Source organism: Pseudomonas entomophila (assembly GCF_013523125.1).
GTDB classification, from domain to species: domain Bacteria; phylum Pseudomonadota; class Gammaproteobacteria; order Pseudomonadales; family Pseudomonadaceae; genus Aquipseudomonas; species Aquipseudomonas entomophila_B.
Genome location: NZ_JAAMQJ010000033.1, coordinates 1 through 54,070, shown reverse-complemented (window position 1 = coordinate 54,070; position 54,070 = coordinate 1). Strand labels below are relative to the sequence as shown.

The window sequence follows — 54,070 nt, the reverse complement described above, 5'->3', positions numbered from 1 at the left end:
GTCAACCTGATCGGCACGCGCAACCTGCTCGAGGCCATCGCCGCCTGTGGCAAGACTCCGGACTGTGTGCTGCTCGCCAGCAGCGCCAACGTCTATGGCAACGCCTCCGACGGGATGCTGAGCGAGGCCACGCCACCGGCCCCGGCGAACGATTATGCAGTCAGCAAGCTGGGCATGGAGTACATGGCCCGCTTGTGGCAAGACCGTCTACCCCTGGTCATCACACGCCCGTTCAACTATTCGGGCGTGGGGCAGGGCGAGAATTTCCTGTTGTCCAAGATCGTGTCGCACTTCCGCCGTCGCGCGCCTGTGATCGAACTGGGCAACCTCGATGTCTGGCGCGACTTCAGCGACGTGCGCGCGGTCGTGGCCGCCTACCGGGGGCTGCTCGAAGCGGCCCCGGTCGGCCAGACGGTGAACGTCAGCTCCGGCGTTGCCCATTCGTTGCGCGACGTCATCGCCCTGTGCGAACAGATCACCGGCCACCGGATCGAGGTGACCGTGAACCCGGCCTTCGTGCGGGCCAACGAGGTCAAGACCCTGACTGGCGACAACACGCGCCTGCGCGGTCTGGTGCCGGGTTGGACCACGCCCCCCTTGGGGGACACCTTGGCCTGGATGCTGGATGCGCACTAATGAAAGTCGTGCTTTCCGTCGAGCCCGTTCGCTTCCCGCTGACGGGCATCGGCCGTTATACCTACGAACTGGCGCAGCGCCTGGCGCAATGCCCTGACATCACCGAGCTGCGCTACATGGCGGGTCGGCGTTTCCTGCCCGCGCTGCCCAGCCCCCAGGATCAATCCGGTGGCGGGCATGGCCTCAAGCGCCTGGTGCAGAAGATGCCGGTCGCCATCGAGGCCTACCGCGTGCTCATGCCCTGGCTCAAGAGCCGGGCCCTGAACGGGCACGCCGATTGCCTCTACCACAGCCCCAACTACTACCTGCCTCCGTTCAAGGGGCCGCGGGTGGCGACGTTCCATGACCTGTCGCCCTTCACCTGGCCGCAGTGCCATGCACCGCAGATGGCGCGCTTCCTGCGCAAGGAGCTGACGCAGACCATCAAGCGCGCCGATCGCCTGATCACCGACTCGGAGTTTACCCGTCAGGAGCTGGCGGCGTTCTTCGACTGGCCGCTGGACCGCATCGACACCGTCCCCCTGGCCAGTGCACCGGAGTTCCACCCGCGCAACGAGGCAGCGCTTCGCCCCGTGCTCGACCAGCATGGTCTACAGCCTGGGGGCTACAGCCTGTTCGTCGGTACCATCGAGCCGCGCAAGAACATCCAGACCCTGCTCGATGCCTATCAGCGCCTGCCGCTGGCCGTGCGCACCCGCTGGCCGTTAGTGCTGACCGGTTACCAGGGATGGTGCAGCGAGGCCATTCACCAGCGGCTCGAGAGCGCCCGTCGTGAAGGCTGGGCGTACTACCTGGGCTTCGTGCCCAGTCAGGACCTGCCTTCGCTGTTCGCTGGCGCACGGCTGTTCACCTTCCCCTCGCTGTACGAAGGCTTCGGCCTGCCCGTGCTCGAAGCCATGGCTTCGGGTGTGCCGGTGGTGTGCTCCACCACGTCCTCGTTGCCCGAAGTGGCAGGCGATGCGGCACTGATGTGCGAGGCGATGGACGTCGACGCCCTGACGGCACTGATCGCCAAGGGGCTGGAAGACGACGCCTGGCGCGCCTGTGCCGTGCCTGCCGGGTTGGCCCATGCTGCCCGGTTCTCCTGGGAGCGCTGCGCGCTCGACACCCTCAACGTCTATCGCCGCACGGTGGCCTCGCGATGATCAAGGTCCTGCACTTCTTCAAGACGTACTACCCCGAAACCATGGGCGGCATCGAGCAGGTGATCTTCCAGCTGGCCGAAGGTGGGCGTGCCCAGGGCGTCGAGGCCGAGGTGTTATCGCTGAGCACCCGCGGTGCCGGGCGTGACGAGGAGGTCGGGCATCACCGGGCGCACCGTTCCAGGCTGGACCTGCAAGTCGCCTCGACCGGGTTCTCGCTGTCGGCGTTCAAGGATTTCGCCGAGCTGGCCCGGCAGGCGGACATCATCCATTACCACTTCCCCTGGCCGTTCATGGACCTGGTGCACTTCGCCAGCCGCCTGAACAAGCCGACCGTGGTCACGTACCACTCCGACATCGTCAAGCAGAAGACCCTGCTCAAGCTGTACCAGCCCGTGATGCACCGGTTCCTCGGCAGCGTCGATCGCATCGTCGCCTCGTCGCCCAACTACGTGGCGCACAGTGAGACGCTGCAGCGCTTCAAAAACAAGGTCGAGGTGATTCCGTTCGGCCTGGACGAGTCGACCTACCCGACGGTGGACGCACAGCGCCTGGATCGTTGGCGCGATCAGGTCGGCCCACGGTTCTTCCTTTTCGTCGGCGCGCTGCGTTACTACAAGGGCCTGAACTACCTGATCGAGGCGGCCAGCAAGACCGGGCTGCCGGTGGTCATCGTCGGTCACGGCCACCTTGAGCAGACGCTGCGTGCCCAGGCCGTGAGCCTCGGCGCCGATTCGGTGCGTTTCGTCGGCGGCGTCGACGATCACGACAAAGTGGCGCTGCTCACACTGTGCGAAGGCTTCGTCTTCCCCTCGCACCTGCGTTCGGAAGCGTTCGGTATCTCGCTGCTCGAGGCCGCGATGTATGGCAAGCCGATGATCTCCTGCGAGATCGGCAGCGGCACCACCTACATCAACCTGGACGGTGAAACCGGTCTGGTGGCCGCGCCACGCGATGTCGACAGCCTGGCCCAGGCCATGCTCACGTTGTGGAACGATCCCGAGCGCGCGGCCGAGATGGGGCGAAACGCCCGTCGTCGCTTCGAGACGATGTTCTCGTCCACCACCATGATCGACCATTACGTCCAGCTTTACCGTCAACTGCTCGATCGTCCGGCATGAGCGATGCACTGAACGGCGGCACGGTACTGGTGACCGGGGCCAATGGCTTCGTCGGGCGCGCCCTGGTCGCTCATCTGCTGAAACTTCATGATCGTACCGTGGTAGCAGGCGTACGGCGCGCCGACGCCTCGGTGCCGGCAGGGGCCGAGACACGGATCGTGCCAGCCCTGGGGCCGGAGGCGGACTGGACGGCTGCCTTGGCAGGTGTCGATCAGGTCGTCCATACCGCTGCCCGCGTGCACGTCATGGACGAGACCGAGGCCGACCCGCTCACCGCGTTCCGTCGGGTCAATACCGAGGGCACCCTGGCCCTGGCCGAGCAGGCCGCGCGTGCTGGTGTCCGTCGCTTCGTGTTTATCAGTTCGATCAAGGTCAACGGCGAGCAGACGCGCATCGGCCAGCCCTTCGAGGCCGATCAGCCACCGCAACCGACGGATCCCTATGGGATCTCCAAATACGAGGCCGAGCAAGGGCTTCTGCGCCTGGCACACACGACGGGCATGGATGTGGTCATCGTGCGGCCGGTCCTGGTGTACGGCCCTGGGGTTGGAGCCAACATGGCGAGCCTGATGCGTTGGCTCGCGCGCGGTGTGCCCTTGCCGCTGGGCGCCATCGACAATCGACGCAGCCTGGTCAGCCTGGCCAATCTGGTGGATTTCATCAGCGTGTGCCTGGACCACCCCGAAGCTGCCAACCAGGTCTTTCTGGTCAGCGATGGGGAAGACCTGTCCACGTCCGGCTTGCTGCGACGGATGTCGCATGCCCTGGGCCGTCGTCCAAGATTGCTTCCGGTGTCTGCCACCTGGCTGGCGCTCGCGGCTCGCCTGACGGGCAGGGCAGGCATCGCGCAGCGGTTGCTGGGCTCGTTGCAGGTCGATATCGAAAAGAACAGACAGCGTCTGGGCTGGCAGCCTGCCGTCCCCGTCGATGAGGCCTTGCAGGCCACCGCCCACCCTTTCCTGGAGTCCCGCCGTCGATGACGTTCGCCTGGCTGTTGATCGCAGTGGCGATCCTCTCTTGCATCCTGACCTGGGTCCTGCGGCGTTATGCGCTGGCCCGTAGCCTGATGGACATCCCCAATGCCCGCAGCTCCCATACCGTGCCGACGCCACGCGGCGGTGGCGTGGCGATCGTGTTGACGTTCCTGCCGGCTCTTGGAGTGCTCTGGCAGCTCGGCTGGATGAGTGAGGCACATGCATTGGCCCTGGGCGCGGCCGGGCTGCTGGTCGCCATCGTCGGTTTCATCGATGACCACCGTCATATCCCGGCCCGTTGGCGCCTGCTGGGCCATTTTGCGGCGGCCTTAGGCCTCCTGGTGGGCACAGGCGGTGCCCCGGTACTCCATGTGGCCGGTATTCCAGTACACTCGGCAGGGATATTATTACCGTTGCTGGCCGTGTACCTGGTCTGGCTGCTGAACCTGTACAACTTCATGGATGGCATCGACGGGATTGCGGGTGCCGAGGCGCTGGCGGTCTGTGGGGGCATCAGCCTCGTCTACGCCTTGGGCGGGCATACCGAGGCACTGGTGGCCCCTTTGGTGCTGGCGGCTGCGGTGCTGGGCTTTCTCGTCTGGAACGCGCCTCCGGCCAAGATCTTCATGGGCGATGCCGGCAGTGGCTTTCTCGGTTTGACGCTGGGGGGGCTGTCGTTGCAAGGTGCCTGGCTGGACGCCCACTACTTCTGGGCCTGGTTGATCCTGCTCGGGGTCTTCGTCGTCGATGCCACGGTAACGCTGCTGCGCCGTCTGCTTGCGGGCGAAAAGGTCTACCAGGCGCACCGCAGCCATGCCTACCAGCACGCTGCACGCCGCGCCGGGCGTCATCTGCCGGTGACACTGGCAACGGCTGCCATCACGTTGGGCTGGCTGCTGCCCATGGCCTTGTGTGTGACGTGGCTGGGGCTCGACGGAATGCTGGGCACCGTGATCGCCTACCTGCCACTGGGCGTAGTGGCGCTGCGTTACCAGGCCGGCAAGCATGAGCTGACCTGAGTGACACACGCATGACAGGGCTGCGCTGTACAGGACACTGACATTCACGCGCGGATCGGTTGTCACCGAACGCGTGCTATTCAAGAGGGCGTGCCTGCGGGCCGGTATCTATGGACAAGTTGCGCACCTACCTGGTCAACCTGCCGCGGCGCACGAAGCGCCTGATTCAGGTGACCACCGACGTCTTTCTGGTCTGGCTGGCGCTCTGGCTGGCCTTCATCGTGCGTCTGGGCATCGATGAGATGTACAACCCGCTTCTTGCGCATCCGTGGTTGTTCGTCGCCGCACCGATCGTCTCGATCCCGCTGTTCATTCGCTTCGGCATGTACCGGGCGGTCATGCGCTATTTTGGCAACGACGCCCTGCTGGCCATCATCAAGGCCGTCAGCCTGGCGTCCCTGATGCTGACCCTGGTGGTGTTCTGGTACAGCGCGCCGCCCCAGGTGGTGCCCAGGTCGATCATCTTCAACTACTGGTGGCTGAGCCTGGTGATCGTCGGCGGTTTGCGGCTGGCCATGCGTCAGTATTTTCTCGGTGACTGGTTTGCCGCGGCGCAATACGTCCCGTTCGCCACGCGCGACGATGGGTTGCCCAAGGTGGCGGTGTACGGTGCGGGTACTGCCGGTAACCAACTGGTCGCGGCACTGCGCATGGGCAGGGCCATGCGTCCTGTGGCCTTCATCGATGACGACCCTGGCATCGCCGACCGGATGATCGCCGGCCTGCAGGTCTACAAGCCCGATCGCATCCAGCGCATGATCGACGCCACGGGGGCCGAAGAGATCCTTCTGGCGTTGCCCTCCACATCCCGGGGCCGCCGTCGTGAAATCCTGAGTTACCTCGAGGGCTTCGGGCTGCACGTGCGCAGCGTGCCCGGCATCATGGACCTGGCCAGTGGCCGCGTGAAAGTCGATGACATTCAGGAAGTCGACATCGCCGACCTGCTGGGCCGCGATGCGGTGCCTGCGCAGCATGACCTGCTCGAGCGCTGCATCGTCAACCAGGCGGTGCTGGTCACCGGTGCCGGCGGGTCGATCGGCTCGGAATTGTGCCGACAGATCCTCGAGCTGCGGCCTCGTCTGCTCATTCTGCTCGATCATGCCGAATTCAACCTGTACAGCATCGCCACCGAGCTGGAGGAGCGCATCGCCCACGAATCGCTGCGCGTGCGCGTAGTGCCGATCCTGGGGTCAGTGCGCAACCAGGCACACACGTTGGAAGTGCTCAAGACGTGGCGGGTCGACACCGTCTACCACGCCGCCGCCTACAAGCACGTGCCGATCGTCGAGCACAACGTCGCCGAAGGCGTGTTGAACAATGTGATCGGCACGCTCAGCACGGCCCAGGCCGCCTTGCAGGCCGGCGTGTCGAGCTTCGTGCTGATCTCCACCGACAAGGCCGTGCGCCCGACCAACGTCATGGGCAGCACCAAGCGCCTGGCCGAGATGACCCTGCAGGCGCTGAGCGGCGAGACGGCACCGGTGCTGCTGGGGGATCCGCACAACGTGGCGCAGGTCAACAAGACCCGCTTCACCATGGTGCGCTTCGGCAACGTGCTGGGCTCGTCGGGGTCGGTGATCCCGCTGTTCCACAAGCAGATCAAGGCGGGCGGGCCCCTGTCGGTCACCCACCCGAAGATCACGCGGTACTTCATGACCATCCCCGAGGCGGCGCAACTGGTGATCCAGGCCGGGTCCATGGGGCAGGGCGGCGATGTGTTCGTGCTGGACATGGGCAAGCCGGTGAAGATCGTCGAGTTGGCCGAGAAGATGATCCACCTGTCCGGTTTCAGCGTGCGCTCCGAGCGCAACCCCACGGGCGACATCGCCATCGAGTTCACCGGGCTGCGGCCGGGGGAGAAGCTGTACGAAGAGTTGCTGATCGGCGACAACGTCGAGCCCACCCGGCACCCGATGATCATGTCGGCGAACGAGGATTGCCTGCCGTGGAGCGTGCTCAAGGGCAGGCTGGAAGCGTTGCTGGCGTCGGTCGAGGCGAACGATTACCCGCAGGTGCGCAAGCTGTTGCGCGAGCTGGTGTGCGGGTATGCGCCGGAAGGGGAGATCGTGGACTGGATCTACCAGCAGCGGCGGCAGGATTCCTGAGTCGAGGTGATGAGGCGCTTCAGGTGCGCCTTGGCCTGCAGAGACGGTGGGGCGGGTTTGTGGGCCCTACGGGCCCAATCGCGGCACAGGGGCCGCTCCTACAGGGGGTAGTGTCAATCTGCCAGATCAGCAGCGTGGTCCAACCCCCAGAGGAACGGCACACCTCTACCAGATCAGCAACGCGGTCCACCTGTAGGAGCGGCCCCTGTGCCGCGATTGGGCCCGCAGGGCCCACAATCCAGCCCTGCCGCCCCCTGATCACGGGCCATGCCAAACCAGCACCGTCCTTTACTTGGTCTCCCCATCCTCAATCGAAAATCTCGACCACCCCCACCACCGCACCCGCCTCATCCGTCACCGCCAGCACCCGAATCTTGTGCTCCAGCATGAACGCCTCGGCCTCGGCCAATTGCGCATCGCTGCGAATGGTCCGTGGCGTGGTGGTCATGAAGTCGGCGACCGTTGCGTTGACCACCCCTTGATCCTCCAGCAGCGCGCGCCGCAGGTCGCCATCGGTGACGATCCCGGCCAGGGTCTCGCCCTCCATCACCACCGCCATGCCCAACCGGCTCTGGGTCATCACCAGCAGGCAGTCATGGAACGCGGTCTGCGGCGTCACGATCGGCGCAGGGGAGTGCATCACGTCCCGCACGCGGGTCAGTAGCTTGCGCCCCAGGCTGCCACCGGGGTGGTAGCGGGCAAAATCCATGGGTTTGAACTGCAACGCGTCGATCAACGCCACGGCCAGGGCATCGCCCATGGCCATGGTCGCCAGGGTCGAGGTGGTCGGCGCCAGGTTGTTCGGGCAGACCTCGCGCTCGACCGACACGTCCAGCCAGACGTCGGCATGCCGCGCCAGGGTCGAACGGCCGTTGCCGGTCATGGCGATGATCGGGTTGCCGAATGACTTCAGGCTCGGGATCAGCTTGATCAGCTCGTCGGTCTCGCCGCTGTAGCTGATCAGGATCAGCACGTCGATCGGCTTGAGCATCCCCAGGTCGCCGTGGAAGGCTTCGGCCGGGTGCAGGAAGAAGCTCGGTGTGCCGGTGGAGGCGAAGGTGGCGACCATCTTCTTGCCGATCAGGCCGGACTTGCCGATGCCGCAGACCACCGTACGGCCCTGGCAACTCAGTATCAGGTCCACCGCCTGCTGAAAGGCGCCATCGAGGCGGTCTGCCATCTGGGTCAGGGCCTGGGCCTGGGCGGCGAGGGCTTGTTGGGCGATCGGTAGATGTTTCATGTGCAGGATTCGTCTTCGCAAATAACGGGAAACACGTCGGCCAACGGCAGGGCCAATGGGCACGACGACCGTGCGCAGAGGTGGCACGGGACGGGACATCAGCCTGGCTGGCACTGCGCGCAATGGACCGGTCGCCGCCCAGGCATGAGCGGGCGCATTGTAAACCAAGTTGTCCCGGGCAGCGTGCTCAGGCCTGCGCCAGCAGGTGGGTGATCCACTCGGCCTGGCGGGTCATCTCGCGCACCTTCTCTTCCGGCACCGCCTGCCGCGCCCGTGCCAGGTTCTTCAGCGTCTGCTGTTTCTGGCGCAGCATGCGCTGCCACTTGTTCAGGAACGCTGGGCTGCGCAGCTGCATCTGCACCGGGCCGAAGTACAGCTCCTGCTCGGTGTAGTGCACCGGGCCCGTGGGTTCGGCGACGATGATCTCGTAATCGAAGCGGTGCTCGCGCAAGGCCTCCTCGTGCACGATGCGGTAACCCTGCGCCATCAGCCACACCCGCAGAGGTTGCTCACCGCCATTGGGCTGCAGCACCAGGCGTTCCTGCCCACTCAGGCGCGCCTTGCCCCGGGCCAGGATGTCGCGGATGGTCTCGCCCCCCATGCCACACAGGCTGACCACGGTGATGCCGTCCTCCGGTCGCAGCGCCTCCAGGCCATCGGCCAGGCGCACCGTGACCCGATCGGCCAGGTCGTTCTCACGCACGGTACGTTCGGCGGCGTGGAAGGGCGTCAGCGCCACTTCGCCGGCCACGGCCGCCGCGATGGCGCCACGGCGCACCAGGGCCACGGGCAGGTAGCCATGGTCCGAACCGATGTCGGCCAGATGGGCGCCGGCAGGCACGTGCGCCGCGACGCGTTCCAGGCGGTGGGACAGGGTGTGTTCGTTCAACGGTGATCCTCTTTTCGACGTGCATCCGGCAGCGATGGCCGCAGCGGGAGGCGAGTCTGGCAAGCAATGCGGGTCAATTCAAATGGTCGTGCCCAATGGCGCTTTCCAATGCCAGTTGTAGGACGTGTAGCCAGCAGGTGAAGGATGCTTTTAAAGCCCTGTTCGCGCTGTCTGATTCAGTAACCATTGGCCTGCGCGGGAGGCTGGGCGAAGGCCGAGGCAGCGGCTAGTGTGACGGGGCAGCCACTGGAACCGCTGCACCATGACCCTCGTTCACAGGAGTGATCCCCATGCGCAAGACCTTCTGCAAATCCCTGCTGCTGCCCCTGTTCGCCAGCCTGTCGTTCGCCGTCAGCGCGGCACCGGCCACCCCGCCCGCGACGCCCTCGGCCGCCATGCAAGAGGCGGCCAAGCCGCAGGTGGACGTGAACAAGGCCGATGCCGCCACGTTACAAAGCGAACTGACCGGTATCGGCAAGTCAAAGGCCGAGGCCATCGTGGCCTACCGAGAGGCGCACGGCCCGTTCACGAGCGTGGACGAGCTGCTGGAGGTGAAAGGCATCGGCAGTGCGCTGCTGGAGCGCAACCGGGACAAGCTCACCGTGGAGTGAGCAGGCCGCCTGCCCAGGCGGTGAAACGCCCGTGTCTGCACGCAACGCCACTGCGTCGGTAGGCAAGGCCGGTCGGCCAGTCTGACTTCTACCAGGCTGGCCGGCCGCTCACGGGGCCAGGATCACTGGGCCATCTTGCCCATGACCCGCGAATAGCCCGCCGCCGTTTCGAACACCTCGGCCTTGCCGTGGGCGATCAGGATGGCATCGGCCAGCTCGCGGAACGCACCGGTGCCGCCAGCTGCGTTCAGCACGCCCGAGGCGGCCGCCTTGACGTATACCGGCGCATCGGCCACCGCGAACGACAGACCGCACGTGGCGAAGGCTGGCAGGTCGATGCTGTCGTCGCCCAGGCACGCCGTCTGCTCGGCGCTGACCTCGGCCTCGGCCATCAGCTGCTGGCAGGCCGTCTGCTTGTCCTTGACCCCGAACTGGCACAGGGTGATGCCCAGGTCGGCCACGCGTTTGCGCAGCGTCGCCGAGTCGCGCCCCGACAGCACCGCCACGCGCACGCCGTTCTCTTCCAACAGGCGCATGCCCATGCCGTCGCGCACGTGGAAGCGCTTGATGCATTCGCCGTTGCCGTCGTAGAACAGACCGCCATCGGTCAGCACGCCGTCGACGTCGGTGATCACCAGGCGCACGTCGGCGAGCGTCGGCATGACCGGCGCTGGCTGGCCGCTCATGAGCGCACGTACCTGTTCCAGCCCTTCGGGCGTATCGACGCCCGGGCCGGCCGGCTCGACCTGGTACGCACGGATGCTGTAACCCGCGGCCAGCAGGCGCAGTTGCTCGAGCTTTTCGGCGTGCTCGAGCATCGGTTGCGGCAGGGCGCTGTACTCGGCCAGGACCTGACGACGATAACCGTACACCCCCACGTGCTTGAGGTAGGAGGCCGCCGCCTCGTCACGTGGATAGGGAATCGGCGAGCGGCTGAAGTACAGCGCGTTGCCGTTGTGGCCCAGCACCACCTTGACCGCCTCGGGGCGCTTGGCCTCGTGGTGATCGATGGCGTGGCACAGGGTGCCGATGGCGACCGAAGGGTCGGCCAGCATGCCGGCGATCAGCGCCTCGATGTCGGTCGGCCGCACCAGCGGCTCGTCGCCTTGCAGGTTGATGTACACATCGGCCTGCACCTGGCCCATCACCTCGGCCAGGCGGTCGGTGCCCGAGGGGTGCTCGGGCGAGGTCATCACGCAGACTCCGCCGAAAGCCTCCACCGCTTGCGCCACGCGGGCGTCGTCCGTGGCGATCACCACCTGATCGGCATTGCCGACCTGAAGGGCGCGCTCGTAGACGTGCTGCACCATCGGCTTGCCGAGGATGTCCGCCAGCGGCTTGCCCGGCAGGCGGGTCGAGCCGTAGCGTGCGGGGATCACGATCGCGACCCGTTGTTCGGTACCTGTCATGTCAGTCCCTCGCCTCGAACGGCGTGCTTAGCGGATGTTCAGGGCCGGGAAGGACTTGACCAGGTCGTCTAGTGCCTTGATCTGCGCCAGGAACGGCTCGAGCTGGTCCAGCGGCAGGGCGCTGGGGCCGTCGCACTTGGCCTGGTCAGGGTTGGGGTGCGCTTCGAGGAACAGGCCGGCCAGGCCGACGCCCATGCCGGCGCGCGCCAGCTCCACCACCTGCTCGCGACGGCCACCGGAGGCGGCGCCCGACGGGTCGCGCTGCTGCAGGGCGTGGGTCACGTCGAAGATGATCGGCAGGTCGTCGCAGGTGCGCTTCATCACGCCGAAGCCGAGCATGTCCACCACCAGGTTGTCGTAGCCCAGGCAGGTGCCGCGGTCACAGAGGATCAGCTGCTCGTTACCGGCTTCGCGGAATTTCTGCACGATGTTCTGCATCTGCGACGGGCTGAGGAACTGCGGCTTCTTGATGTTGACCGGTTTGTTGGTCTTGGCCAGCGCCATTACCAGGTCGGTCTGGCGCGCCAGGAAGGCAGGCAGCTGCAGCACGTCGACCACTTCGGCCACGGGCGCGGCCTGGTGGATCTCGTGCACGTCGGTGATCACCGGCACGCCGAATTCGGCCTTCACCTTCTCGAAGATGCGCAGGCCTTCTTCCAGGCCGGGGCCACGGTAGGAGTGGATCGAGGAACGGTTGGCCTTGTCGAAGCTGGCCTTGAACACGTAGGGGATGCCGAGCTTTTCAGTGACCCGGACGTACTCGGCGCAGGCGGTCAGGGCCAGGTCGAGGGATTCGAGCACGTTGACGCCGCCGAACAGGACGAAGGGTTTGTCATTGGCGCAGTCGATAGTGGAGGTGATCTTAACCATGGGGAAGTGACGGCCCTCGTCGGTGGAGAATGAAAGGGCTTCAGTATACCCCTTCCACCTGGGGGCCGTGTTCCTCCCGTCTCGTGTCGCCCGAGCCGTGCCATCCGCCCAGGCGTGACACAGGCGTCAGCGGTCCCGCGCCTCCTTGGCATCCATCTCGGCATTGCGTTGCTTGATCTTCTGCTTCTGCTCGTCGGTCAACGGCAGTTTGCTCGCCGTATCGCGCAGCATCAGCAACCCGCCCACGACGGACCCAATCGCCACCAGCAGTATCAACCAGGCATACCACGGCATGATGTTCTCCCACTCTCATGAAGGCCGAGGCCCATTGTAACCTTCGAACCTGGGGCAGGGCGGGGGTTCCCACGAGCCGCGATGCCCTGACGTCGATCCGCGCCCCATCGGCGAGGCACTTCGTTTACAATGCGCGCCGTTCACGCCTTGCCTAGAGACCATTGCCATGCCCGCCTGCCAGACGCCCCTGATCGTTGCCCTGGATTTCCCGACCCGCGAAGCCGCCCTGCGCCTGGCCGACCAGCTCGACCCCGCCCTGTGCCGGGTCAAGGTCGGCAAGGAGCTGTTCACCAGCAGCGCGTCGGGCATCGTCGAGGCATTGCGCGACAAGGGCTTCGAAGTGTTCCTCGACCTCAAGTTCCACGACATCCCCAACACCACCGCCATGGCCGTCAAGGCCGCTGCGGAGATGGGCGTGTGGATGGTCAACGTGCATTGCTCCGGCGGCCTGCGCATGATGTCGGCCTGCCGCGAAGTGCTCGCCCAGCGCAGCGGCCCGCAGCCCCTGCTGATCGGCGTGACCGTGCTCACCAGCATGGAGCGCGAGGACCTGGCCGGCATCGGCCTGGACATCGAGCCGCAGGAGCAGGTGCTGCGTCTGGCAGGCCTGGCGCAGCAGGCCGGCATGGACGGCCTGGTCTGCTCGGCGCTCGAAGCACCTGCCCTGAAAGGCACCTACCCAGGCTTGCAATTGGTGACGCCGGGGATTCGTCCGGCCGGCAGCGCGCAGGACGATCAGCGTCGCATCCTGACCCCGCGTCAGGCCCTGGACGCAGGCTCCGACTACCTGGTCATCGGTCGCCCGATCACCCAGGCGGCTGATCCGGCGGCAGCCTTGGCGGCGGCAGTCGCCGAAGTGCAAGGCGTGCGCGCCTGATCCGTCTGGGCTGGCACCTACGCGGTGTCGCCTGGCCGCCATCGTGTACGTTCGAGAAGATGCAAAATCTTGGAACTTCCGCCTGGGCTCACCCCTCCATCTAGTAACGACACAGTCCCGTGTCCTTTGAAGGAGAGTCCCCATGAGCGGCACCACAGACAAAGTAAAAGGGATGGCTAACGAAGCGGTCGGCAACATCAAGCAAGGCGTCGGCAACATGACCGACAACGACAAGCTGAAAGCCGAAGGCAAGGCCCAAGAGGTCAAAGGCGAAGGCCAGCAGGTCAAGGGCGATGTGAAGAACACAGTCGACGACGTGACCAAGCCATAAGGTCCCGTTTCGCACAGAACGGCCACCCTCGAGTGGCCGTTTTTTATGCAGGATCGTTTTTATTGGCCCGCAAGGGAGCGGTGGCCAGTCCGCGCGGTCTACTAGACTAGTTGCAGCCACGTAGGCCCCGAACCGTTGTCGGGCCTGTACCGATGACCGTCGAAGCGGCGAGGGAGACGCTAACCATGTTCAAAGCCATGCAGGGCCTGCCTGTACACAAGGTATTGATCCGCACCGTCAACGAGTTTCTCGATGACGAGATGTCCACCTACGCCTCGGCCCTGGCGTACCAGATGCTGTTCTCACTGTTCCCCTTTCTGCTGTTTCTCATCGCGCTGATCGGTTTCCTGCACCTGCCGGACTTCTTCTCCTGGCTGCGCTTGCAGGCCGAGCTGGTGTTGCCGGGCCAGGCGCTGGAACAGGTCAACCCGGTGATCGACCAGCTGCAGCAGTCCCAGGGCGGACTGCTGTCGGTGGGTATCGTCATCGCACTCTGGACGGCCTCGGCCGGTGTGCGCCTGATGATGAGCGCGATGAACGCGGCCTACGATGTGCCAGAAGGCCGTCCGGTGTGGAAGCGCATTCCCCTGTCGGTGCTCTACACCATAGGCTTCGCCGGCATGCTGTTGTCGGTCGCGGCGCTCATGGTGCTGGGGCCACAGGTGATGGAGTGGATCGCTTCGCAGGTCGGTCTGGGCGACTTCATCGTCACCGTGTGGACCGTGCTGCGTTGGCCGGTGATCATCATCCTGATGATGATCGCGGTGGCCTTGATGTACTACCTGATGCCTGATGTGAAACAGCAGTTTCGCTTCATCACCCCAGGTTCGGTGCTGGCCGTGGTGGTGTGGATCGGCGCGTCGCTGGGCTTTGGCTTCTACGTGAAGAACTTTGCCGACTACAACGCCATGTACGGCAGCATCGGGACCATCATCGTGCTGCTGCTGTACTTCTACATCTCCTCGGCCGTGCTGCTGCTGGGCGCGGAGATGAACGCGGTGATCGAGCACATGTCGGCCGAGGGCAAGGACAAGGGCGAGAAGGACTTCGACGGCACCACGGCGCCGGAGCCCAAGTCGAACCTGGGCAAGGAAGAACCGGCACCGGCTACCGCTCAGCCGGGTAACGCCAACAGCCAGTGAGGCCAAACGCGCCCTGGCCTGGAAAGGGCGGGGCGCTGCGGTTCAGTCAGGGGAGATGATCCTCATACTTGTCAGCATGAGCGCGGGATGGACTGCAAAGCGATCAGGGGCTTGTGCTGCTGATAGCGTTGCAGGCGCCCTGCCAACGCTTCGGGCAGATCGACGCTAGGTTCGAACGACAGCCGTTGGTAGAACGGCAGCAGGTCAGGGTGGCAGAACAGCCATACCGTCTCCTCCAGCTTGGCCATGGCTGTCGTCATCAGACACGACGCGACGCCCCGTTGCCGCCACTGCGGATCGACCAGCAGCCCGGTCAGCCAGTGACCGCCCGCCACCGGCGTCAGGTTCAACCCCGCCACGATCGATCCCGACCGCGCGACCCACGGTTGCCCCTCGGCCGGTGTGCGCATGCGCGAGCCTTGCTGGCGGTAGAAATGATCCAGCAGGCGGCGTTCGAGCCCGGTCAACGGCGTGCAGTGCGGGGTAGATGAGGCGTGCATGAAAAGGCCATGGGTTGAAGAGCGCATAGCATACCTGCTCGTCTTTCCTGCTCCCAACGCGGCGCCTTCATCGCGAAACGCCCAGACCGAGCGCTGCCCAGGCCACTGCTGGACGGACATGAAGACTCCCGACTTACTGCTCCACCTGCCCGATACCACCTCCCCGCCGTATACTGCCCCCGCTTCCACACCCCTCCAGCCCTCGCTTGCCCGGACCCCATCGCCCCATGCCTTTCTCGAACGGATTCCTGCTCAGCCTCTCCCTCTGCCTGGACATCGGCATCGCCAACATCGCCATGATCACCCTCGCCATGCAGCGCGGGTTCCTGCAAGGCTTCTGGCTCGGGTTGGGCACTTGCGTGGGGGACCTGATCTACGCCATGGCGGCGTTGGCCGGGATGACCGTGCTGTTGCAGTTCGAGACCGTCCGCTGGGTGCTGTGGCTCGGGGGCTCGGCCTTGCTGGTGCTGTTCGCGGTCAAGATGCTGCTGGCCGCCTGGCGCGGTGGGCACCTGCAGGCGCAGGAGGCGGCCGTGGCGGAGCCAGCCTGGCGTGAGTTCCTGCGCGGCCTGTTCCTGGCCATGTCCTCGCCCAGTGCCATCCTCTGGTTCGCGGCGGTCGGTGGGGTGCTGATCTCGCGCTCGACCGAAGGCGGGCTGGTCGATGCCGGGCTGTTCCTTGGCGGCTTCTTTCTGGCGGGGCTGGTCTGGAGCGCCGGGCTGTGCGGCGTGGCCAGCCATGGCGGGCGGCTGCTGGGCGATCGTCTGCTGACCTGGTCCTACCTGGCCTCGGCCGCCATCTTCTGCTACTTCGCGGTGTACGTGATCGTCTCCGGCTACCGCGAATTCATCCTCGCGCCCACAGGGCTGTAGGCGCGGTGCGCAGGTGGCGCCGGTCGGTCACCACCTGCCGCGCGCTTCAGCTGGCGACGAAGTTCGGCGGGCTGACCAGCTCGACCGTCTGCTGCTTGCGCGGCGCCAGGATCTCGGCCTCGCCCTGCACCACCACCTCGTCGTGCTGGTTGTAGACGTTGGTGGCGATGCGCACCTTGAACTTGGGCAGCTTCTCGAGGATTTCCAGGCGCACGGTCAGGGTGTCGCCGATCTTGACCGGCTTCTGGAAGCTCATGGTCTGCCCCAGGTAGATGGTGCCCGGGCCTGGCAGCGTGCAGGCGACGGCGGCGCTGATCAGCGCACCGCTGAACATGCCATGGGCGATACGCTCGCGGAACAGGCTCTTGGCCGCGAACTCGGCGTCCAGGTGCACCGGGTTGTGGTCACCGGACATCGCGGCGAACAGCTGGATGTCGCGCTCCTCCACGGACTTGCTGTAGGTCGCGGTCTGGCCGACTTCGAGGGTTTCGTAAGGGGTGTTGGTGACTTGGGTCATCTGGGCTTCCTTGAGCGAGAAAGACGATACGTGGCGGCGCGTCCCGTGGGATGGCGGCGAAAGGGTGCGATGATATCGGTTGGTGGGGTTTGTTGCTTGGCTGATTGCAGCACGTGCGGGGACAGGCCATGCCTGAGCGAGCAGGCCAGAGATCCCGTCGGAACCCGCCCGAATGTCGAAAGGTTACAGCTGAAACAAAATGTGACTAATACGTTTTATTCAGTCACAAACGCAACTCCATGGCCACCGCTGGCCCTAGGCGCCCCCCGGCAAAGCTGCTAATCTCGCCCCCGCTTGCCGATGAAACGGTTCCCGCGACCGTCATCCCATATCAATAATAATCGCATCGATGCGATCAAGATTCTGCTGTGTTCAAGGAGTGGGGTTCCATGATCGAAACCTTTTGGAAGGACAAGTACCCAGCCGGAGTCGCGGCCGAAATCGATGCCGACGAGTTCCCCAACCTCCAGGCCGTACTCAAGCAGTCCTGCCAACGCTTCGCCGACAAGCCGGCCTTCAGCAACCTCGGCAAGACCCTGACCTACGGCGAGCTCTACAGCCTCTCGGGCGCCTTCGCCGCCTGGCTGCAGCAGCACACCGACCTGCAGCCGGGCGACCGCATCGCCGTGCAACTGCCCAATGTCCTGCAATACCCGGTGGTGGTCTTCGGGGCCATGCGCGCCGGCCTGATCGTGGTCAACACCAACCCCCTGTACACCGCTCGCGAACTCGAGCACCAGTTCAAGGACTCCGGCGCCAAGGCGCTGGTCTGCCTGGCCAACATGGCCCACCTGGCGGAAAAGGTCGTGCCCAAGACCGACGTGCGCCACGTCATCATCACCGAAGTCGCCGACCTGCTGCCGCCGCTCAAGCGCCTGCTGGTCAACAGCGTGGTCAAGTACGTCAAGAAGATGGTCCCGGCCTACCACCTGCCCAAGGCCGTGCGCTTCAACGACGCCCTGGCCAAGGGCAAGGGCCAGCCGGTGGCCGAGGTCAACCCCGGCGCCCACGACGTGGCCGTGCTGCAGTACACCGGCGGTACCACAGGCGTAGCCAAGGGCGCCATGCTCACCCACCGCAACCTGGTGGCGAACATGCTGCAGTGCCGCGCGCTGATGGGGGCCAACCTGCGCGAGGGGTGCGAGATCCTCATCACGCCGCTGCCGCTGTACCACATCTATGCGTTCACCTTCCATTGCATGGCGATGATGCTGATCGGCAACCACAACGTGCTGATCACCAACCCGCGCGACCTGCCGGCGATGGTCAAGGAGCTGTCGAAGTGGAAGTTCAGCGGCTTCGTTGGCCTCAATACCCTGTTCGTCGCGCTGTGCAACAACGATGCGTTCCGCGCCCTGGACTTCTCTTCGCTGAAGATCACCCTGTCCGGTGGCATGGCCCTGCAGCTGAGCGTCGCCGAGCGCTGGAAGTCGGTGACCGGCTGCGCCATCTGCGAAGGTTACGGCATGACCGAAACCAGCCCGGTGGCCACGGTCAACCCGGCCGAAGCCAACCGCGTCGGCACCATCGGCATCCCGGTGCCGTCGACCCTGTGCAAGATCGTCGATGACGCAGGCCGCGAGATGCCCCAGGGCGAGCCAGGCGAGCTGTGCGTCAAGGGCCCGCAGGTGATGAAGGGCTACTGGCAGCGCCAGGAAGCCACCGACGAGGTGCTCGACCACGAGGGCTGGCTCAAGACCGGCGACATCGCGCTGATCGAACCCGACGGCTACCTGCGCATCGTCGACCGTAAGAAGGACATGATCCTGGTGTCCGGCTTCAACGTGTACCCCAACGAGATCGAGGACGTGCTGGCCAGCCTGCCCGGCGTGCTGCAGTGCGCGGCCATCGGCGTGCCGAACGAGAAGTCCGGCGAGCTGATCAAGGTGTTCCTGGTGGTCAAGCCGGGCATGACCCTGACCAAGGAGCAGGTGCTCGAGCACACACGCGCCAACCTCACCGGCTACAAGGTGCCGCGTCAGGTCGAGTTCCGCGATTCGCTGCCGACCACCAACGTCGGCAAGATCCTGCGTCGCGAGCTGCGCGACGAAGAGCTGAAGAAACAGGGCCTGGCCAAGACCGCCTGACCCGGAGCCGTCGCCATGGGGGCTGTGCAGCCCCGTCGGTGACACCTGGGCCTGTACGCTGCCGGTCGTCCTGACCAGTGGCCGCCTGACTCCTGTAGAAAAGGAAATGATCTCGGGATCTTGCGGGCCCTGCGGGCCCGATCGCGGCACAGGGGCCCCACAGGGACCGCGATGGCCTGTCCCACCGTGGTGTGGCTACGGGTGTAGGAGCGGCCCCTGTGCCGCGATTGGGCCCGCAGGGCCCACATTCGCGCTTGGCAGAAACCATAGAATCTCACATGGGCCGCGATCACCTGTACCACTGTGGGGCGCCGGACCAGCCGCAAAGCGGCCCTGAAATCGATCAGTCGTAAAGCCCCGGGTCTGCCGGTCATCGCCCTGTGCTCTGCGCGGCAGCGCGGCTCCGGGGTGGCGGGCAGACGCCCAACGGCAAATCTGCGACAATCACCGCCTTACATCGCTGCTCATCCACTGCGCCTGCGTCACCCACGCGGCCCCTGGGCGCGGGCGGGCGTTGCCGATCCGGCACCCTGCACGCCATGCCCCGAGGGCTGGATGACCTCTCATCAAGCAGGGCTTCCTGCGCCACGCGAGCCTCATGACAGACCACGCCACCGCCAAGCTGCTGAACACCCTCGACCACGCCATGATCGCCGACCGCCATCGTCTGCGTCGGCAACTGCACGAGCTGAACAAGCGCCCCGACGACGCCAAGCTGGCGCAATGGGCCGAGCGCCTGCAGGCCTCCTGTGCGCAGGTCAGCGCCCGCCAGGCCAGCGTGCCGACCGTGCGCTACGACGACAGCCTGCCGATCGCCGCCAAGCGCGACGACATCAAGAAGGCCCTGTCCGAACACCAGGTGCTGGTGATCGCCGGTGAAACCGGTTCGGGCAAAACCACCCAGCTGCCGAAGATCTGCCTCGAACTGGGCCGCGGCAGCCACGGGCTGATCGCCCACACCCAGCCGCGCCGGATCGCTGCGCGCAGTGTGGCCTCGCGGGTGGCCGATGAGCTGGGTACGCCTCTGGGTGGCCTGGTCGGCTACCAGGTGCGTTTCGAAGACCAGAGTGACGCCAACACCTTGGTCAAGCTGATGACCGACGGCATCCTGCTGGCCGAAACCCAGCACGACCGCTTCCTCGAGCGCTACGACACGATCATCGTCGACGAAGCCCACGAACGCAGCCTGAACATCGACTTCCTGCTGGGCTACCTCAAGACCCTGCTGCCGCGTCGTCCGGACCTCAAGCTGATCATCACCTCGGCGACCATCGACCTGGAGCGTTTCTCCAAGCACTTCGACGACGCGCCGATCATCGAGGTGTCGGGCCGTACCTACCCGGTCGAGACCTGGTACCGTCCGTTGACCAGCGAACAGGACGAGGAGGGCAACGCGGTCGAGGACGACCTCACCGTCGACCAGGCGATCCTGGCCACCCTCGACGAGATCGCCGACCACGAGCGCCGCGAACGCAAGAGCCCGGGCGACGTGCTGGTGTTCCTGCCGGGCGAGCGCGAGATTCGCGACGCTGCCGAGATGCTGCGCAAGGCCCAGCTGCGCCACACCGAGATCCTGCCCCTGTACGCGCGCCTGTCGCCCGCCGAGCAGCAGCGCATCTTCCAGTCCCATGCCGGACGCCGTGTGGTGCTGGCCACCAACGTGGCAGAAACCTCGTTGACCGTGCCGGGCATCCGCTACGTGATCGACAGCGGCACGGCGCGCATCAGCCGCTACAGCTACCGCGCCAAGGTCCAGCGGCTGCCCATCGAGGCGGTCTCCCAGGCCAGCGCCAACCAGCGCAAGGGCCGTTGTGGCCGGGTCGAGCCGGGCATCTGCATCCGGCTGTACAGCGAGGAAGACTTCAACGCACGGCCGGCCTTCACCGACCCGGAGATCCTGCGCACCAACCTGGCGGCGGTGATCCTGCAGATGCTGCACCTGCGCCTGGGCGCCATCGATGCCTTCCCGTTCATCGAGCCGCCGGACGGCAAGGCCATCAGCGACGGCTTCAACCTGTTGCAGGAGCTGTCGGCGGTCAACCGCGAGAACCAGCTGACCCCGCTCGGGCGCCAACTGGCGCGCCTGCCCATCGACCCGCGCCTGGGCCGCATGCTGCTCGAAGGCGCCCGCCAGGGCAGCCTGCAGGAAGTGCTGATCGTCGCCAGTGCGCTGTCGGTGCAGGATCCGCGCGAACGTCCGCCGGAGCGTCAACAGGCGGCCGACCAGGCCCATGCCCAGTGGAAGGACGTCGACTCGGACTTCGCGGCCTTGATCAACCTCTGGCGCGGCTTCGAGGAACAGCGCCAGGCGCTCACCGCCAACCCGCTGCGCAACTGGTGCCGCAAGCAGTTCCTCAATTACCTGCGCCTGCGCGAGTGGCGCGACGCCCATCGCCAGTTGGCGCTGATCTGCCGCGACCTGCAGCTGGTGGTGAACAAGGAACCGGCCGATTACCTGCCGGTGCACAAGGCCATCCTCAGCGGCCTGCTCAGCCAGATCGGCCACAAGGCCGAAGAGGGCGACTACCAGGGCGCGCGTCAGCGGCGCTTCTGGGTCCACCCTTCGTCCGGCCTGGGCCGCAAGCGTCCGCAGTGGCTGATGGCGGCCGAGCTGGTGGAAACCACCAAGCTGTACGCGCGCATGGTGGCGCGGATCGAGCCGGACTGGATCGAGCCGCTGGCCGGGCACCTGATCAAGAAGAACCACTTCGAGCCGCACTGGGAGAAGAAGCGCGGGCAGGTGGTGGCCTTCGAGCAGATCACCCTGTACGGGCTGATCCTGGTGGGGCGGCGTCCCGTGCATTTCGGGCCGATCGACCCGGTGGTCTCGCGCGAGCTGTTCATCCGCGAAGGCCTGGTCGGTGGGCAGATCCAGTCACGGGCCAAGTGCCTGGCGGCCAACCGGCGCCTGCTCGAACAGCTCGACGAACTGGAAGCCAAGGCCCGCCGACGCGACATCCTGGCCGATGAAGAGACCCTGTACGCCTTCTACGAGGCGCGCCTGCCGGAGGAGATCCACCAGACCGCCACCTTCGACAGCTGGTACCGCACCCAGAGCCAGAAGGACCCGAACCTGCTGATCATGCGCGAGGAGGACGTGCTGGCCCGCGAAGCCAGCGAGGTGACCGCGGCGCAGTACCCCGATACCTTGCAGTTCGGCGACCTGCGCCTGGCGCTGAGCTACCACTTCGAGCCGAACCACCCCCGTGACGGCGTCACCGTGCGCGTGCCGGCGCCCCTGCTGCCCAGCCTGCCGGCCGAGCGCCTGGAGTGGCTGGTGCCGGGTCTGCTGGAGGCCAAGTGCATCGCCCTGGTGCGTAACCTGCCCAAGGCCCTGCGCAAGAACTTCGTGCCGGTGCCGGACTTCGTCAAGGCAGCCATGGCCCGCCTGGTCTTCGGCCAGGGCGCCTTGCCCCAGGCCCTGGGCCACGAGCTGTTGCGCATGACCGGCGCCCGGGTCAGCGATGAGGCCTGGGCGGAGGCGGCCAGCCAGGTCGACAGCCACCTGCGGATGAACATCGAGGTGGTCGACGGGCAGGGCAAGTTCCTGGGCGAAGGCCGCGATCTGGCCGAGCTGACCGCACGCTTTGCCGCCGCCAGCCAGGCCGCATTGGCCATGCCGCGCCACGAAAAGGCCGATCAGCCCGTCCAGGCCAAGGCCTTCGGCCAGGTGGCCCAGACCGCCCAGCAGAAGATCGCCGGGCTGTCGCTGACGGTCTATCCGGCCTTGGTGGAAGACAATGGCGCCGTGCGCGAGGGGCGCTTCTCGACGCAGGCCGAAGCCGAGTTCCAGCACCGCCGGGCCTTGCAGCGCCTGCTCCTGCAACAGCTGGCCGAGCCGGCCAAGTTCCTGCGTGGCAAGCTGCCGGGGCTGACCGAGCTGGGGCTGCTCTACCGCGAGCTGGGCCGGGTCGAGGCCCTGGTCGAGGACATCCTGCTGGCCAGCCTGGACAGCTGCATCCTCGAAGGCGAAGACCCCTTGCCTCGGGATGGCGCCGCCCTGGCCTCGCTGGCCGAGCGCAAGCGCGGGGCCTGGGCCGAGCACGCCGAACGCCTGGCCCGCCAGACCCTGGAAGTGCTCAAGCTGTGGCATGGCCTGCAAAAGCGCTTCAAGGGCAAGATCGACCTGAGCCAGGCGGTGGCGCTCAACGACATCAAGCAGCAACTGGGGCACCTGGTATACCCCGGCTTCGTGCGCCAGACGCCCCATGCCTGGTTCAAGGAGCTGCCGCGCTACCTCAAGGCCATCGAGCTGCGGCTGGAGAAGCTGGGCGCGCAGGTGCAGAAGGACCGGGTCTGGAGCAGCGAGCTGAGCACGCTGTGGGCCCAATACCAGGCCCGCGCCGACAAGCATGCCCAGGAAGGCAAGCGCGACGAGCAGTTGGCGCTGTACCGCTGGTGGCTGGAGGAGTACCGCGTGTCGTTGTTCGCGCAGCAGCTGGGCACCAAGGTGCCGGTGTCGGACAAGCGCCTGAACAAGCAGTGGACGCTGGTGGAAGGGTAGCAGGTAGGTGGGGGCTACAGGGCGGCCCCGTTCGCCAACCCCGTCACGAATGTGACTTATTGGTCACTCGATTGTGGCGTAAAAACTTGCCGCCAGGGCCCTGTGGCGGCTTAGAATCCAGGCCACTGCCCCATTGGCACACCGTGCCATTCTCTCCACCCGATCCAGGCCGACGCCACCGCGCGGGGCCATAGAACAAGAGGAACGCGCGTGCACAACGTCGTGATCAGCGGCACCGGGCTCTACACCCCGGCCCAGCGCATCAGCAACGAAGAGCTGGTGGCGTCTTTCAACACCTGGGCGCACCAGTACAACCATGAGCATGCCGAGGCCATCGCCCGCGGCGAGCTGCAGGCCAAGGAAGAGTCCAACGCCGCCTTCATCGAAAAGGCCTCGGGCATCAAGAGCCGCTACGTCATGGACAAGGCCGGCATCCTCGATCCCCAGCGCATGAAGCCGCATTTGCGGGCTCGTAGCGACGACGAGCCGTCGATCCTCTGCGAGATGGCCGTGGCCGCCGCCCACCAAGCGCTCGAGCGCGCCGGTCGCAGCGCGGCCGACATCGACGGGGTGATCGTCGCCTGCTCCAACCTGCAGCGTCCTTATCCGGCCATCGCCATCGAAGTGCAGCAGGCGCTGGGCGTCCAGGGCTTCGCCTTCGACATGAACGTGGCCTGCTCCTCGGCCACCTTCGGCATCCAGACCGCCGCCAACAGCGTGCAGCTGGGCCAGGCGCGGGCGATCCTGGTGGTGAACCCGGAGATCTGCACCGGCCACCTGAACTTCCGTGACCGTGACAGCCATTTCATCTTTGGCGATGCGGCCACGGCCCTGGTGATCGAGCGGGCCGACCAGGCCGTCTCGCATCAGGTCTTCGAGATCCTCGGGACCAAGCTGCTGACCCAGTTCTCCAACAACATCCGCAACAACTTCGGTTTCCTCAACCGTGCCGAAGCGGATGACGGCCTGGCCCAGGAGAAGCTGTTCGTGCAGGAAGGCCGCAAGGTGTTCCGCGAAGTCTGCCCGATGGTCGCCGAACTGATCGGCCAGCACCTGGCCGAACACGATTTGCAGCCCCAGGACGTGCAGCGTTTCTGGCTGCACCAGGCCAACCTGAGCATGAACCAGCTGATCGTCAAGAAACTGCTGGGGCGCGAGGCGACCGAGGCCGAGGCGCCGGTGATCCTCGACCGTTATGCCAACACCAGTTCGGCCGGCTCGGTGATCGCCTTCCACCTGTACCAGGACGACCTGGCGCCGGGGGCGTTGGGGGTGTTGAGTTCGTTCGGGGCGGGGTACTCGATCGGCAGCGTGGTGCTGCGCAAGCGGTGAAGGCAGGCCATGGGCTGGCCTCGTTTCTCGAAAGCGGGGCCGCCGCAAGTGCCGTTCATAGCCACACCGCGTCCCAGTGAGGATAAGCGCCCACCCGGTCCACCAGGCCTGTCCGTAGCGGGTTGGCTACGATATAGCGCGCTGCGGTTCTTACATCGTCCCAGCGACGCAGCGCCCGGTCGTGATAACCCGCCTGCCATACCTGCCCGCAAGCCAACCCTGCCTTGATCAGCGCCGCACTGCTGCAGGACTTGAAGCCATGCACCACGTGCGCGAGCCCGGCCGATTCCAGCTGGAGCAGCCAGTGCAAGTGATCGGGCATCAGGACCCAGGCCAGGGTGTCGAATTCGCCAGGGCGCGTTTGTACGTGGCGGATGACGGTTCGGGCGGCCTTGAGCTGCTGAAACAGCGGCGCCCGCCGATGGGTGACGGTGGTGACGAGGTAGAGGCGGCCAGGCTCTGAAAACCGGCCGCGGCGCAGTCGATGGGATGCGGGGTAGGGCATGGGGGCCTCCTTGGCGGGATAGAGACCAGGAAGCTTAGAGGGTGAGAAGACCAAGGCTAAGGCAACTGTTTTACCAACCATTTTTCAAAGAGGCGATGTCTGGTTTCTGACCCTGAGCAGTTCAGCTGATAGCCGCCAATGGCTGACTTTATGGGCCTTGCAGGCCCAATCGCGGCACAGGGGCCGCTCCTACACCCGTAGTGACACCACCGTAGTAACGGCTATCGCGAGGGTTCCATGGAGCCGCCCCTGCCGTGGCGCCGGACCGGCCGCGATTGGGCCCGCAGGACCCACAAACCAGCCACCCCGACCCGCGCCCAGGCACCGTCAGCAATAGCCGATACAACGCCGGTCTCACTACGGGTGTAGAGCGGCCCCAGTGCCGCGATTGGGCCCGCAGGGCCCACAAACCAGCCACCCCGACCCGCGCCCAGGCACCGTCAGCAATAGCCGATACAACGCCGGTCTCACTACGGGTGTAGGAGCGGCCCCAGTGCCGCGATTGGGCCCGCAGGGCCCATAAATCAGCCACCCCGATTCATCCTCAATGCACCGTCCGCACAGCCCAAAAAGGCAGACGCCCCCTAGGACGTCCGCCTCTACCCCACGCCTGTTTCCAGGTCGCGCTTAGAACTTCGCCTCCAGATCCACCTGCACCGTATCCACGTTCGCATCGTTACGCGGCAGGTTCGAGCGGTCCGACTTGGCCGCCAGGTACGCCGCCGCCACCGAGAAGTTCTTGTCGATCTCGTAACCGACCTTGATCTTGTGCCCGCGCGAACCGGTGAAGCCGTTGGCGAAGTCCGAGTCGGTGAAGGCGCTGACCACCGCGTTGCGTTGCACGTCGCGGTAGTTGTAGTCGATGCCGAAGGCGCCGAGCTTGGTCTTCACGCCCGCCAGCCAGGCGGTGTCCTCGCTGTCGTCGGCCTCGGTGTTGACCACGTACTGGCCATACGCCGAAAGCGGGATGGCCAGACCGGTGAAGTCCAGTTGGCCGAAGCCTTCCACCAGGTTGAACTGGTTGGTGGTGTTGCCGTTGACCAGCAGCGGTGCCGACGCATCGTCGTTGTCGTACCCATACACGCTGCCACCCAGGGTCAGCTTGAGGGTATCGGCCGGCGCGAAGCGAGCGCCCAGCTGGCCTGCGTACAGCTGCAAGTCATGCTTGAATTGCACGCCGTCGCCGTCGACGTTGTCCTTGAGCATGTAGTGCCCGGCACTGCCGAACAGCTCGACCCCGCCTAGGTCGGTCTTGTAGGTAGCGGCCACGCCTTCGGGGTTGACGTCGCTGTCCCAGATCACGTCGCCCATGCTCACCCACGGCTGGGGCATCTTGCCGCCGATCAGGTGCAGGTTCGGCACGCCGGTTGGGTGCCAGTCGAGGTAGGCCAAGTCGACCCACAGCGATTTCTTCTCGAAGTAATTGTCCAGGCTCTGGTTGGTCGAGCGCGCATCGGCCCCACTGCCGGTGGCCACACGGATGCCGGCATCGACCTGGGGGTTGATCTCGCTGTAGACACCCAGGCGGGCACGGACGCGCTCACGGTCCTGGTTGTTGCTGCGCGAGGTCGGGTTCTCGACGTTGACGTCTTCGTAGCGCAGGCGCACGTCGCCCTTGATCTGGGTCTTGGCCGCCCAGGCCACTTTCTGCTCGAACGCATTCAGGCGTTCCGACTGGGCCTTCTGGGTGGCCTTCTCCTGGGTTTCCTTGGCCAGGTCGCCTTGCAGTTCGTTGTATTGCGCCTGGTTGATCGAGCCGTTGGCGCGCAGCATCTCGAGCAGCTTGGCGTCGACGGCCGCACTGGCCGGAGTACTCAGCGCCAGCAGCACGCTGGTGCACAGGCTCGCTCCGGTGAGTGTAGAAACAAGACGCATACGGTTCTCCCTGTTGAAAAAAGGGGGAAGGCTGGCGCCCGCCCCGAATTGGCATGTCACCGGAAAGTGCCTGGCTAGACAGGTTCTGGGCTTCCGGAAAACAGGCGCAAGTATTGCGGGGGCAAATGACAGGTTGATGTCTCTTTGATGGCTATGCGATGAAGCGATGCACCGGTGATTTGAGTCCGAGGGAGGTCTTCCGCGATACTGTCAGCTCACTCGCCACGAGTCCTGCCCTGTGACCAGCCTCTACAGCCTTGCCCGATCGAGCGACTTGCCACCGGCCGTGTGGGATGCACAGGTCCCCGCCGACCAGCCTTTCCTGCGGCATGCCTTCCTGTCGTCGCTGGAGGACAGCGGCAGCCTCGGCGAGGGGACCGGATGGGCCGCCGAACACCTGGTGCTGGAGCGCGATGGCCAGGTGCGTGCCTTGCTGCCGGCCTATCGCAAATGGCACTCCTATGGGGAGTACGTGTTCGATCATGGCTGGGCGGATGCCTGTGAGCGGGCCGGCATTGCCTACTACCCCAAACTGCTCGGTGCGGTGCCCTTCAGCCCGGTGGGTGGGCCACGGCTGCTGGCCGCCGACCCGGACGATGCCCGGCTATTGCTGCAGGCCTTGCCGCAGTACCTGACCCAGGCCGGCCTCTCCGGCGCCCATGTCAACTTCACCGACGCCGCCACCGATGCGCCGTTGCGCGAGTTGCCGGGCTGGATGGAACGGCTGGGCTGCCAGTTTCACTGGCGCAACCAGGGCTACCGGGATTTCCAGGACTTTCTCGACGCACTCAGCTCACGCAAGCGCAAGCAGATGCGCAAGGAGCGCGAGCAGGTCGTCGGGCAGGGCATGACCTTCGATTGGTACCGAGGCGACCAGCTCAGCGAGGTGCAGTGGGATTTCGTCTACACCTGTTACGCCAACACCTACCGGGTGCGCGGGCGCCCGCCGTACCTGACGCGTGCGTTCTTCAGCCTGCTGGCCGAACGCATGCCCGAGGCGATCCGCGTGGTGATCGCACGCCAGGGGCAGCAGGAGGTGGCGATGGCCCTGAGCCTGGTGGGCAGCGACAGTTTCTATGGGCGCTACTGGGGCTGCCTGGACGAATTCGACCGGCTGCACTTCGAGACCTGTTTCTACCAGGGCATGGAGTTCGCCATTCGTGAAGGTTTCCAGCGATTCGACGCCGGCGCCCAGGGCGAGCACAAGCTGATCCGCGGGTTCGAGCCGGTGATCACGCGGTCGTGGCATTACCTGCTGCATCCAGGCCTGCGCCAGGCGGTGGAAGAGTTCCTGGTCCAGGAGCGCGAGGGTGTGCTGGGCTATGCCGAGGCGGCACGCCAGGCGTTGCCGTATCGGCAGGGTTGAGGCCACTTCAGGCTCGGGAACGGCTGGCGCGCGATGAGGGCGGTGCATGACCTGACGCCATCGCGGGCAAGCCCCCCACAAGGGGCCAATGCAGCCTGACAGTCGCTTGCTGAGATGAACCAAGCCAGACCCGGGCAGGGGACCTTGTGGGCATTGCTCTCACACAAGAGCCGCAGCCTGACAGTCGTTTGGTGAGATGAATCAAGCCAGACCCGGTGCAGGGGACCTTGTGGGCATTGCTCTCACACAAGAGCCGCAGCCTGACAGTCGCTTGCTGAGATGAACCAAGCCAGACCAGGCACAGGAGACCCTGTGGGAGCTGGCTTGCCAGCGATGAAGGCAACACGGTATCCGCCAGGACACCCCGTCACCTTACCCGCCCAATTCACTTCTTCAACAGATCCGCCAACCCCGCAAACGGGTTATGGGTCGCGGTCGCGGTCTTCGGGCTGCTCAGCGAACCCTCACCGAAGTACTGCTGGTCGGTGTAGCGCGAATGTTCGTTGTCATGGCAATACAGGCACAGCAGCTCCCAGTTGGAGCCATCCTGCGGGTTGTTGTCATGGTTGTGGTCGCGGTGGTGCACGGTCAGTTCCGACAGGCGCTTGCCGGAAAACTCGCGGGTGCAACGACCGCACACATGCGGATACATTTTCAGTGCCTTGTCCCGGTAGCCCATTTCCTTGTCGCGCTTGGCGTCGGCGAGGATGCGGTCGAGGCGGGCAGTGGCGGCAGCGGAGGAGGCCGTGCTCATGGTAGGTCCTTTTATGCTAATCAGGCGAATGACGGTGATGCCTTGGATTCTAGCGGGCGACCGCCACGACGGACAGGCAAAAACGCACGGTTGGGCGTAGGCTGTGGCCACCTTACCGACAGGAGGTGAACGATGCGTCTTCTGCTTCTCGTCATGCTGGCGTTCATCAGCGCCGCGACCGCCCAGGCGGCCGCCGAACCCCCGCGTCTGAGCGTGCCCGTACCGGGCTCACCCGGCACCGCCACGCCGACGCCCTATCCGCAGATCACCCCGGCCACGCCGGTCAGGGCCGGTGACGGTCGGCCTGGCGCACCGCTGCTGCTGCCCATGCCCGTACCAGGGCCGCCCAAGGATCAACCCTTGCCTGGCCTGCGACCCGACCCGGTGCAACCGTCGCCCACGGGGCTGGAAGCACCAGGCTGGACCGACCCTGCACCCTAGACCACACCCAGCTCGTCGAAGACGAACGCGTATTCCAGCGCCACATCGCGCAGCCCCTGGTAACGCCCGCTCATGCCGCCATGGCCGGCGCCCATCTCGGTCTTGAGCAACAGGCGGTTGTCGTCGGTCTTGTGCGTGCGCAGGCGCGCCACCCACTTGGCCGCTTCCCAGTACTGCACACGGCTGTCGTTGTAACCGGCGATCACCAGCATGGCCGGGTAGGCCTGGGCCTTGACGTTCTCGTAGGGGGCGTAGGCCTTGATGCGCGCGAACACCTCCGGTTCCTGCGGGTTACCCCACTCGTCGTACTCGGTGACGGTCAGCGGCAGCTCGGGGTCGAGCATGGTGTTGAGCACGTCGACGAACGGCACCTCGGCGATGGCGCAGCGGAACAGCTCGGGACGCAGGTTGAGCACCGCGCCGATCAACAGCCCGCCCGCACTGCCACCGCTGATCGCCAGCCGCGCCGAGGACGTCACGCCACAGGCCACCAGATGCTCGGCGCAGGCGATGAAGTCATCGAAGGTGTTCTGCTTGTGCGCCTGCTTGCCGGCCCGGTACCAGGCCTCGCCCAGTTCGCCGCCACCCCGCACGTGGGCGATGGCGAACCCCATGCCCCGGTCCAGCAGGCTCAGGCGCGCGTGGGAGAACCACGGGTCGAGGCTGCTGCCGTAGGCGCCATAGCCGTAGAGGTACAGCGGCACTTCACGGCCCACGTCCTCGCGGCGGCGCACCAGGCTGATCGGGACCTGCGTGCCGTCGGGTGCGATGGCCCACAGGCGCTCGCTGACATAGGCGTCGGCGTCGAAGTCGCCCAGCACCGGCGTCTGCTTGAGCACCTGCTGGACGCCGTCGGCCAGGTTCAGCTGGCGCACCTGGGCCGGTCGGTTCAAGGCCTCGTAGCGCAGGCGCACGCTCGGGCTGTCGAACTCCAGGCTGTCCTGCACGTACAGGCTGTAGGCCGCATCGGGCAACTGCACGCGGTAGCTCGGCAGACCCTGGGGGTGGACTTCGATGATCGGCAGGCCGCCTTCGCGCAGGCTCAGGCTCACGGCCTCGGCGTTCAGGCTCACGTCGTCGAGCATGACCGTGTCGCGGTGCGCGACCAGCGGCTGCCACTGCGCGCGGCTCGGCACCGGCTCGGTAGGCGCCTGGTAGAGCGCGAAATTGATGCCGTCCTGGTTGGTGCGGATGAACCAGCGCCATTGGCCGTCGAGGCGCCCGTGATCGGGGTAGTACTCATGGCCTTCACGGCGCGGCGCCAGGCAGGTGAAGTCCGCCTGTGGCGTGTCGGCGTCCAGCACCCAGGCCTCGCTGGTGGTCTTGCTGTTGAGCAGCAGCACCAGCTGGCGTTCGGAACTGGTCCGGTAGCAGTGCAGGAAGAAGCGTCCATCGGGCTCTTCGAACACCGTCTGCGCGCCGTCTTCGCCCAGGCGATGACGCATCAGCCTGAACGGCCGATGGGTGTCGTCCAGCTGGGTGAAGAACAGGGTCCGGTTGTCATTGGCCCAGGTCATGCTGCCGTCGCAGTCCTCGAACGGCAGGGCGGTGACCTGACCGCTCGCCAGGTCCTTGACCTGCAGCTGGTAGATCTCGTCGCCCGAGGTGTCCAGGCTGTAGGCCAACAGGCGGTGATCCGGGCTGATGCTGAAGGCGCCCAGCGACAGGAATCCGCCTTCGGCCAGAGCATTGGGGTCGAGCAGCAATTGCTCGTGCGCCGGGTCGACCGTCAGCGTGTCGTCCGCGGGGCGAGGGCAGCGGTAGTGCCGCGCGTATTCGTCGCCTGCCGTGGTGCGGGTGTAGTACAGCCAGGGGCCCCAAGGGGAGGGCAGCGACAGGTCGGTCTCCAGGATGCGGCCCTTGATCTCTTCGAACAGTTGCTCGCGCAGCGGGGCCTGGTCTGCCAGGCAGGCCTCGGTGTAGGCGTTTTCCGCGTTCAGGTAGTCCAGCACTTCGGGGGTGTCACGCGCCTGCAGCCAGGCGTACGGATCCGCGCCTTCGTCCTGACGGGCGATCGGGGCGCGGGGGGCGGTCTCGGTGACGGGCATGGGGCGATCTCTTGGCGTGGGGGCGCCTGCGCGCCGAAAAGGGTTTATCATAGGCCTCTCTTTGCCTGGCATGCACCCATACACCATGACCGAACATGATTATCAGCTGGCCTGGGGCCTTTACGTCGTCGCGGCCCTGGGCTGCCTGCTGGTGGGCTTCGTGTTCACGGGCTGGATGTGGCGCTGGCTGCGCGAACCCCTGCGGGTCGTGCTGGCGGTCCTGCTGCTGACCCCGACCATCGTCGACCCGGCCAAGGACAGCTTCGCGCCAGCCATCGCCATCGTCGTGCTGGACCTGGCCTTCAAGGTCGGCAACAACGCCTTGCGTGCGGCCTCCGACCTGGCCATGTACGGCATGATCGCCTTCGTGCTGTACGGGCTGTTCGCGCTGATCCGCTGGCCATGGCTCAAGCGTCGCCAGGCACGCGCCGAGGCGGACGCCAAGCGTGCCGCGCAGACGGCCGCCGACGAGTCCCATGCCGCCACGGTCGCCGAGCCCTCGCTGGTCGCCGATCGCCAGGATCGCTACCGCGACACGTCGCCGGCCCCCGCCGGCGGGCGCGTCGAACCCCGTCTCTGAGCGAGCGCCCCGACCATGTGCGAACTGCTGGGCATGAGCGCCAACGTCCCGACCGACATCGTCTTCAGCTTCACCGGCCTGATGCAGCGCGGCGGGCGTACCGGCCCGCACCGCGACGGCTGGGGCATCGCCTTCTACGAAGGCCGTGGCCTGCGCCTGTTCCAGGACCCGACCGCCAGCAGCGAGTCGGAAGTCGCCAGCCTGGTGCAGCGCTACCCGATCAAGAGCGAAGTGGTCATCGGCCACATCCGTCAGGCCAACGTGGGCCGGGTCTGCCTGTCCAACACTCACCCCTTCGTGCGTGAGCTGTGGGGCCACAACTGGTGTTTCGCGCACAATGGCCAGTTGGCGGCGTTCCAGGGGGCGACCAGCTTCTACCGTCCGGTGGGCGATACCGACAGCGAAGCGGCGTTCTGCGACCTGCTCAACCGCGTGCGCACGGCCTTCCCTGACCCGGTGGAGGTGGAACAGCTGCTGCCGGTGCTGGTCGAAGCCTGTGCGGAGTATCGGGGCAAGGGCGTGTTCAACTGCCTGTTCAGCAACGGCGACTGGTTGTTCTGCTTCTGTTCGACCAAGCTGGTCCACATCACGCGCCGCGCGCCGTTCGGCCCGGCTCGGCTCAAGGACGTCGACGTGATCGTCGATTTCCAGTCAGAGACCACGCCCAACGACGTGGTCACCGTGATCGCCACCGAACCGCTGACCGAGAACGAGATCTGGCAGCGCTACGCGCCAGGTCAATGGGCCCTGTGGCGGCATGGCGAGTGCGTCGCCCACGGGCAGAGCTGAACCCAGGGAAGCCGTTTGATGTTCAGAAGCTATCTTCGCTTGCTGTTGTTCACCGCCGGCCTGCTGGTCGGTGTCCAGGTGCCAGGCTTCATCGACAGCTACACGCAGCGGGTCGAGGCCCATTTGCTCGAGTCGCGCGAAGCGCTCAAAGGGTTTCAGCAGACTGCGCAACGCTTCTTCAATGGGGACCTGCAGGCGCTGGTCCGGCATTACCGCACCAGTGACGATCCAGTGTTCAACAGCGATGCCAACAGCATCGACAGCCTGTTGACGCGTAATCAGGTGCTGGAAGAAGAATGGCGACAGCTGCAGGGCCCCTGGGCCAGCCGCACGTGGCACGTGCTGGTGACGCCGGACCCTCAACTGCGCGACGAGACGCTCGAGGGCTACACTTACCAGGTGCTGCTCGTCCCCGAGGCGGTCGGTTGGGGCATCGGCCTGGGCTTCGTGCTGGCGCTGGCGGTGGAGAGTGTGCTGATGCTGCTGGGCCGGCTGATCCTGGGCTTCAGACGTGAGCCGGTGAAAGAAAGCTGGCGGTAGCGGAAGGGGCGATCGTGGCTGGCTGCCCCATCCCTTCGAGACCCCAGGCCAGCGTCGCCGCGGGCGCGGCACCTGGCCAGAGGGTCGGTAGGTTCACGCCTTGGGCGGGTGTACCAGCCGTTCGATCTTGTCCTTGATCAACAGCCGTTCCTTGCGCAGGCGGCTGACTTCGTCGTCAGACCTGCCGTTGTTCTCTGCCGTGATGACGGCTTTGTCACTGGCGTTGTACTCCTTGTGCAGCCGATGCAGGTCGGCATCCTTGTCGATGAGTGCCTGGAAGGCGTCTTCGGTCACGTGCAGGTCAGCGAGCAGATCGTGCGGGACTGGCATCTCTTCACCTCGTTCAGGGATTGGCAGGATCATGACGTTTGAGACCCGCTGCCTGGCGAGGTTCCCATCTTGCGCTAGCCTTGGCGGACGCCTTCATTGCCTGGGATGTCCTTGATGCCGCACTTGAACCTCGAATACAGCGCCAACCTGACCGATCTCAAGGTGGACCTGCTGTTGCTGCGCCTGAACCAAGCTCTGGTCGCCAGCGGGCAGTTCGCCGACGAACTGGACATCAAGAGCCGGGCGCAGGCCGTTTCTCACTTTCGAGTCGGCACCTCGCCACTGCCACGCGGGTTCGCCCATGTTCGCCTGGCGATCATGGCCGGGCGTCACCCCTTGGTGAAGAAACAGCTGTCCAGTGCCCTGCTGGAGGTGCTGCACGAGTCCATCGGCCCGATCGCCGAGGTGGACGTGCAGTTCAGCGTCGAGATCCACGAGCTGGACCCGCACACCTACGTCAAGCTGCACCTACCGCCGCACTAACGGTCCGGTCGGTGCGCCAGCGGTCGACGGGCAGGGCCTGCCTGTCGGGGTAGCCCCGGTTTCCCGTGCATGGCCCGCGCCGTATATACTGCGCGCCACTGTTTGTGGGAGAACCTTGTGGCCATCGAAATACACTGGATACGCGACGACCAGAGTCTGGCCGAGCATTGCCGGGCCTGGCGCCGACGCCCGTTCGTGGCACTGGACACCGAATTCATGCGGGTCGATACCTTCTACCCGAAGGCTGGCCTGATCCAGGTCGGTGACGAAGGCTGTGCCTTTCTCATCGACCCGCTGCTGATCGACGACTGGCAACCCCTGGCCGATCTGCTCGAAGACCCGGCCGTGGTCAAGGTGCTGCATGCCTGCAGTGAAGACCTCGAGGTGCTGTCGCGCCTGACCGGCAAGCTGCCGCAGCCGTTGTTCGACACGCAGTTGGCGGCCGGCTACCTGAACATCGGGTTCTCGATGGGCTACTCGCGCCTGGTGCAGGCAGTCCTGGGCCTGGAACTGCCCAAGGGCGAGACGCGTTCCGACTGGTTGCAGCGTCCCCTGTCCGACACCCAGGTCAGCTACGCCGCCGAGGATGCCGTGCACCTGGCCGAGCTGTTCAGCGCCTTGCGGCCTCGCCTGTCGGACGACAAGTTCGCCTGGGTGCTGGATGACGGCGCCGAACTGGTCGCGCAACTGCGCCGCGAGGTCGAGCCGGAGTCGCTGTACCGCGACGTCAAGCTGGGCTGGAAGCTCTCGCGCCAGCAACTGGCCGTGCTGCGTGCCCTGTGCGCCTGGCGTGAGCGCGAGGCGCGCAGCCGCGACGTGCCGCGCAACCGTATCCTGCGCGAGCACTCGCTGTGGCCGTTGGCCAAGAGCCAGCCGAGCCACCTGACCGCGCTGGCCAAGATCGAGGACATGCATCCGCGTACCCTGCGCCAGGACGGCGAGACCCTGCTCGAACTGATCCGCACGGCCGCCGCCACGCCGCCCGAGCACTGGCCGGAGCCCTTGCCCGAACCCTTGCCGATCGAAGCCTCGGGCGTGCTCAAGCGGTTGCGCGCCATCGGCCAGGCCGAAGGCGAGCGGCTGGGCATCGCACCGGAGCTGATGTTGCGCAAGAAGGCCCTCGAGGCCCTGCTCAAGAGCGGCTACCCCGACGGCCCCTATCACTTGCCCGACGCCTTGCGCGGCTGGCGTCGCGAGCGCATGGGCCAGGCCCTGCTCGACAGCCTGGCCAGCACTGGAGAATCCTGATGAAACGTATCTGCTCGATCTACAAGAGCCCACGCAAGCGCGAGATGTACCTATACGTGCTCAAGGCCGATGGCCTCGAAAAAGTGCCAGAAGGCCTGATCCCGTTCTTCGGCACGCCGGTGCACGCCTTCGACCTGGTGCTGTCGCCCGAGCGCAAGCTGGCCCGCGAAGACATCGCCAAGGTGCTGGAGAACCTGGATGGGCAGGGGTATCACCTGCAGATGCCACCGCCGGATGACGAGTACATCGAGCATCTGCCGGATGAGCTGTTGCGGCGTAACGATCCGGTCTGAATATCGGCGCCTGAAGGGTCTTGCGGGCCCTACGGGCCCGATCGCGGTCGGGCCGGCGTCCCGGCGGGGGGCGCTCTCATAGCACATAAAATATCTTTTTGATTTAAAGGGAATTTCAGAATTTTGTGGGCCCGCAGGGCCCGTAAAATCAGCCCCACCAACCGCTGGCCAATCCCCGCCTTATCCGCCACGATCAACCTCCCAGCCGCGGCACGACCTCCTCTCACCCCAATCCCTTCTGCCCGGCCCTCGTTTCCTGAAAAGGCAGCCCCCTCATGCGCCTCCTGATCGCCGAGCACGACCACGCCCGCTACAGCCAGCTGCTGTCCAGCGCCAACCCCACCTTGCGCATCACCGCCAGCGCAGACCCTGCCGAACTCGCCCAACACGCCGCCCACTGCGCGATCTGGCTGGGTCAGCCCGACCTGTTGGCCGACCTTCTGCACAAGGCGCCGCCCCCCGCCTGGATACAGTCCACCTGGGCTGGTATCACGCCGCTGCTGGCCGCCGACCTGCCGCGCACCTACCGCCTGAGCCGCGCCGTCGGTATTTTCGGTCAGGTCATGGCCGAGTACATGCTGGGTCATCTGCTGGCTCACGAACGCCGACTCCTGGCCTTGCCGCGCGCGCAGGCCGAACGACGGTGGGATACACGCCCTGGCGGTACCCTGCAAGGGCGTACCGTGCTGATCGTTGGCATCGGTGATATCGGCCAGCAGGTCGCTCGGCAGCTGCAGCCTTTCGGCGTCATCCTGCATGGCATCGCCAGCCAGGCACGTGAGCAGCCGCCGTTCGAGCAGGTCGCGCCCTTGAGCGCACTGGCCGACTGCATCCTCCAGGCCGACTACATCCTGAACCTGTTGCCCGACACGCCTGCGACCCGCGACCTCTACGACGCCACGTTGCTGCACCGCTGCAAACCCAGCGCCGTGCTGATCAACGCCGGTCGTGGGACCTCGGTGGTCGATGCCGACCTGTGCGCAGCCCTTGGCGAAGGCCAACTGGCCGCCGCCGTACTGGACGTCTGCCGCCAGGAACCACCGCCCGGCGATCATCCGTTCTGGCGCACGCCGAACCTGCTGCTGACCGGCCATACCGCTGCCCCGACCTCACCGCCGGCCATGGCGCAGCTGTTCCTGCACAACCTGCACGCCTTCCAGCATGGCCAGCCGCTGCAGGGCGAGGTCGACTTCAGCCGGGGTTACTGAGGGGGAAGGCGAGCGCTAGAAGCTTCAAGCTTCAAGCTTCAAGCTTCAAGCGGATGCTCAGGGCTGACGTTTATCGACAGCGGTCCAGACATCGAGCGCTGCACTAATGGGCCCTGCGGATCGCTTTTGCTTGCAGCTTGCAGCTTGCAGCTCGCCACTTCCCCCCACCTCACAACGAAAAGTCCCCTTCGGCCGCCAGCTCGCTCAGCGGGCGGCGTGGGCTCGGGGTTTCACGGGCCTGCAGGGCTTCGGCCAGGTTGACCTTGTCGCCCAGCTTGCCGATGGCGATCATCGCGTGGACTTCGTAGCCCTCCGGGATCTTCAGCTCACGACGGGCCAGGTCCTTGTCGAAGCCGGCCATGCCGTGGGTGTGCCAGCCGCTCAGGCTGGCTTGCAGTGACAGGTGCGCCCAGGCCGCGCCGGTGTCGAAGGTGTGCCACAGGGCCGGTTTCTCTTCGGTGGCGCCGGGCGCGGCGAAGGTGGTCTTGGACACGATCACCACCAGGGCCGAGGCGTGCTGCGCCCAGTCGCGGTTGAAAGGCACCAGCAGGTCCAGGTAGCGCGCCCAGTTCGGCGTGTCGCGACGTGCGTAGAGGAAGCGCCACGGTTGCGAGTTGTAGGCCGAGGGCGCCCAGCGCGCAGCTTCGAGGAAGGTGAGCACGGTCTGTTCGCTGATCGGTTCGGCGTTGAAGGCGCGCGGGGACCAGCGGGTGATGAACAGCTCGTCGATGGCATGGTCGGCGATACGGGTATTGGCGCTCATGAAGGCTCCTGGAACGGTGGGCAAACCCGCACGCTACTGGGTTGCCCCACCCCTGACAAGCGGTCTGGCAATGGTCGCGATCAGGCTCTAGACTGGCGCCGCCGCGCCTGGCGGCCTTCGAGCTCACTGCAGGAACCCCGTGTGATGAATGCTGACACCGCGCCCTTCTGGCGGCGCAAGACCCTCGATCAACTCGACGCGCAGGAGTGGGAATCGCTCTGCGACGGCTGTGGGCTGTGCTGCCTGCAAAAGCTCGAGGACGAGGACGACAACAGCATCTGGTACACGCGTGTGGCCTGCAAGCTGCTGGATCTGGGCACCTGCCAGTGCAGTGACTACCCCCAACGCTTCGCCCACGTCCCGGACTGCATCCAGCTCACGCCCGGCAAGGCCGACGCCTTCACCTGGCTGCCGGCCACCTGCGGCTACCGCCTGGTCAGCGAGGGCAAGGACCTGCCGAACTGGCATCACCTGGTCTGCGGCGACCGCAGCCAGGTCCACGTGCAACGCATTTCGCAGGCAGGCCGCATGCTCAGCGAAAAGAGCGTGGCCGAAGACGATTGGGAAGACTACCTGATCTTCCGCGCCAGCTGAGCACGCCTGACCTCCGCTTTTCGCCTCGACGGGAGCTTCGAATGCATCGTGTAGTGATGGTGTTGCTGTGCCTGTGCGTCAGCGCCCCCAGTTGGGCGCGCAAGGTCGACCTGGACTACCACGTCCGGCTGCTGCCCGGCAGCGGTCAGGCCGAGGTGCGGGTGACGCTGGCCGATGGCAGCGCCGTGCGCGGCCTGGACTTCAACCTGGGGCAGCGGGGTGCCTACAGCGACTTCGCAAGCGATGGACAGTGGACGCTCGGTCCTCAGGGCCAGCGAGGTCTGTGGGCGCCGGCGGCGGGCAAGAGCAGCCTGACATATCGCGTACGCCTGACCCAGCAAGCGGCCAATGGCGACTACGAAAGCCGTCTCACGTCCCATTGGGCGCTGTTTCGCGGTGAGCAACTGGTGCCCCCGGCGCGACTCGATCAGCAGGACGGCGTCGAACTGGTGGCGCGCCTGAGCGTGGAGCTGCCCAAGGGCTGGACAGGCATCGAGACAGCCTGGCCGCGCATCGGCAAGCAGCGCTTTCGCATCGATGACGTGTCGCGGCGTTTCGACCGGCCCACGGGCTGGATGCTGGCAGGCAGCCTGGGCAGCCGACGCGCACGCCTGGGCGAGACCGACGTGACGATCGCCGCGCCGCGCGGGCAAGGTCTGCGACGCCTCGACACCCTGACCTTGATGACCTTCGTCTGGCCCCAGTTGCAGGCCGTGTTCCCACGCCCCTTGCCCAAGCTGCTGGTGGTTGGCGCCCATGACCCGATGCGCCGCATGGCCGTGGCCGCGCCTCGCTCGTTGTACCTCGACAGTGGGCGTGCGCTGATCAACGAGAATGGCAGCAGCCCATTGCTGCGTGGCCTGGTCGAGGCTTTCGCCCAGATACGCGATCGCGAGCGCAGTGACTGGCTGGGGGAGAGCCTGGTGGACTACTACGCCACGGCCGTGCTGCAACGGGCCGGGGGTCTGAGCGATGACCGCTACCGCGTCTTGCAGCGTCGCCTCCATGCCGAGGCCGAGGGCGTCACGACGCTGCGCGGCGACCAGGCGACCCCGGCGCAGGTGGCGCGTGGTGTGCTGCTGTTGCAGGCGCTGGACAAGGAGATTCGGGTGTACAGCCATGACAAGCGTTCACTGGATGACGTGACCCGCGCATTGATGCGCCTGCCGAGTGTCAGTACGGAAGAGTTCGTGCAGTTGAGCGAGCAGGTGCTGGGGCGGGGTTCGAGCGTGCTGGAGGCGCCGGTGCTGCACTAGCGCGGCAGTGGGGATGAAGCGGGTGGCTTCGAACTCATCGCGGGCAAGCCCCACAGGTTGGCAGCAAGAACTGTAGGACTTCAGGTTGGCGGCGGCAGCTGTAGAAGGTTGTAGAGGTAACCAGGAAGCCGGCTCCCACAGCGGGCCAGTGCTTGCAATGCAAGGCAAGGCTTGAGCTGAACCTGTGGGAGCCGGCTTGCCGGCGATGGTCTGTCAGACGCCGCGATCGCTCAGGCGACCGCTTTTCGTCGTTTACAGCTTCGGATTCGACAGCGTCTCGTTACCGGTCACGGTCGTTTCGCTGACTGCATCGACGGCTTTGTCCTTCAGGCGGGACAGTTTGTCTGCACCTGTCTCGGCCTTCTCGGTCACCGTATCGACAGCCTTGTCTTTCAGGCGCACCAGTTTGTCCGCGCTGTCCTCGATGTCGGCACGCAGGCCATGCATCTCGTGGGTCTGACGGTGCAGCCAGCTCTTGGCTGCACAATGGCCGCTGAACCCGCGAGCCAGCGCCAGGCCACCTACTGCCAATTGCAGCAGGCCAAGCAAGCCGCCTTGGCGCAGGCCCTTGCTGACCATCAGTGCACCGCCCGCCAGGGAGCCGGCGCGTTCCAGGCCGTGGACGTTCTTGGAATCGGAATGAAGATCGAGCATGGCAAAGTCTCCTGTTCAAGTGTAAGCAGCAGACCCCTCGAGCCGCCGACGCGTTCAGTTCGGTTGTTCGGTTGCATGGACGGCGACGAAAACCACCAAGTCGATGGACGAGCCGCCGTCATCTGGCGTGATTGGCCATGAAAAAGACCTGTCAGTCGTCCCCAGGGCCTCCGATCAGATCGAACAACCTCCACAGGCGCTCGGTCCTATGCATGAACCCACGGAGACTTCGTCCATGACTGAATCGACAGAAAAAAAATACGATTGGGATCTGATCGAACACCTGCTTCAGAACATTCAAAAAGGCGCGAACCAGCGCATGACGCCCAACACCGACTCGCAGGCGCTGGTCGATGCCATGGCCGCCAAGGGGCGTTCCGCCCGTGACGTTACCCAGCTCGATGCCCAAGTCCGCGACTACACGGCACTGCTGCTCGAGCGTGGCTACCTGACGTCCACAGGCGATGCCCAGTCAGGCGGCCTGATGCTTACCGAACTGGGCTCTCGGCTGCTCAGCGCGATCGATAGCAGCATCCCGGGCGACGACCGTCCACGCCGCACCCTCGACAAACAAGGCGACGCCTTGGACGTGGAAGTGTTCAAGGAAGTGACCGCCGATCCTCAGCTGTCCAACGGCGCGATCTGACGGAAGTCGAGCACGTTGGCGTGACAGTGGCGGACGTGCTGTACATGTTGCAACAAGGTGAAACAGTTGGCCGACCGCCGGGGCTCGCACAAGCGGCGTGATACCCGGCACAATCTGCAAGAACAGGTCAGCGCGTTTATCCAGAGACGCCGCTACAGTCTGTAAAAAGCATCGCAGAGCCGTTAGACCGTGAGCCTGACCCGTCAAAGGGGGCATTATGAAGAACCGTATGAACAACTGGCTCCATGACCTGGCCGTCGCGTTGGGTCTCGTCCCGCCACCGCTGCAGCCAGTGCCGATTCCGACCGATGACAAGCGCCGTCGCCCTGGGCAGCGACGTTAGGTAGCGTCGCTGCACGTCGCAAGCTGCAAGCGTAAAGCAGCCTATCTGCCCAGGCTTGGCTCGCCATGAGTCTTGCAGCGCTTTAAGATGCAGCGCTTTGAGAGCTTGCAGCCAAGCGGCTGACAGCCAGCCGCATTCGTTCGCGGCGCTCAGCTTCCGCCTCGCGTCCAGAGACACCCATGCCAAGACCCCGCTGTGAGCGCTGCCTCAGGCCGCTCGATCACTGCCTGTGCCCGCTGATTCCTCGATTGCCAAGCCGTACGCGCGTGCTGCTGCTGCAACACCCCAGCGAAGCCGGGCATGCGTTGAACACGGCGCGTCTGGCCAGCCTGGGGTTGGTGAATGCAGCGCTTGAGGTGGGCGAAGTGTTCGACCGCTTGCCTCACTGGCTGGCCACGCCGGTCTATCGACCCGTCCTGCTGTTTCCGGGGGAAGGGGCAGAGGTGGTGAAGCCCTCGACCCCAGACGACCGGCCCTGGCTGCTGGTGGTACCGGACGGGACATGGCGCAAGGCACGCAAGCTGGTGTACCTGAACCCGGCGCTGGCAGCGTTGCCGCGGGTGACCCTGAAGGATGACGCCGCGCCTTCTCGCTACCGTCTGCGCAAGGCGCCCGGGGAGGGCGCCTTGTCGACCATCGAGGCCGTGACGCGGGCCCTGAACGTGCTGGACGCGCCGGCGTGCTTCGATGAGCTGCTCAGGCCGTTCGATGCCTTGATCGAAGGGCAGATCGCGGCCATGGGGGCGGAGGTGTTTGCGCGTAATCACGGGTGAGGCGGGCGGGGATAGGTAAAGCCTGAGTCATCGTTGTGTAGGGCTGGCGGCCCCTGCGGGGCCGATCGCGGCCGGTCCGGCGCCCCGGCAGGGGCCGCTCCTACGGGAACCGCGTTTGGCTATAAGGCCGGGCAACGTTACACAGACAGATCAGGTCAGCGCTGCGGACCCTGTAGGAGCGGCCCCTGCCGGGGCGCCGGACCGGCCGTGATCGGGCCCAACGGGCTCGTAACATCAGCGCCGCCCACCCAGCCAGTCAGCCCCTCACCCTCAGCACCCTCGCCTCACACCCCAGCAAACCGCCCATCAAGATACGCAATGATGTCCTTGGACTCATACATCCACGTCGTCTTGTCACCCTCGTCGATCCGCAGGCACGGCACTTTCACCCGCCCACCGCCTTCGAGCAGCGCCTGGCGGTGCACGGGATCCTGCTTGGCATCGCGCAGCGCCACCGGCACGTTCAGACGGTGCAGGGCACGCCGCGTCTTCACGCAGAACGGGCAGGCATGGAACTGGTACAACGACAGCTGACGGGCCGCCTGGTCGACCTGGGCCTGAGCGGCCGGGTCACGCTTGCGCTTGGCCGGGCGGCTGACCCAGTCGCCGAACACGATCAGTTGGCCGAGTCCGACCCGCAGGGCTTTAACGATCATCGATGACTCCTGGTGCAAGAACCAGGCCCTGCAGGCCTGGCGTCATGGGCCTGTCACTTGATCAGGCTGAGAAACTCGCTGCGGGTAGCCGCGTTGTGACGGAACTCGCCAAGCATGACCGAGGTGATCATCGCCGAGTTCTGCTTTTCGACACCGCGCATCATCATGCACATGTGCTTGGCTTCGATGACCACGGCCACGCCGGCGGCGTCGGTGACCTGCGAGATCGCATCGGCGATCTGCCGGCTGAGGTTTTCCTGGATCTGCAAGCGGCGGGCGTACATGTCGACGATGCGTGCGACCTTCGACAGGCCCAGTACCTTGCCTTTGGGCAGGTAGGCCACGTGGGCCTTGCCGATGAACGGCAGCATGTGATGCTCGCACATCGAATACAGCTCAATGTCCCGAACCAGCACCATCTCGCTGTTGTCCGAGGTGAACAACGCGCCGTTGGTGACTTCTTCCAGGGTTTGCTCATAACCGCGGCAAAGGTACTGCATGGCCTTCGCTGCCCGCTTGGGCGTGTCGCGCAGGCCCTCGCGAGAGATGTCCTCGCCGATCTGGCTGAGGATCTCGGTGTAGTTCTGTTCCAGGGACATGGATCTACCTGTGGGAATTTTTGCAAAGGCGAAGGGTACGGCGGCGCGCGCGACGCTGCAAGCGCGGCGTCATTCGTCGCGGCCTTCGAGCATGGTGCGCTTGAGCATCACGTAAACCGCACCCGTGCCCCCATGGCGCGCGCTGCACGAGGCGAACCCCAGCACCTGGGGATGCTGACGCAACCAGGTATTGACGTGGCTCTTGATCATCGGGCGCTTGCCATCGAGCCGCGCGGCCTTGCCGTGGGTGACGCGCACGCAGCGCACTTCGAGCTTGGTCGCTTCGGCGATGAAATCCCACAGCGTTTCACGCGCCTTCTCGACGCTCATGCCGTGCAGGTCCAGGCTGCCCTCGAAGGGGATCTGGCCCAGCTTGAGCTTGCGTATCTGGGTTTCCTGCACGCCATCGCGGCGCCACATCAGCTCATCCTCGGCGCCTACGTCGATCACGAACTGATCGGACAGCCCGTCGATCACCAGCGGTTGATCGCTGCGCACCGTCGCGGCCTGACGCAGGCCGGCCAATTGCCGGCGGTCGGCCTTGGGCTTGCCGACGTCCGCACGGTCGTGACGGAGCTGCTTCACGCCCTGCATCTGCCCACGGAAGAGGGAAAAATCATCGTCTTGCATGCCGGTCTCCACGCCTTGAGGCGGCGTATCTTACGCGACTGTCCGGCGCTCAACCGCGCTTTTTCGTCAGGTGAGGCGACAGGCCCAGTTCGTGACGACGGCGCAGGCGCAGGCGGCTGACGCGCCAGCCGCGCACGCCCAGCCAGAGCAGCAGCAGGCCAGCCACCACCAGCACGCTGGCCAGCGGGCGGTTGGCGTTGAGTTCGGCGAAGGCCTCATAGTTGCCCAGCAGGCCGGCGACGCCGGCCATGGCCATGAGGATGCCCAAGGTCGCGACCATGGCCGACAGGCCGGCCGCCAGGCGCGCACTGCGGCCGCCAGGGCCCGAGGTGCGCGAAGAAGGGGTGTCGAAGCGGTCAGCGCGTTTCATGCCGGTCTCCTCCGGGGTATCCGGTCATGGGACTCGCCGGCGCGAGCCGACGTTCCGCACGGCCGTCGAGCGGTCGTCACGCGTCAGATCAGGCTGTCGGTCGGCGCGACACAGGCGAAGTTGTCGGCCATCACCGCCATCTCGCAGCGGTGGATCTGCGCCGCCGGGATGACCTCGTCCTTGAACGCCAGGTCGCGGGTGGTCGACGCATCCTCGACCAAGGTGCAGCGGTAGCCGTAGTCCTTGGCGCGGCGCACGGTGGTGCTGACGCTCGAGTGGCTCATGAAGCCGCAGACGATGAGGTCCAGGTGACCCAGCGCCTGGAGCGTCTCGTGCAGGGCAGTGTTCTTGAACGCGTTGGGCATGCGTTTCTCGATGACGGTTTCGCCATCACGTGGCTCGAGCCCGGGGATGAATTCGCCACGGCTGCCTTGCGGGTCGAACGGGCCGCCCACGGTACCGAGGTGGCGCACGTGGACGATCGGGCGTCCGGCCTTGCGCGCGGCCTCCAGCAGCCGGGCGATGTTGGCGACCGCCGCGTCCATGCCCGACAACGCCAGCGGCCCGCTCAGGTATTCCTTCTGGGCGTCGATCACGATGAGGCTGGCCTGGTTCAGCCGGGCCGGCGGGTAGTCGCGGCCGCTCAGGCGGAACATGGTGGTTGGAACGGACATCGATGGCTCCTTGGCTAGGGCTTTTGTGGCCTATTGTCCTCTGCCGCGACGCCGTTGGGAATGCTTGACAGCGCAGGCAGCGCGTTTCCTGGCCTGGAGCCGGCTCACCGACAGTCCGGGGAACCATTTGCACCTGGCTGCTGTTAGACTTTCGGACTGTCTGATAAGGAGTTCTTCGTGATCACATCCCGCCTGCGCACGCTGCGCGACCACATCCGCTGGGCGGTCAGCCGCTTCCACGAACACGACCTGTTCTTCGGCCATGGTGCCGACAACGCCTGGGACGAGGCGCGCCTGCTGGTGCTCGGCGCCGTGCACCTGCCCTGGGAGATCGCCGACAGCTACCTGGACTGCCAGCTCGAGGACGACGAGCGCGTGCGCCTGCTGCACCTGATCAAGCGGCGCATCGACGAGCGCGTACCGACCGCCTACCTCCTGGGCGAGGCGTGGTTCTGCGGCATGTCGTTCCTGGTCGACGAGCGCGTGCTGGTGCCACGCTCGCCCATCGGCGAGCTGATCGAGAAGCGCTTCGAGCCCTGGCTGGCCCAGGAGCCGGCGCGCATCCTCGACCTGTGCACCGGCTCAGGCTGCATCGGCATCGTCGCCGCCGACGTGTTCCCCGAGGCCGAAGTGGCGCTGGCCGACCTGTCGTTCGACGCGCTGGAGGTGGCCAACCGCAACATCGAGCGTCACGGCCTGGAAGGCCGGGTCTACACCGTGCAGGGCGATGGCTTCGGCGGCCTGCCGGGCCAGCGCTTCGACCTGATCCTGTCCAACCCGCCGTACGTCGATGCCGAAGACTTCGCCGACATGCCCGCCGAGTACCACCACGAGCCCGAGCTGGGCCTGGCCTGCGGGCAGGATGGCCTGGACCTGGTACGGCGCATGCTGGCCGAGGCCGCCGATCACCTGACCGACAAGGGCTTGCTGATCGTCGAGGTCGGCAACAGCCAGGTGCACGTGGCCGAGCTGTATCCTGAGGTGGACTTCGCCTGGCTCGACTTCGAGCGCGGCGGGCACGGCGTGTTCATGCTGACCGCCCAGCAGTGCCGCGACCATCAGGCACTGTTCCAGTCGCGGGTCTGACCCGCGCCCTTCACGTCGAGGCCTGTTGCAGGCGGCCTCAGCGTGACGCCATCCAGATCAGCAGCGCCGCCTGGAACACCGCGAAGGCCACCAGGCAGGCGATGGTGAAACGCAGGCTGCCGTCTTCGCGCTGGTAGCGGGCGACCCGCTCGTCCCGCTCGCGCAGCGACGCTTCCTGGGCCTGGAGATCGGCGTCGGCCTGTTGCAGCAGACCGGCGGCTTCCAGGGTGTCCACGCGCTGGACCCGCTCGGTGTTGAACCCGCCCTTGAGCTGGGCGACGTCCAGCTCGGCGGTGTGGTCGGGCGTCTGGCCGTCGGCGTCGATCAAGGCGATGCCGAGCCGTTCCAGCACGTGGTCACGCCGCAGCTTGGCGTCAGGGCGCAGGGCGTCCCTGGGCGGCAGTACCCGGCTTTCCACCCGATAGTGCGACCAGCGCCGTTGCAGCCAAGCCACGCCCTGGGCCAGCAGAAAGCGGCCCAGGCCGCGATCGAGCGGTTGCAGGTCGAGGTCGGCGCCCAGGCGCACGGATTTGCTGGTGTGGTCGACCCAGATGTCCAGGCGGTTCTGGGTTTTGTGCACGCGCTGGCCAGGCAGGCGGACTTCCAGGCGCAACAGGCTGAAGGCCAGGTCATGGCGCTCGGCATGCCCGACTTCGACGAAGCGCAGGGGCCGGGTGCCGTCGTGGCGGGTGGGCAGCGGCGCCAGGCGCACCAGTTGGAAGTGCTCGGCGTGCACGTCGGCCCAGGGCAGGGCGGCAGGCTCCGGTGAAGGCGGTGTTTCGGTATCGGTCATCCGTTGATCCTCGGGGTCAGGCGGGGCGGCGTCCGGACGTCTTGGCCCGGCCCACCCATCCTCCTGCTATCGGCATCCGGCGCAAAACCTGAACGCCTACGGCGCCACGACCTGGCGAATGAACGCCACCACGCGCTCCCCCAACTCCCGCGCCAGCGGCAGTTCCGGGTTGTTGTAGCTCTCGCGCTGCTGGCTCATGTCCCGTGGGCTGATGCGCAACATGTGGTTCATGCCGTCGATCAGCACCAGCTCGGCCTCGGGCCGCGCGGCCTTCAGGCGCTCGGCGTCCTCCACGTCGACCTGCACGTCGTTGCGGCCCTGGATGATCAGCGCGGGCACCGTCAGCCGGGCGAAGGCCTGAGCCGGGTCCTGGCGGAACAGGCTGATCAAGTAGGGCTGCACGCTGGGACGAAACACCTGGCGCAGGGGCGCAGGCACGTCCAGGCTGGTCTGGCCGGCCTGCAGGCGATCGAGCAAGGCGTTGCCCTTGGCCAGCTGGCGAGGCGACAGCCGCTGGGCCAGTTGTTCGCGCAGCACGTCCGCCACCGGCCGGCCGCTGCCGGCCAGGGTGATCACGGCGCTGGCACCAGCCGGCTCGGCGGCCAGGCTGGCGATCAAGGCGCCTTCGCTGTGACCGATCAGGATCAGCGGGCCGAACCGTGAGTCGGCCTTGAGCGTCTGCCCCCAGGCCACCACGTCCTGCACGTAGCGCTCGACGCTCAGGTCGCGCTCGTCCGGCGTGGCCGGTTGGCTGGCCGCCACGCCGCGCTTGTCGTAGCGCACGCTGGCGATGTGCGCGTTGGCCAGCAGCAGGGCCAGGCGCTTGAGGTTGTCGACCCGGCCGCCGGCCGGGTTGTTGCCGTTGCGGTCGGTCGGTCCGGAACCGGCAATGATCAGGGCCACCGGGGGTGGCGAATCGCTTTCGGGCAACAGCAGGCTGCCGTGCAGCACACCTTGCCCGGTGTCCAGGCTGATCGGACGTTGCAGGACGGTGGGGGAGGCGGCCTGGGCCAGGCCAGCGAAGCACAACAGGAACACGGCGACCATGCGCGACTTCATCGAATACCAACGCGGCCAGGCCGCTTCCAGAGGTGGGATGGCGCTTGGACCGGGCGCCGCGGCACAAGGTTCGTTCGCCAGGCGGTGTACCGAGCGCAGCCTGAACGGCGCGCAGGGACGCTGCGGACGACGCCTGGGGATGATCTCACCGGTAGGCCTGCGTATACTGGCGGCCTTGTTCAAACCAGGCTGATTCGCGGAGCGTCCTGCATGTCCGGCAATACCTTTGGCAAGCTGTTCACTGTCACCACCGCTGGCGAAAGCCATGGTCCGGCGTTGGTCGCCATTGTCGACGGCTGCCCGCCGGGCCTGGAGATCACCCTGGCCGACCTGCAGCACGACCTGGACCGCCGCAAGCCAGGCACCAGCCGCCACACTACCCAACGCCAGGAGGCCGACGAGGTCGAGATCCTCTCCGGGGTGTTCGAAGGTCGCACCACCGGCTGCTCGATCGGCCTGCTGATCCGCAACACCGATCAGAAGTCCAAGGACTACTCGGCCATCAAGGACCTGTTCCGCCCGGCCCATGCCGACTACACCTACCACCACAAGTACGGCACCCGCGACTACCGCGGCGGTGGCCGCAGCTCGGCGCGCGAGACCGCCATGCGCGTGGCGGCCGGGGCGATCGCCAAGAAGTTCCTCGCCACCCAGGGTATCCAGGTGCGCGGCTACATGAGCCAGCTCGGGCCGATCGAGATTCCGTTCAAGACCTGGGACAGCGTCGAGCAGAACGCCTTCTTCTGCCCCGATCCGGACAAGGTCGCCGAACTCGAGACCTACATGGACCAACTGCGCCGTGACCAGGATTCGGTCGGCGCCAAGATCACCGTGGTCGCCGAGGGCGTGATGCCGGGCCTGGGCGAGCCGATCTTCGACCGCCTGGACGCCGAGCTGGCCCATGCGCTGATGAGCATCAACGCGGTCAAGGGCGTGGAGATCGGCGCCGGTTTCGCCAGCGTCGCCCAGCGCGGCACCGAGCACCGCGACGAACTGACCCCGGACGGCTTTTTGAGCAACAACGCCGGCGGCATCCTCGGTGGCATCTCTTCCGGTCAGCCGATCGTCGCGCACCTGGCGCTCAAGCCGACCTCGAGCATCACCGTGCCGGGCCGCTCGATCGACACCCAGGGCAACCCGGTGGACATGATCACCAAGGGCCGCCACGACCCGTGTGTGGGCATCCGCGCCACGCCGATCGCCGAGGCCATGATGGCCATCGTGCTGATGGATCACCTGCTGCGTCACCGCGGGCAGAACGCCGACGTGCAGGTGTCGACCCCGGTGCTACGCTGATGCGCGACCGGCGCGTGGTGCGCTGAGCCATGGCGCCGTTGCCTTACTGGCGCCTGTCCAGTTTCTACCTGTTCTATTTCGCCCTGCTCGGCGCCACGGCGCCGTTCCTGGCGCTGTACTTCGACCACCTGGGGTTCGCCCCGGCGCGTATCGGCGAACTGATGGCCATCCCCATGCTGATGCGCTGTGTCGCGCCGAACCTGTGGGGGTGGCTGGGGGACCGCAGTGGCCAACGCCTGCTGATCGTGCGCCTGGGCGCGCTGTCGACCCTGGCCAGTTTCGCACTGATCTTCTTCGGCGCCAGCTATGCCTGGCTGGCGCTGGTGATGGCCCTGCACGCGTTCTTCTGGCACGCGGTATTGCCGCAGTTCGAGGTCATCACCCTGGCGCACCTTCAGGGACAGACCGGCCGCTACAGCCAAGTGCGTCTGTGGGGCTCGATCGGGTTCATCCTGGCGGTGATCGGCCTGGGCGCGCTATTCGAGCGTTTCAGTCTCGACGTCTATCCGCTGGCGGTGGTGCTCATCATGGCCGGTATCGTCATCGCCAGCCTCTGGGTGCCCAACGCACAGCCGCCCGAGCCGACCGAGCGGCAGCCGGTCGGCGGCTTTCTCGCGCAACTGGCCGCGCCGGGCGTCCTGGCCTTCTACGGGTGCGTGGCGCTGATGCAGTTCAGCCACGGGCCGTACTACACCTTCCTCACCCTGCACCTGGAGCACCTGGGCTACACCCGGGGCGCCATCGGCCTGCTGTGGGCGCTGGGCGTGGTCGCCGAAGTGCTGATGTTCCTGCTCATGGCGCGGGTATTTCAGCGCTTTTCGGTGCAGCAGGTGCTGTGCGCCAGTTTTCTGCTGGCGGCCCTACGCTGGCTGTTGCTGGGCGAGCTGGCGCAGGTGCCGGCGGTGCTGCTGTTCGCCCAGCTGCTGCACGCAGCCACCTTCGGCTGCTTCCACGCGGCGGCGATCGCCTTCGTGCAAGGCAGCTTCGGCGCGCGTCAGCAAGGCCAGGGCCAGGCCCTGTACGCGGCACTGGCCGGGACCGGTGGTGCTCTGGGCGCGTTGTATTCCGGTTACAGCTGGGCCCGGCTCGGGCCTGGCATGACCTTCGGGCTGGCCAGCGGCGCGGCGCTGCTGGCTGCCTTCATCATGATCGTTCGACTGAAACGAAGCAGGAGCAATGCATGAGCATCCTCAGTGTGTTCCAGGTGTCCAGCCCGGCCATGCCGGACAAGGTCCTGACCCATCACGAAGACATCGCGGCGACCCTCGCCGAGCATGGACTGCGCTTTGAGCACTGGCCGAGCGACGCGGCGGTACGGCCGGGGACGGAAGAGGGCGAGGTCAGGGCGCGTCACGCAGACGTGTTCGAGCGTCTGGCGCACGAGCGGGGGTGCAGCGTGCTGCGGCTGCTCAACCAGGACGATGTCGACCAGGGTTCGCTGGGCTGGCGCGAAGAACACGTGCACACCGGCGAGGAGGTGTTCGTGATGCTGAGCGGACGCGCCGAGCTGAGCGTGCGTTTGGATGACCGCGTGCTGTCGGTGCTGTGCGAAAAGGGCGATGTGCTGACCGTACCGGCAGAGGCGCGGCGCTGGCTAGAGCTGGGGGAGCGACCGTTCTGCCTGGCGATTCGTGCGTTCGGTAGCGAAGGCGACGCCTTGGCGCGGTTCACGGGTGACGAGACGGCCAGGGAATTTCCTGGGATCGAGGCACTCTGAAAGAGGTGACGTGCCGTTCGCAAGGCAGGCCGATGTTCACGGGGAAAATTTGATGAACGTTGGCGTGCCTTACGAGGCCCGGGCCGTCATTAACGGTAGGTAGGCAGGGCGAAGCGTTGCTGGCTTTGCAGCATGTTGATCACCGGCAGTTCGCTGGCTTGTTCGGCCAGATCACGGCGAATGGCGCTGATGGCCCAGGACAGCTGCTCGGCGCTGTGCAGCTGACCGTAGGACAGGACGCGGCGGGTGACTTTGCCGTCGGCGCTGCGCAGGGTCAGCAGGATACCGCCATCGGGACGTGGCTGGGTAGCGACCTGGTAGGCAGCGAATACCGAAGCGAATTTCTCTTGAATGAGGTTCATGTCCAACTCCCGAAATGGATGTGTGCAGATTCTGGGTAGAGGATTGCAGCGAGCGTGCCAGCTTTTTGCTAAAAAAATATCCTTTAAAATCAATAGCTTAACTATGTGACAATTTCAGTGTGCCATGCAGAGTGCATGGTCATGCAAATTGCACAGTGCATTTTGCAACGCCTGGCAGGCGCGTCGGCTTGGAACCATCCTCCCAGGCGTGCTGCCTAAATCATTCGACCCGATTGCCCAGGAGCACACAAATGACCGATTCGTCGCAGACCCTAGCCGGTGCCGGCCGCGCCATGACCGAAGAAGAGGCGGTGCAATTCGCCGAGCAGGTCTTCGATCGGGCTCGTGTGGGGGATGCCGAGATGCTCGAACGGTTGATCACCAGCGGGCTGCCGGTCAACCTGCGCAATGGCAAGGGCGATACCTTGCTGATGCTGGCCAGCTACCACGGGCACCATGACGCGGTTCGCGTGCTGCTCACGCACGGTGCCGACCCGCTGATGGCCAACGACCGTGGGCAGCTGCCGATCGCTGGGGCGGCTTTCAAGGGCGACCTGCAGATGATCCAGTTGCTGCTCGAAGAAGGTGTACCGGTCGATGTCTGTGCTGCCGACGGTCGTACGGCGCTGATGCTGGCGGCCATGTTCGACCGCGTGGAAATGCTCGACTACTTGCTGGAGAAAGGCGCCGATCCCGCGCGTCGCGACGCCGGTGGTGCCAATGCACTGGCTGCGGCCATGACCATGGGTGCGAGCCAGGCCGCTGCGCGGTTGCAGGCCTTGGCCGACTAACCGGCAGCGGGCATTTGCGGCTATCCTTGGCGACTTTTTTCGTCGCTCGCAAGGGGCCACCATGAAACACGCACTGCTCGAACTCATCCGCCTGGTCGGCGCCGGCTGCATGCCCGACGAGGACATGGCGCGGATCGCCGACGAGGCGGCCCAGGCCTACGCCGACCCGGTCGCCTTCCTCGAGGCCAACCCGGACATCAACTACGACGACAGCTTCCCGATCCCGCTGGGCGAATGGGTGGTGGTCGGCAGCCTGCCGGACACCGTGCTGTTTCAGGCCGACACCTATCAGGACCTGTACGAGCAGATCGCGGCGTCGTTCGACAAAAGCGTGCCGCTGAACCTCAAGGCCAAGCAGTTGGCGCGTACCGAGCCACTGACCGCGCTGAACCGGATCCAGGTGCAGCTGGGCGCCTTGAACAAGGAAGCGGGCGGCTACGTGCTGGTCGACTTCAGCCAGCCGCTCGACGATGAACTGCAGATGGTCATGGTCGGCCAGCACGACCTGGCGCGCGTGCTGGCGCTAAGCGAAGAGGTCGGCATCGCTGCCGCACCGGCGCTCGAGGCCCTGCGCCAGGCCTGAGGCCGGTTCAGCCCAGCGCCGTGTCGAGGAACATCATCACCGCGAAGCCGCCCATCAGCCCGAGGGTGGCCGAGGTCTGGTGGCCATGGCGGTGGGTTTCCGGGATCACCTCGTGGGAGACCACGAACAGCATCGCGCCAGCAGCCAGGCCCATGCTGATCGGGTAGGCCAGGGCGAAGCCGGTGGAGATCCCCAGACCGATCACCGCGCCCAGCGGCTCCATCAGGCCCGAACCGATGGCCACCATCGCCGCCTTGAAGTTCGACAAGCCCGTGGCCCGCAGCGCCAGGGCGACCGCCAGGCCCTCCGGGATGTCCTGGATGGCGATGGCGCTGGTCAACGGCAGGCCGACCGCCATGTCGCCGTTGGTGAAGCTGACGCCGATGGCCATGCCTTCGGGCAGGTTGTGCAAGGTGATGGCCAGCACGAACAGCCAGACACGGTTGATGCGATCGGCATCTGGACCCAGCGGGCCGGTGCTTTCGTGTTCATGGGGGGTGAAACGCTCCAGGCCGAGCATCAGCAGCACGCCCAGGCCCAGGCCGACGACGACCGTGAAGGCGGCGCCGGTACCGCTGCCGGTGATTTCCCGGGCCGCTTCCAGCCCCGGCAGGATCAGCGAGAACGAACTGGCGGCCAGCATCATGCCGGCTGCGAAGCCCAGCATCACGTCCTGGCTGCGCGTGCTCACATCGCGCAGCACCACGGCCAGCACGGCGCCGAGCGCGGTAGCGGCGAACCCGGATAGACCGCCCAGCGCCGCCAGGTGCAGGTTGTGCGCATGGTCGCCGCTGAAGGCATTCCAGATACTCGCGCCCAATAGCGCCAGCACCACCAGCAGGCTCACACCCAGGCCGGCGCTCAGCCAGGGCGTGGTCTTGATCTGGTCGCGCCAGGCGCTGCGCAGGGTGGAGACGACGGCACTGTCGGTATTGGCTGGTGGCATGCAAACCTCGTGGCGGATGAAGGAACTGTCAAGGTAGGGCCGGATCCGAAGCACCAGGGTTCCCTGTCCGGGATGAATGACGGGGCATGGGTGGCGATCGAAGACAGGCGCAGGGGCATCGGTATGGGTGCGACGTTCAACGGGCTGGTCGGCCTGATCCTACTCGGGTTCGACCTCTGGGCACTCGTCAACGTTCTCGGCAGCGGGGTACAGGGGTGGAAGAAAGGCCTCTGGGGCCTATGGATCGTGGGGGCGCCGGTGATTGGCGTCATCGTCTGGGGCATTGCCGGGCCTCGCTGGCCGGGGAGGCCTGGGACGACGCGGTGATGGGTTTTGTGGGCCCGTTGGGCCCAATCGCGGCACAGGGCCGCTCACAGTTGGGCCGCGGCGCTGGAGGGTGCCAGAACGCCGCCGTCCCTCTGTAATTGAATGGACTCGCCCCCGCCGAGGCATCACAGTGCCACGGTGGCGTTTCTTGAACAGCCAACGGCAGCGAGGGCCAGTCCATGAGCAAGCATAAAGCCAAACACAATTCCCTGTCTTCCAC

The 54,070-nt window shown here is 65.9% G+C and carries 59 protein-coding genes (1 of these 59 cut by a window edge); 36 read left to right on the top strand and 23 right to left on the bottom strand.

Annotated elements, in window-relative coordinates:
* The 6 genes from G7007_RS16275 to G7007_RS16250 form a co-directional block, all read left to right on the top strand.
* Positions 1-636, top strand: the 3' portion of a protein-coding gene (locus tag G7007_RS16275) for a GDP-mannose 4,6-dehydratase (protein WP_181103278.1). It extends 261 nt beyond the left edge of the window; the window shows 636 of its 897 coding nt (coding positions 262-897); its start codon lies off the left edge, out of view; it ends in the stop codon at positions 634-636.
* A complete protein-coding gene (locus tag G7007_RS16270; RefSeq protein WP_181103276.1) occupies positions 636-1,781 on the top strand; it encodes a glycosyltransferase family 4 protein in 1,146 nt (381 codons plus the stop codon). Before G7007_RS16275 ends, G7007_RS16270 begins: the two co-directional genes overlap by 1 nt.
* On the top strand, positions 1,778-2,899 hold the full coding sequence (locus tag G7007_RS16265) for a glycosyltransferase family 4 protein (protein WP_181103274.1): 1,122 nt from the start codon (positions 1,778-1,780) through the stop codon (positions 2,897-2,899). Before G7007_RS16270 ends, G7007_RS16265 begins: the two co-directional genes overlap by 4 nt.
* The gene (locus tag G7007_RS16260) at positions 2,896-3,879 is read left to right on the top strand and encodes a UDP-glucose 4-epimerase family protein (protein WP_181103272.1); all 984 of its coding nucleotides are present in this window, start codon (positions 2,896-2,898) and stop codon (positions 3,877-3,879) included. Before G7007_RS16265 ends, G7007_RS16260 begins: the two co-directional genes overlap by 4 nt.
* A complete protein-coding gene (locus G7007_RS16255; RefSeq protein WP_181103271.1) occupies positions 3,876-4,892 on the top strand; it encodes an MraY family glycosyltransferase in 1,017 nt (338 codons plus the stop codon). Before G7007_RS16260 ends, G7007_RS16255 begins: the two co-directional genes overlap by 4 nt.
* 110 nt (positions 4,893-5,002) lie before the next feature.
* Positions 5,003-6,997: a polysaccharide biosynthesis protein gene (locus tag G7007_RS16250; protein WP_181103270.1), complete on the top strand. Its 1,995-nt coding sequence runs from the start codon at positions 5,003-5,005 to the stop codon at positions 6,995-6,997.
* Positions 6,998-7,304: 307 nt separating this feature from the next.
* Here G7007_RS16250 and G7007_RS16245 read toward each other — a convergent pair whose 3' ends face one another.
* Positions 7,305-8,237 (bottom strand): KpsF/GutQ family sugar-phosphate isomerase, encoded by a 933-nt coding sequence (locus tag G7007_RS16245; RefSeq protein WP_181103268.1) that lies wholly within the window; start codon positions 8,235-8,237, stop codon positions 7,305-7,307.
* A 187-nt stretch (positions 8,238-8,424) separates the two neighbouring features.
* Positions 8,425-9,126, bottom strand: a complete 702-nt coding sequence (locus G7007_RS16240) for a tRNA (adenine(22)-N(1))-methyltransferase (RefSeq protein WP_181103266.1) — start codon at positions 9,124-9,126, stop codon at positions 8,425-8,427.
* 290 nt (positions 9,127-9,416) lie between these two features.
* Between G7007_RS16240 and G7007_RS16235 the strand changes: the two genes are divergently transcribed.
* Positions 9,417-9,737 carry a ComEA family DNA-binding protein gene (locus G7007_RS16235; RefSeq protein ID WP_181103264.1) on the top strand — a complete coding sequence of 107 codons (321 nt, stop codon included), beginning with the start codon at positions 9,417-9,419 and terminating at the stop codon, positions 9,735-9,737.
* A gap of 122 nt (positions 9,738-9,859) precedes the next feature.
* Here G7007_RS16235 and kdsB read toward each other — a convergent pair whose 3' ends face one another.
* From kdsB to G7007_RS16220, 3 genes are all read right to left on the bottom strand, one after another.
* The gene (kdsB, locus tag G7007_RS16230) at positions 9,860-11,146 is read right to left on the bottom strand and encodes a 3-deoxy-manno-octulosonate cytidylyltransferase (protein WP_181103262.1); all 1,287 of its coding nucleotides are present in this window, start codon (positions 11,144-11,146) and stop codon (positions 9,860-9,862) included.
* Between the two features lie 27 nt (positions 11,147-11,173).
* On the bottom strand, positions 11,174-12,016 hold the full coding sequence (gene kdsA / locus G7007_RS16225; RefSeq protein ID WP_181103260.1) for a 3-deoxy-8-phosphooctulonate synthase: 843 nt from the start codon (positions 12,014-12,016) through the stop codon (positions 11,174-11,176).
* A gap of 126 nt (positions 12,017-12,142) precedes the next feature.
* The gene (locus G7007_RS16220; RefSeq protein ID WP_181103257.1) at positions 12,143-12,310 is read right to left on the bottom strand and encodes a DUF2897 family protein; all 168 of its coding nucleotides are present in this window, start codon (positions 12,308-12,310) and stop codon (positions 12,143-12,145) included.
* Positions 12,311-12,476: 166 nt separating this feature from the next.
* On the opposite strand from G7007_RS16220, the gene pyrF reads away from it, so the two are divergent.
* The 3 genes from pyrF (at position 12,477) to G7007_RS16205 (ending at position 14,660) form a co-directional block, all read left to right on the top strand.
* Complete coding sequence (gene pyrF / locus G7007_RS16215) at positions 12,477-13,187, top strand: orotidine-5'-phosphate decarboxylase (protein WP_144939099.1); 711 nt, start codon at positions 12,477-12,479, stop codon at positions 13,185-13,187.
* A 142-nt stretch (positions 13,188-13,329) separates the two neighbouring features.
* A complete protein-coding gene (locus G7007_RS16210; protein WP_181103255.1) occupies positions 13,330-13,518 on the top strand; it encodes a CsbD family protein in 189 nt (62 codons plus the stop codon).
* A 185-nt stretch (positions 13,519-13,703) separates the two neighbouring features.
* Positions 13,704-14,660, top strand: coding sequence for a YihY/virulence factor BrkB family protein (locus G7007_RS16205; protein WP_181103253.1), 957 nt, complete (start codon positions 13,704-13,706; stop codon positions 14,658-14,660).
* Between the two features lie 71 nt (positions 14,661-14,731).
* On the opposite strand, the gene G7007_RS16200 is transcribed toward G7007_RS16205, so the two are convergent.
* Positions 14,732-15,160, bottom strand: a complete 429-nt coding sequence (locus G7007_RS16200) for a GNAT family N-acetyltransferase (protein ID WP_181103252.1) — start codon at positions 15,158-15,160, stop codon at positions 14,732-14,734.
* Between the two features lie 227 nt (positions 15,161-15,387).
* Between G7007_RS16200 and G7007_RS16195 the strand changes: the two genes are divergently transcribed.
* A complete protein-coding gene (locus G7007_RS16195; protein WP_181103250.1) occupies positions 15,388-16,032 on the top strand; it encodes a LysE family translocator in 645 nt (214 codons plus the stop codon).
* Between the two features lie 46 nt (positions 16,033-16,078).
* On the opposite strand, the gene G7007_RS16190 is transcribed toward G7007_RS16195, so the two are convergent.
* On the bottom strand, positions 16,079-16,549 hold the full coding sequence (locus G7007_RS16190) for a MaoC family dehydratase (protein ID WP_181096320.1): 471 nt from the start codon (positions 16,547-16,549) through the stop codon (positions 16,079-16,081).
* Between the two features lie 389 nt (positions 16,550-16,938).
* Between G7007_RS16190 and fadD1 the strand changes: the two genes are divergently transcribed.
* The 3 genes from fadD1 to G7007_RS16175 all read left to right on the top strand — a co-directional run bounded on the left by fadD1 (position 16,939) and on the right by G7007_RS16175 (position 24,472).
* Positions 16,939-18,636: a long-chain-fatty-acid--CoA ligase FadD1 gene (gene fadD1 / locus G7007_RS16185; protein ID WP_181103248.1), complete on the top strand. Its 1,698-nt coding sequence runs from the start codon at positions 16,939-16,941 to the stop codon at positions 18,634-18,636.
* 598 nt (positions 18,637-19,234) lie between these two features.
* Entirely contained in the window at positions 19,235-23,140 is a 3,906-nt protein-coding gene (hrpA, locus tag G7007_RS16180) for an ATP-dependent RNA helicase HrpA (RefSeq protein ID WP_181103247.1), read from the top strand.
* Positions 23,141-23,350: 210 nt separating this feature from the next.
* Complete coding sequence (locus tag G7007_RS16175) at positions 23,351-24,472, top strand: beta-ketoacyl-ACP synthase III (protein ID WP_181103246.1); 1,122 nt, start codon at positions 23,351-23,353, stop codon at positions 24,470-24,472.
* A gap of 55 nt (positions 24,473-24,527) precedes the next feature.
* On the opposite strand, the gene G7007_RS16170 is transcribed toward G7007_RS16175, so the two are convergent.
* Together G7007_RS16170 and G7007_RS16165 are read right to left on the bottom strand one after the other, a co-directional pair.
* Positions 24,528-24,977, bottom strand: a complete 450-nt coding sequence (locus tag G7007_RS16170) for an REP-associated tyrosine transposase (RefSeq protein ID WP_181103245.1) — start codon at positions 24,975-24,977, stop codon at positions 24,528-24,530.
* A 627-nt stretch (positions 24,978-25,604) separates the two neighbouring features.
* On the bottom strand, positions 25,605-26,852 hold the full coding sequence (locus G7007_RS16165) for a putative porin (RefSeq protein WP_181103244.1): 1,248 nt from the start codon (positions 26,850-26,852) through the stop codon (positions 25,605-25,607).
* Between the two features lie 238 nt (positions 26,853-27,090).
* Here G7007_RS16165 and G7007_RS16160 point away from each other — a divergent pair, with 238 nt between their 5' ends.
* The gene (locus G7007_RS16160; protein ID WP_181103243.1) at positions 27,091-28,218 is read left to right on the top strand and encodes a GNAT family N-acetyltransferase; all 1,128 of its coding nucleotides are present in this window, start codon (positions 27,091-27,093) and stop codon (positions 28,216-28,218) included.
* A 385-nt stretch (positions 28,219-28,603) separates the two neighbouring features.
* Here the strand turns inward: G7007_RS16160 and G7007_RS16155 are convergent, their stop codons facing one another.
* A complete protein-coding gene (locus G7007_RS16155) occupies positions 28,604-28,972 on the bottom strand; it encodes a YajD family HNH nuclease (protein WP_060394586.1) in 369 nt (122 codons plus the stop codon).
* Positions 28,973-29,104: 132 nt separating this feature from the next.
* Between G7007_RS16155 and G7007_RS16150 the strand changes: the two genes are divergently transcribed.
* A complete protein-coding gene (locus G7007_RS16150; protein ID WP_181103242.1) occupies positions 29,105-29,413 on the top strand; it encodes a hypothetical protein in 309 nt (102 codons plus the stop codon).
* Here the strand turns inward: G7007_RS16150 and G7007_RS16145 are convergent.
* On the bottom strand, positions 29,410-31,461 hold the full coding sequence (locus G7007_RS16145) for a S9 family peptidase (protein WP_181103241.1): 2,052 nt from the start codon (positions 31,459-31,461) through the stop codon (positions 29,410-29,412). The genes G7007_RS16150 and G7007_RS16145 overlap by 4 nt on opposite strands.
* Before the next feature lie 85 nt (positions 31,462-31,546).
* On the opposite strand from G7007_RS16145, the gene G7007_RS16140 reads away from it, so the two are divergent.
* The 3 genes from G7007_RS16140 to G7007_RS16130 are packed head-to-tail and all read left to right on the top strand — an operon-like array spanning position 31,547 to position 33,370.
* Positions 31,547-32,041, top strand: coding sequence for an MFS transporter (locus G7007_RS16140; protein ID WP_181103240.1), 495 nt, complete (start codon positions 31,547-31,549; stop codon positions 32,039-32,041).
* A gap of 15 nt (positions 32,042-32,056) precedes the next feature.
* The gene (locus G7007_RS16135) at positions 32,057-32,830 is read left to right on the top strand and encodes a class II glutamine amidotransferase (protein ID WP_181103238.1); all 774 of its coding nucleotides are present in this window, start codon (positions 32,057-32,059) and stop codon (positions 32,828-32,830) included.
* A gap of 18 nt (positions 32,831-32,848) precedes the next feature.
* Entirely contained in the window at positions 32,849-33,370 is a 522-nt protein-coding gene (locus G7007_RS16130) for a DUF2937 family protein (RefSeq protein ID WP_181103236.1), read from the top strand.
* 93 nt (positions 33,371-33,463) lie between these two features.
* Here G7007_RS16130 and G7007_RS16125 read toward each other — a convergent pair whose 3' ends face one another.
* Positions 33,464-33,700, bottom strand: coding sequence for a YdcH family protein (locus tag G7007_RS16125; protein ID WP_181103234.1), 237 nt, complete (start codon positions 33,698-33,700; stop codon positions 33,464-33,466).
* Positions 33,701-33,814: 114 nt separating this feature from the next.
* Here G7007_RS16125 and G7007_RS16120 point away from each other — a divergent pair, with 114 nt between their 5' ends.
* The 4 genes from G7007_RS16120 (at position 33,815) to G7007_RS16105 (ending at position 36,932) form a co-directional block, all read left to right on the top strand.
* Positions 33,815-34,183, top strand: coding sequence for a 5-carboxymethyl-2-hydroxymuconate Delta-isomerase (locus G7007_RS16120; protein WP_181103232.1), 369 nt, complete (start codon positions 33,815-33,817; stop codon positions 34,181-34,183).
* Between the two features lie 117 nt (positions 34,184-34,300).
* Positions 34,301-35,431, top strand: a complete 1,131-nt coding sequence (gene rnd, locus G7007_RS16115; protein WP_181103231.1) for a ribonuclease D — start codon at positions 34,301-34,303, stop codon at positions 35,429-35,431.
* Positions 35,431-35,724, top strand: coding sequence for a YcgL domain-containing protein (locus tag G7007_RS16110; RefSeq protein WP_060394577.1), 294 nt, complete (start codon positions 35,431-35,433; stop codon positions 35,722-35,724). The genes rnd and G7007_RS16110 overlap by 1 nt, the downstream gene beginning before the upstream one ends.
* A gap of 275 nt (positions 35,725-35,999) precedes the next feature.
* Positions 36,000-36,932, top strand: coding sequence for a D-2-hydroxyacid dehydrogenase (locus G7007_RS16105; protein WP_181103229.1), 933 nt, complete (start codon positions 36,000-36,002; stop codon positions 36,930-36,932).
* 169 nt (positions 36,933-37,101) lie between these two features.
* Here G7007_RS16105 and G7007_RS16100 read toward each other — a convergent pair whose 3' ends face one another.
* Entirely contained in the window at positions 37,102-37,695 is a 594-nt protein-coding gene (locus G7007_RS16100) for a nitroreductase family protein (RefSeq protein WP_181103227.1), read from the bottom strand.
* A gap of 144 nt (positions 37,696-37,839) precedes the next feature.
* Between G7007_RS16100 and G7007_RS16095 the strand changes: the two genes are divergently transcribed.
* Both G7007_RS16095 and G7007_RS16090 read left to right on the top strand, forming a co-directional pair.
* Positions 37,840-38,289, top strand: a complete 450-nt coding sequence (locus G7007_RS16095) for a YcgN family cysteine cluster protein (protein WP_181103225.1) — start codon at positions 37,840-37,842, stop codon at positions 38,287-38,289.
* A gap of 41 nt (positions 38,290-38,330) precedes the next feature.
* Positions 38,331-39,545 (top strand): hypothetical protein, encoded by a 1,215-nt coding sequence (locus G7007_RS16090; protein ID WP_181103223.1) that lies wholly within the window; start codon positions 38,331-38,333, stop codon positions 39,543-39,545.
* Positions 39,546-39,797: 252 nt separating this feature from the next.
* Here G7007_RS16090 and G7007_RS16085 read toward each other — a convergent pair whose 3' ends face one another.
* On the bottom strand, positions 39,798-40,199 hold the full coding sequence (locus G7007_RS16085) for a YgaP-like transmembrane domain (RefSeq protein ID WP_181103221.1): 402 nt from the start codon (positions 40,197-40,199) through the stop codon (positions 39,798-39,800).
* 235 nt (positions 40,200-40,434) lie between these two features.
* On the opposite strand from G7007_RS16085, the gene G7007_RS16080 reads away from it, so the two are divergent.
* The 3 genes from G7007_RS16080 to G7007_RS16075 all read left to right on the top strand — a co-directional run bounded on the left by G7007_RS16080 (position 40,435) and on the right by G7007_RS16075 (position 41,961).
* On the top strand, positions 40,435-40,845 hold the full coding sequence (locus G7007_RS16080; RefSeq protein ID WP_181103219.1) for a transcriptional regulator: 411 nt from the start codon (positions 40,435-40,437) through the stop codon (positions 40,843-40,845).
* 217 nt (positions 40,846-41,062) lie between these two features.
* Positions 41,063-41,188 (top strand): PA1414 family protein, encoded by a 126-nt coding sequence (locus G7007_RS22380; protein WP_308852303.1) that lies wholly within the window; start codon positions 41,063-41,065, stop codon positions 41,186-41,188.
* A 179-nt stretch (positions 41,189-41,367) separates the two neighbouring features.
* A complete protein-coding gene (locus G7007_RS16075; RefSeq protein WP_181103217.1) occupies positions 41,368-41,961 on the top strand; it encodes a tRNA-uridine aminocarboxypropyltransferase in 594 nt (197 codons plus the stop codon).
* A gap of 284 nt (positions 41,962-42,245) precedes the next feature.
* Here G7007_RS16075 and G7007_RS16070 read toward each other — a convergent pair whose 3' ends face one another.
* From G7007_RS16070 to G7007_RS16050, 5 genes are all read right to left on the bottom strand, one after another.
* Positions 42,246-42,617 (bottom strand): glutaredoxin family protein, encoded by a 372-nt coding sequence (locus G7007_RS16070; protein ID WP_181103215.1) that lies wholly within the window; start codon positions 42,615-42,617, stop codon positions 42,246-42,248.
* 53 nt (positions 42,618-42,670) lie between these two features.
* The gene (gene folE / locus G7007_RS16065) at positions 42,671-43,216 is read right to left on the bottom strand and encodes a GTP cyclohydrolase I FolE (protein WP_181103213.1); all 546 of its coding nucleotides are present in this window, start codon (positions 43,214-43,216) and stop codon (positions 42,671-42,673) included.
* 69 nt (positions 43,217-43,285) lie between these two features.
* The gene (locus tag G7007_RS16060) at positions 43,286-43,846 is read right to left on the bottom strand and encodes a Smr/MutS family protein (RefSeq protein ID WP_181103211.1); all 561 of its coding nucleotides are present in this window, start codon (positions 43,844-43,846) and stop codon (positions 43,286-43,288) included.
* A gap of 49 nt (positions 43,847-43,895) precedes the next feature.
* Positions 43,896-44,216 carry a hypothetical protein gene (locus G7007_RS16055; RefSeq protein WP_181103209.1) on the bottom strand — a complete coding sequence of 107 codons (321 nt, stop codon included), beginning with the start codon at positions 44,214-44,216 and terminating at the stop codon, positions 43,896-43,898.
* Between the two features lie 83 nt (positions 44,217-44,299).
* Positions 44,300-44,890 (bottom strand): cysteine hydrolase family protein, encoded by a 591-nt coding sequence (locus G7007_RS16050; protein WP_181103207.1) that lies wholly within the window; start codon positions 44,888-44,890, stop codon positions 44,300-44,302.
* A 177-nt stretch (positions 44,891-45,067) separates the two neighbouring features.
* Here G7007_RS16050 and prmB point away from each other — a divergent pair, with 177 nt between their 5' ends.
* A complete protein-coding gene (gene prmB, locus G7007_RS16045) occupies positions 45,068-45,976 on the top strand; it encodes a 50S ribosomal protein L3 N(5)-glutamine methyltransferase (protein WP_181103205.1) in 909 nt (302 codons plus the stop codon).
* A gap of 37 nt (positions 45,977-46,013) precedes the next feature.
* On the opposite strand, the gene G7007_RS16040 is transcribed toward prmB, so the two are convergent.
* Both G7007_RS16040 and G7007_RS16035 read right to left on the bottom strand, forming a co-directional pair.
* Positions 46,014-46,769, bottom strand: coding sequence for a hypothetical protein (locus tag G7007_RS16040; RefSeq protein ID WP_181103203.1), 756 nt, complete (start codon positions 46,767-46,769; stop codon positions 46,014-46,016).
* 96 nt (positions 46,770-46,865) lie between these two features.
* On the bottom strand, positions 46,866-47,828 hold the full coding sequence (locus tag G7007_RS16035) for an alpha/beta hydrolase (RefSeq protein ID WP_181103201.1): 963 nt from the start codon (positions 47,826-47,828) through the stop codon (positions 46,866-46,868).
* On the opposite strand from G7007_RS16035, the gene G7007_RS16030 reads away from it, so the two are divergent.
* Genes G7007_RS16030 through G7007_RS16015 form a run of 4 tightly spaced genes read left to right on the top strand, consistent with a single transcriptional unit; the run spans position 47,815 to position 50,841 of the window.
* Positions 47,815-48,021, top strand: a complete 207-nt coding sequence (locus G7007_RS16030; RefSeq protein WP_181103199.1) for a hypothetical protein — start codon at positions 47,815-47,817, stop codon at positions 48,019-48,021. The genes G7007_RS16035 and G7007_RS16030 overlap by 14 nt on opposite strands.
* A 17-nt stretch (positions 48,022-48,038) precedes the next feature.
* A complete protein-coding gene (gene aroC, locus G7007_RS16025) occupies positions 48,039-49,124 on the top strand; it encodes a chorismate synthase (protein ID WP_181103197.1) in 1,086 nt (361 codons plus the stop codon).
* Positions 49,125-49,153: 29 nt separating this feature from the next.
* Positions 49,154-50,308: an MFS transporter gene (locus tag G7007_RS16020; RefSeq protein ID WP_181103195.1), complete on the top strand. Its 1,155-nt coding sequence runs from the start codon at positions 49,154-49,156 to the stop codon at positions 50,306-50,308.
* Complete coding sequence (locus G7007_RS16015) at positions 50,305-50,841, top strand: oxidase (protein WP_181103194.1); 537 nt, start codon at positions 50,305-50,307, stop codon at positions 50,839-50,841. The genes G7007_RS16020 and G7007_RS16015 overlap by 4 nt, the downstream gene beginning before the upstream one ends.
* Positions 50,842-50,930: 89 nt before the next feature.
* Here G7007_RS16015 and G7007_RS16010 read toward each other — a convergent pair whose 3' ends face one another.
* On the bottom strand, positions 50,931-51,203 hold the full coding sequence (locus tag G7007_RS16010) for a DUF3509 domain-containing protein (protein WP_181103193.1): 273 nt from the start codon (positions 51,201-51,203) through the stop codon (positions 50,931-50,933).
* A 251-nt stretch (positions 51,204-51,454) separates the two neighbouring features.
* On the opposite strand from G7007_RS16010, the gene G7007_RS16005 reads away from it, so the two are divergent.
* Both G7007_RS16005 and G7007_RS16000 read left to right on the top strand, forming a co-directional pair.
* Positions 51,455-51,994, top strand: a complete 540-nt coding sequence (locus G7007_RS16005) for an ankyrin repeat domain-containing protein (RefSeq protein ID WP_258198599.1) — start codon at positions 51,455-51,457, stop codon at positions 51,992-51,994.
* Positions 51,995-52,055: 61 nt separating this feature from the next.
* Positions 52,056-52,577, top strand: a complete 522-nt coding sequence (locus G7007_RS16000) for a hypothetical protein (RefSeq protein ID WP_181103192.1) — start codon at positions 52,056-52,058, stop codon at positions 52,575-52,577.
* A gap of 7 nt (positions 52,578-52,584) precedes the next feature.
* Here G7007_RS16000 and G7007_RS15995 read toward each other — a convergent pair whose 3' ends face one another.
* Entirely contained in the window at positions 52,585-53,523 is a 939-nt protein-coding gene (locus G7007_RS15995; protein ID WP_181103191.1) for a ZIP family metal transporter, read from the bottom strand.
* A gap of 123 nt (positions 53,524-53,646) precedes the next feature.
* Here G7007_RS15995 and G7007_RS15990 point away from each other — a divergent pair, with 123 nt between their 5' ends.
* Positions 53,647-53,850: a hypothetical protein gene (locus G7007_RS15990; protein ID WP_181103190.1), complete on the top strand. Its 204-nt coding sequence runs from the start codon at positions 53,647-53,649 to the stop codon at positions 53,848-53,850.
* Positions 53,851-54,070: the final 220 nt, after the last annotated feature.

Coding starts and splice junctions, on each gene's coding strand:
- G7007_RS16270 (WP_181103276.1), top strand. CDS start 636: ATGAAAGTCGTGCTTTCCGTCGAGCCCGTTCGCTTCCCGCTGACGGGC.
- G7007_RS16265 (WP_181103274.1), top strand. CDS start 1,778: ATGATCAAGGTCCTGCACTTCTTCAAGACGTACTACCCCGAAACCATG.
- G7007_RS16260 (WP_181103272.1), top strand. CDS start 2,896: ATGAGCGATGCACTGAACGGCGGCACGGTACTGGTGACCGGGGCCAAT.
- G7007_RS16255 (WP_181103271.1), top strand. CDS start 3,876: ATGACGTTCGCCTGGCTGTTGATCGCAGTGGCGATCCTCTCTTGCATC.
- G7007_RS16250 (WP_181103270.1), top strand. CDS start 5,003: ATGGACAAGTTGCGCACCTACCTGGTCAACCTGCCGCGGCGCACGAAG.
- G7007_RS16245 (WP_181103268.1), bottom strand. CDS start 8,237: ATGAAACATCTACCGATCGCCCAACAAGCCCTCGCCGCCCAGGCCCAG.
- G7007_RS16235 (WP_181103264.1), top strand. CDS start 9,417: ATGCGCAAGACCTTCTGCAAATCCCTGCTGCTGCCCCTGTTCGCCAGC.
- kdsB (WP_181103262.1), bottom strand. CDS start 11,146: ATGACAGGTACCGAACAACGGGTCGCGATCGTGATCCCCGCACGCTAC.
- kdsA (WP_181103260.1), bottom strand. CDS start 12,016: ATGGTTAAGATCACCTCCACTATCGACTGCGCCAATGACAAACCCTTC.
- G7007_RS16220 (WP_181103257.1), bottom strand. CDS start 12,310: ATGCCGTGGTATGCCTGGTTGATACTGCTGGTGGCGATTGGGTCCGTC.
- pyrF (WP_144939099.1), top strand. CDS start 12,477: ATGCCCGCCTGCCAGACGCCCCTGATCGTTGCCCTGGATTTCCCGACC.
- G7007_RS16210 (WP_181103255.1), top strand. CDS start 13,330: ATGAGCGGCACCACAGACAAAGTAAAAGGGATGGCTAACGAAGCGGTC.
- G7007_RS16205 (WP_181103253.1), top strand. CDS start 13,704: ATGTTCAAAGCCATGCAGGGCCTGCCTGTACACAAGGTATTGATCCGC.
- G7007_RS16200 (WP_181103252.1), bottom strand. CDS start 15,160: ATGCACGCCTCATCTACCCCGCACTGCACGCCGTTGACCGGGCTCGAA.
- G7007_RS16195 (WP_181103250.1), top strand. CDS start 15,388: ATGCCTTTCTCGAACGGATTCCTGCTCAGCCTCTCCCTCTGCCTGGAC.
- G7007_RS16190 (WP_181096320.1), bottom strand. CDS start 16,549: ATGACCCAAGTCACCAACACCCCTTACGAAACCCTCGAAGTCGGCCAG.
- fadD1 (WP_181103248.1), top strand. CDS start 16,939: ATGATCGAAACCTTTTGGAAGGACAAGTACCCAGCCGGAGTCGCGGCC.
- hrpA (WP_181103247.1), top strand. CDS start 19,235: ATGACAGACCACGCCACCGCCAAGCTGCTGAACACCCTCGACCACGCC.
- G7007_RS16170 (WP_181103245.1), bottom strand. CDS start 24,977: ATGCCCTACCCCGCATCCCATCGACTGCGCCGCGGCCGGTTTTCAGAG.
- G7007_RS16165 (WP_181103244.1), bottom strand. CDS start 26,852: ATGCGTCTTGTTTCTACACTCACCGGAGCGAGCCTGTGCACCAGCGTG.
- G7007_RS16155 (WP_060394586.1), bottom strand. CDS start 28,972: ATGAGCACGGCCTCCTCCGCTGCCGCCACTGCCCGCCTCGACCGCATC.
- G7007_RS16150 (WP_181103242.1), top strand. CDS start 29,105: ATGCGTCTTCTGCTTCTCGTCATGCTGGCGTTCATCAGCGCCGCGACC.
- G7007_RS16145 (WP_181103241.1), bottom strand. CDS start 31,461: ATGCCCGTCACCGAGACCGCCCCCCGCGCCCCGATCGCCCGTCAGGAC.
- G7007_RS16140 (WP_181103240.1), top strand. CDS start 31,547: ATGACCGAACATGATTATCAGCTGGCCTGGGGCCTTTACGTCGTCGCG.
- G7007_RS16135 (WP_181103238.1), top strand. CDS start 32,057: ATGTGCGAACTGCTGGGCATGAGCGCCAACGTCCCGACCGACATCGTC.
- G7007_RS16130 (WP_181103236.1), top strand. CDS start 32,849: ATGTTCAGAAGCTATCTTCGCTTGCTGTTGTTCACCGCCGGCCTGCTG.
- G7007_RS16125 (WP_181103234.1), bottom strand. CDS start 33,700: ATGCCAGTCCCGCACGATCTGCTCGCTGACCTGCACGTGACCGAAGAC.
- G7007_RS16120 (WP_181103232.1), top strand. CDS start 33,815: ATGCCGCACTTGAACCTCGAATACAGCGCCAACCTGACCGATCTCAAG.
- G7007_RS16110 (WP_060394577.1), top strand. CDS start 35,431: ATGAAACGTATCTGCTCGATCTACAAGAGCCCACGCAAGCGCGAGATG.
- G7007_RS16105 (WP_181103229.1), top strand. CDS start 36,000: ATGCGCCTCCTGATCGCCGAGCACGACCACGCCCGCTACAGCCAGCTG.
- G7007_RS16100 (WP_181103227.1), bottom strand. CDS start 37,695: ATGAGCGCCAATACCCGTATCGCCGACCATGCCATCGACGAGCTGTTC.
- G7007_RS16095 (WP_181103225.1), top strand. CDS start 37,840: ATGAATGCTGACACCGCGCCCTTCTGGCGGCGCAAGACCCTCGATCAA.
- G7007_RS16090 (WP_181103223.1), top strand. CDS start 38,331: ATGCATCGTGTAGTGATGGTGTTGCTGTGCCTGTGCGTCAGCGCCCCC.
- G7007_RS16085 (WP_181103221.1), bottom strand. CDS start 40,199: ATGCTCGATCTTCATTCCGATTCCAAGAACGTCCACGGCCTGGAACGC.
- G7007_RS16080 (WP_181103219.1), top strand. CDS start 40,435: ATGACTGAATCGACAGAAAAAAAATACGATTGGGATCTGATCGAACAC.
- G7007_RS22380 (WP_308852303.1), top strand. CDS start 41,063: ATGAAGAACCGTATGAACAACTGGCTCCATGACCTGGCCGTCGCGTTG.
- G7007_RS16075 (WP_181103217.1), top strand. CDS start 41,368: ATGCCAAGACCCCGCTGTGAGCGCTGCCTCAGGCCGCTCGATCACTGC.
- G7007_RS16070 (WP_181103215.1), bottom strand. CDS start 42,617: ATGATCGTTAAAGCCCTGCGGGTCGGACTCGGCCAACTGATCGTGTTC.
- folE (WP_181103213.1), bottom strand. CDS start 43,216: ATGTCCCTGGAACAGAACTACACCGAGATCCTCAGCCAGATCGGCGAG.
- G7007_RS16060 (WP_181103211.1), bottom strand. CDS start 43,846: ATGCAAGACGATGATTTTTCCCTCTTCCGTGGGCAGATGCAGGGCGTG.
- G7007_RS16055 (WP_181103209.1), bottom strand. CDS start 44,216: ATGAAACGCGCTGACCGCTTCGACACCCCTTCTTCGCGCACCTCGGGC.
- G7007_RS16050 (WP_181103207.1), bottom strand. CDS start 44,890: ATGTCCGTTCCAACCACCATGTTCCGCCTGAGCGGCCGCGACTACCCG.
- G7007_RS16040 (WP_181103203.1), bottom strand. CDS start 46,769: ATGACCGATACCGAAACACCGCCTTCACCGGAGCCTGCCGCCCTGCCC.
- G7007_RS16030 (WP_181103199.1), top strand. CDS start 47,815: ATGCGCGACTTCATCGAATACCAACGCGGCCAGGCCGCTTCCAGAGGT.
- G7007_RS16035 (WP_181103201.1), bottom strand. CDS start 47,828: ATGAAGTCGCGCATGGTCGCCGTGTTCCTGTTGTGCTTCGCTGGCCTG.
- aroC (WP_181103197.1), top strand. CDS start 48,039: ATGTCCGGCAATACCTTTGGCAAGCTGTTCACTGTCACCACCGCTGGC.
- G7007_RS16020 (WP_181103195.1), top strand. CDS start 49,154: ATGGCGCCGTTGCCTTACTGGCGCCTGTCCAGTTTCTACCTGTTCTAT.
- G7007_RS16015 (WP_181103194.1), top strand. CDS start 50,305: ATGAGCATCCTCAGTGTGTTCCAGGTGTCCAGCCCGGCCATGCCGGAC.
- G7007_RS16010 (WP_181103193.1), bottom strand. CDS start 51,203: ATGAACCTCATTCAAGAGAAATTCGCTTCGGTATTCGCTGCCTACCAG.
- G7007_RS16005 (WP_258198599.1), top strand. CDS start 51,455: ATGACCGATTCGTCGCAGACCCTAGCCGGTGCCGGCCGCGCCATGACC.
- G7007_RS16000 (WP_181103192.1), top strand. CDS start 52,056: ATGAAACACGCACTGCTCGAACTCATCCGCCTGGTCGGCGCCGGCTGC.
- G7007_RS15995 (WP_181103191.1), bottom strand. CDS start 53,523: ATGCCACCAGCCAATACCGACAGTGCCGTCGTCTCCACCCTGCGCAGC.
- G7007_RS15990 (WP_181103190.1), top strand. CDS start 53,647: ATGGGTGCGACGTTCAACGGGCTGGTCGGCCTGATCCTACTCGGGTTC.